45 protein-coding genes, 1 tRNA gene, 2 pseudogenes and 1 riboswitch (1 of these 49 cut by a window edge) are annotated in these 57,671 nt (G+C 72.2%); of the genes and pseudogenes, 30 read left to right on the forward strand and 18 right to left on the reverse strand.

Annotated features, from left to right (window positions below; all coding sequences use genetic code 11):
• Positions 1-329 precede the first annotated feature (329 nt).
• From ABZ172_RS05455 to ABZ172_RS05465, 3 genes are all read left to right on the forward strand, one after another.
• Positions 330-2,186 (forward strand): PQQ-binding-like beta-propeller repeat protein, encoded by a 1,857-nt coding sequence (locus ABZ172_RS05455; RefSeq protein WP_356880471.1) that lies wholly within the window; start codon positions 330-332, stop codon positions 2,184-2,186.
• A gap of 58 nt (positions 2,187-2,244) precedes the next feature.
• The gene (locus ABZ172_RS05460; RefSeq protein ID WP_356880473.1) at positions 2,245-4,140 is read left to right on the forward strand and encodes a PQQ-binding-like beta-propeller repeat protein; all 1,896 of its coding nucleotides are present in this window, start codon (positions 2,245-2,247) and stop codon (positions 4,138-4,140) included.
• Positions 4,141-4,381: 241 nt separating this feature from the next.
• Entirely contained in the window at positions 4,382-5,074 is a 693-nt protein-coding gene (locus ABZ172_RS05465; RefSeq protein ID WP_356880630.1) for a LuxR C-terminal-related transcriptional regulator, read from the forward strand.
• Between the two features lie 35 nt (positions 5,075-5,109).
• On the opposite strand, the gene ABZ172_RS05470 is transcribed toward ABZ172_RS05465, so the two are convergent.
• Entirely contained in the window at positions 5,110-5,397 is a 288-nt protein-coding gene (locus tag ABZ172_RS05470) for a hypothetical protein (RefSeq protein WP_356880475.1), read from the reverse strand.
• Between the two features lie 15 nt (positions 5,398-5,412).
• Complete coding sequence (locus ABZ172_RS05475) at positions 5,413-7,083, reverse strand: sodium:solute symporter family protein (RefSeq protein ID WP_356880477.1); 1,671 nt, start codon at positions 7,081-7,083, stop codon at positions 5,413-5,415.
• A 237-nt stretch (positions 7,084-7,320) separates the two neighbouring features.
• Here ABZ172_RS05475 and galT point away from each other — a divergent pair, with 237 nt between their 5' ends.
• Genes galT through galK form a run of 3 tightly spaced genes read left to right on the forward strand, consistent with a single transcriptional unit; the run spans position 7,321 to position 10,513 of the window.
• A complete protein-coding gene (galT, locus tag ABZ172_RS05480) occupies positions 7,321-8,364 on the forward strand; it encodes a galactose-1-phosphate uridylyltransferase (protein WP_356880632.1) in 1,044 nt (347 codons plus the stop codon).
• Positions 8,361-9,341 carry a UDP-glucose 4-epimerase GalE gene (gene galE, locus ABZ172_RS05485; RefSeq protein WP_356880479.1) on the forward strand — a complete coding sequence of 327 codons (981 nt, stop codon included), beginning with the start codon at positions 8,361-8,363 and terminating at the stop codon, positions 9,339-9,341. The genes galT and galE overlap by 4 nt, the downstream gene beginning before the upstream one ends.
• Complete coding sequence (gene galK / locus ABZ172_RS05490) at positions 9,338-10,513, forward strand: galactokinase (protein ID WP_356880481.1); 1,176 nt, start codon at positions 9,338-9,340, stop codon at positions 10,511-10,513. Before galE ends, galK begins: the two co-directional genes overlap by 4 nt.
• On the opposite strand, the pseudogene ABZ172_RS05495 reads toward galK, so the two are convergent.
• Positions 10,503-10,940, reverse strand: a pseudogene (locus ABZ172_RS05495) (GNAT family N-acetyltransferase); the annotation flags it as partial. The gene galK and the pseudogene ABZ172_RS05495 sit on opposite strands and share 11 nt — an antisense overlap.
• A 433-nt stretch (positions 10,941-11,373) precedes the next feature.
• Here ABZ172_RS05495 and ABZ172_RS05500 point away from each other — a divergent pair.
• Complete coding sequence (locus ABZ172_RS05500) at positions 11,374-12,132, forward strand: response regulator transcription factor (RefSeq protein WP_356880483.1); 759 nt, start codon at positions 11,374-11,376, stop codon at positions 12,130-12,132.
• 195 nt (positions 12,133-12,327) lie between these two features.
• On the opposite strand, the gene ABZ172_RS05505 is transcribed toward ABZ172_RS05500, so the two are convergent.
• Entirely contained in the window at positions 12,328-12,825 is a 498-nt protein-coding gene (locus tag ABZ172_RS05505; protein ID WP_356880485.1) for a MarR family transcriptional regulator, read from the reverse strand.
• A gap of 88 nt (positions 12,826-12,913) precedes the next feature.
• Here ABZ172_RS05505 and ABZ172_RS05510 point away from each other — a divergent pair, with 88 nt between their 5' ends.
• Entirely contained in the window at positions 12,914-13,711 is a 798-nt protein-coding gene (locus ABZ172_RS05510; RefSeq protein WP_356880487.1) for a trans-aconitate 2-methyltransferase, read from the forward strand.
• A 168-nt stretch (positions 13,712-13,879) separates the two neighbouring features.
• Here the strand turns inward: ABZ172_RS05510 and ABZ172_RS05515 are convergent, their stop codons facing one another.
• Together ABZ172_RS05515 and ABZ172_RS05520 are read right to left on the reverse strand one after the other, a co-directional pair.
• Positions 13,880-14,566 carry a TetR/AcrR family transcriptional regulator gene (locus tag ABZ172_RS05515; RefSeq protein WP_356880489.1) on the reverse strand — a complete coding sequence of 229 codons (687 nt, stop codon included), beginning with the start codon at positions 14,564-14,566 and terminating at the stop codon, positions 13,880-13,882.
• A complete protein-coding gene (locus ABZ172_RS05520; RefSeq protein ID WP_356880491.1) occupies positions 14,563-15,549 on the reverse strand; it encodes a fatty acid desaturase in 987 nt (328 codons plus the stop codon). Before ABZ172_RS05520 ends, ABZ172_RS05515 begins: the two co-directional genes overlap by 4 nt.
• Positions 15,550-15,879: 330 nt before the next feature.
• Here ABZ172_RS05520 and ppc point away from each other — a divergent pair, with 330 nt between their 5' ends.
• Positions 15,880-18,609, forward strand: coding sequence for a phosphoenolpyruvate carboxylase (ppc, locus tag ABZ172_RS05525; RefSeq protein WP_356880493.1), 2,730 nt, complete (start codon positions 15,880-15,882; stop codon positions 18,607-18,609).
• A 32-nt stretch (positions 18,610-18,641) separates the two neighbouring features.
• Here the strand turns inward: ppc and ABZ172_RS05530 are convergent, their stop codons facing one another.
• The 7 genes from ABZ172_RS05530 to ABZ172_RS05560 form a co-directional block, all read right to left on the reverse strand.
• The gene (locus ABZ172_RS05530) at positions 18,642-19,115 is read right to left on the reverse strand and encodes a hypothetical protein (RefSeq protein WP_356880495.1); all 474 of its coding nucleotides are present in this window, start codon (positions 19,113-19,115) and stop codon (positions 18,642-18,644) included.
• A gap of 75 nt (positions 19,116-19,190) precedes the next feature.
• Complete coding sequence (gene pth / locus ABZ172_RS05535) at positions 19,191-19,784, reverse strand: aminoacyl-tRNA hydrolase (RefSeq protein WP_356880497.1); 594 nt, start codon at positions 19,782-19,784, stop codon at positions 19,191-19,193.
• A gap of 111 nt (positions 19,785-19,895) precedes the next feature.
• The gene (locus ABZ172_RS05540; RefSeq protein WP_356880499.1) at positions 19,896-20,483 is read right to left on the reverse strand and encodes a 50S ribosomal protein L25/general stress protein Ctc; all 588 of its coding nucleotides are present in this window, start codon (positions 20,481-20,483) and stop codon (positions 19,896-19,898) included.
• Between the two features lie 232 nt (positions 20,484-20,715).
• Positions 20,716-21,693, reverse strand: a complete 978-nt coding sequence (locus ABZ172_RS05545) for a ribose-phosphate diphosphokinase (RefSeq protein ID WP_356880501.1) — start codon at positions 21,691-21,693, stop codon at positions 20,716-20,718.
• 119 nt (positions 21,694-21,812) lie between these two features.
• Positions 21,813-23,246: a bifunctional UDP-N-acetylglucosamine diphosphorylase/glucosamine-1-phosphate N-acetyltransferase GlmU gene (gene glmU / locus ABZ172_RS05550; RefSeq protein WP_356880634.1), complete on the reverse strand. Its 1,434-nt coding sequence runs from the start codon at positions 23,244-23,246 to the stop codon at positions 21,813-21,815.
• A 162-nt stretch (positions 23,247-23,408) separates the two neighbouring features.
• A tRNA-Gln gene (locus ABZ172_RS05555) sits at positions 23,409-23,479 on the reverse strand.
• A gap of 12 nt (positions 23,480-23,491) precedes the next feature.
• Positions 23,492-24,364 carry a hypothetical protein gene (locus ABZ172_RS05560; RefSeq protein ID WP_356880503.1) on the reverse strand — a complete coding sequence of 291 codons (873 nt, stop codon included), beginning with the start codon at positions 24,362-24,364 and terminating at the stop codon, positions 23,492-23,494.
• A gap of 155 nt (positions 24,365-24,519) precedes the next feature.
• Between ABZ172_RS05560 and ABZ172_RS05565 the strand changes: the two genes are divergently transcribed.
• On the forward strand, positions 24,520-25,836 hold the full coding sequence (locus ABZ172_RS05565) for a histidine kinase (RefSeq protein ID WP_356880505.1): 1,317 nt from the start codon (positions 24,520-24,522) through the stop codon (positions 25,834-25,836).
• Between the two features lie 51 nt (positions 25,837-25,887).
• On the opposite strand, the gene ABZ172_RS05570 is transcribed toward ABZ172_RS05565, so the two are convergent.
• Positions 25,888-26,406, reverse strand: coding sequence for an SUKH-3 domain-containing protein (locus tag ABZ172_RS05570; RefSeq protein WP_356880507.1), 519 nt, complete (start codon positions 26,404-26,406; stop codon positions 25,888-25,890).
• A gap of 10 nt (positions 26,407-26,416) precedes the next feature.
• Positions 26,417-26,938: a YwqJ-related putative deaminase gene (locus ABZ172_RS05575; protein ID WP_356880509.1), complete on the reverse strand. Its 522-nt coding sequence runs from the start codon at positions 26,936-26,938 to the stop codon at positions 26,417-26,419.
• A gap of 236 nt (positions 26,939-27,174) precedes the next feature.
• Here ABZ172_RS05575 and ABZ172_RS05580 point away from each other — a divergent pair, with 236 nt between their 5' ends.
• From ABZ172_RS05580 to ABZ172_RS05590, 3 genes are all read left to right on the forward strand, one after another.
• Positions 27,175-28,152 carry an SMI1/KNR4 family protein gene (locus ABZ172_RS05580; RefSeq protein WP_356880511.1) on the forward strand — a complete coding sequence of 326 codons (978 nt, stop codon included), beginning with the start codon at positions 27,175-27,177 and terminating at the stop codon, positions 28,150-28,152.
• Positions 28,149-30,641: an SUKH-4 family immunity protein gene (locus ABZ172_RS05585; protein ID WP_356880513.1), complete on the forward strand. Its 2,493-nt coding sequence runs from the start codon at positions 28,149-28,151 to the stop codon at positions 30,639-30,641. The genes ABZ172_RS05580 and ABZ172_RS05585 overlap by 4 nt, the downstream gene beginning before the upstream one ends.
• 204 nt (positions 30,642-30,845) lie before the next feature.
• Entirely contained in the window at positions 30,846-31,742 is an 897-nt protein-coding gene (locus ABZ172_RS05590) for a cellulose-binding protein (protein ID WP_356880515.1), read from the forward strand.
• A gap of 121 nt (positions 31,743-31,863) precedes the next feature.
• On the opposite strand, the gene ABZ172_RS05595 is transcribed toward ABZ172_RS05590, so the two are convergent.
• Positions 31,864-33,468, reverse strand: coding sequence for an MFS transporter (locus ABZ172_RS05595; protein WP_356880517.1), 1,605 nt, complete (start codon positions 33,466-33,468; stop codon positions 31,864-31,866).
• Positions 33,469-33,661: 193 nt separating this feature from the next.
• Between ABZ172_RS05595 and ABZ172_RS05600 the strand changes: the two are divergent.
• The 3 genes and pseudogenes from ABZ172_RS05600 to ABZ172_RS05610 all read left to right on the forward strand — a co-directional run.
• Positions 33,662-33,865 (forward strand): annotated as a pseudogene (locus ABZ172_RS05600) (hypothetical protein); the annotation flags it as partial.
• 392 nt (positions 33,866-34,257) lie between these two features.
• Entirely contained in the window at positions 34,258-37,788 is a 3,531-nt protein-coding gene (gene mfd, locus ABZ172_RS05605) for a transcription-repair coupling factor (protein ID WP_356880519.1), read from the forward strand.
• A gap of 152 nt (positions 37,789-37,940) precedes the next feature.
• Positions 37,941-38,663, forward strand: a complete 723-nt coding sequence (locus tag ABZ172_RS05610) for an HNH endonuclease family protein (protein ID WP_356880521.1) — start codon at positions 37,941-37,943, stop codon at positions 38,661-38,663.
• Positions 38,664-39,347: 684 nt separating this feature from the next.
• On the opposite strand, the gene ABZ172_RS05615 is transcribed toward ABZ172_RS05610, so the two are convergent.
• A complete protein-coding gene (locus ABZ172_RS05615) occupies positions 39,348-40,172 on the reverse strand; it encodes a DUF4352 domain-containing protein (RefSeq protein WP_356880523.1) in 825 nt (274 codons plus the stop codon).
• A 193-nt stretch (positions 40,173-40,365) separates the two neighbouring features.
• Between ABZ172_RS05615 and ABZ172_RS05620 the strand changes: the two genes are divergently transcribed.
• From ABZ172_RS05620 to ABZ172_RS05685, 14 genes are all read left to right on the forward strand, one after another.
• Positions 40,366-42,462, forward strand: coding sequence for an N-6 DNA methylase (locus tag ABZ172_RS05620; protein WP_356880525.1), 2,097 nt, complete (start codon positions 40,366-40,368; stop codon positions 42,460-42,462).
• A 98-nt stretch (positions 42,463-42,560) separates the two neighbouring features.
• On the forward strand, positions 42,561-43,196 hold the full coding sequence (locus tag ABZ172_RS05625) for a hypothetical protein (RefSeq protein ID WP_356880527.1): 636 nt from the start codon (positions 42,561-42,563) through the stop codon (positions 43,194-43,196).
• Positions 43,193-44,728, forward strand: a complete 1,536-nt coding sequence (locus tag ABZ172_RS05630) for a serine/threonine-protein kinase (protein WP_356880529.1) — start codon at positions 43,193-43,195, stop codon at positions 44,726-44,728. The genes ABZ172_RS05625 and ABZ172_RS05630 overlap by 4 nt, the downstream gene beginning before the upstream one ends.
• 170 nt (positions 44,729-44,898) lie before the next feature.
• Positions 44,899-45,555 (forward strand): SurA N-terminal domain-containing protein, encoded by a 657-nt coding sequence (locus ABZ172_RS05635; protein ID WP_356880531.1) that lies wholly within the window; start codon positions 44,899-44,901, stop codon positions 45,553-45,555.
• 29 nt (positions 45,556-45,584) lie between these two features.
• Positions 45,585-46,568: a nucleoside triphosphate pyrophosphohydrolase gene (locus ABZ172_RS05640; protein ID WP_356880533.1), complete on the forward strand. Its 984-nt coding sequence runs from the start codon at positions 45,585-45,587 to the stop codon at positions 46,566-46,568.
• A complete protein-coding gene (locus ABZ172_RS05645) occupies positions 46,565-47,860 on the forward strand; it encodes a cytochrome P450 (protein ID WP_356880535.1) in 1,296 nt (431 codons plus the stop codon). Before ABZ172_RS05640 ends, ABZ172_RS05645 begins: the two co-directional genes overlap by 4 nt.
• A gap of 105 nt (positions 47,861-47,965) precedes the next feature.
• Complete coding sequence (locus tag ABZ172_RS05650) at positions 47,966-48,946, forward strand: transglycosylase family protein (protein WP_356880537.1); 981 nt, start codon at positions 47,966-47,968, stop codon at positions 48,944-48,946.
• A 290-nt stretch (positions 48,947-49,236) separates the two neighbouring features.
• A riboswitch (cyclic di-AMP (ydaO/yuaA leader) is annotated at positions 49,237-49,406 on the forward strand.
• On the forward strand, positions 49,407-50,099 hold the full coding sequence (locus tag ABZ172_RS05655) for a transglycosylase family protein (RefSeq protein ID WP_356880539.1): 693 nt from the start codon (positions 49,407-49,409) through the stop codon (positions 50,097-50,099).
• 317 nt (positions 50,100-50,416) lie between these two features.
• Complete coding sequence (eno, locus tag ABZ172_RS05660; RefSeq protein WP_356880541.1) at positions 50,417-51,703, forward strand: phosphopyruvate hydratase; 1,287 nt, start codon at positions 50,417-50,419, stop codon at positions 51,701-51,703.
• Between the two features lie 93 nt (positions 51,704-51,796).
• Positions 51,797-52,267, forward strand: coding sequence for a septum formation initiator family protein (locus ABZ172_RS05665; RefSeq protein WP_356880543.1), 471 nt, complete (start codon positions 51,797-51,799; stop codon positions 52,265-52,267).
• A gap of 88 nt (positions 52,268-52,355) precedes the next feature.
• Positions 52,356-52,898 carry a DUF501 domain-containing protein gene (locus ABZ172_RS05670; RefSeq protein WP_356880636.1) on the forward strand — a complete coding sequence of 181 codons (543 nt, stop codon included), beginning with the start codon at positions 52,356-52,358 and terminating at the stop codon, positions 52,896-52,898.
• A gap of 34 nt (positions 52,899-52,932) precedes the next feature.
• Positions 52,933-53,886, forward strand: a complete 954-nt coding sequence (locus ABZ172_RS05675; protein WP_356880545.1) for a Ppx/GppA phosphatase family protein — start codon at positions 52,933-52,935, stop codon at positions 53,884-53,886.
• Positions 53,887-54,524: 638 nt separating this feature from the next.
• Complete coding sequence (locus tag ABZ172_RS05680; protein WP_356880547.1) at positions 54,525-55,928, forward strand: NAD(P)/FAD-dependent oxidoreductase; 1,404 nt, start codon at positions 54,525-54,527, stop codon at positions 55,926-55,928.
• Positions 55,929-56,208: 280 nt separating this feature from the next.
• Complete coding sequence (locus ABZ172_RS05685) at positions 56,209-57,513, forward strand: cyclopropane-fatty-acyl-phospholipid synthase family protein (RefSeq protein WP_356880549.1); 1,305 nt, start codon at positions 56,209-56,211, stop codon at positions 57,511-57,513.
• 69 nt (positions 57,514-57,582) lie between these two features.
• On the opposite strand, the gene ABZ172_RS05690 is transcribed toward ABZ172_RS05685, so the two are convergent.
• On the reverse strand, positions 57,583-57,671 hold the 3' end of the coding sequence (locus tag ABZ172_RS05690; RefSeq protein ID WP_356880551.1) for an FtsX-like permease family protein. It continues 2,446 nt past the right edge of the window; 89 of the gene's 2,535 nt are visible here — the last part of the coding sequence; its start codon lies beyond the right edge, outside the window — the gene reads right to left on this strand; the stop codon is at positions 57,583-57,585.

The following is a 57,671-nucleotide window of genomic DNA, read 5'->3' on the forward strand; positions in this document are numbered from 1 at the left end:
CACACTGCGGGTCCGGTGAAATCGACGTCGTACGGGCGCAGTTGACGGAGCGTCGGTCACACGTGTCAGGCATGGCCACGACAGGCGCGTAACGAGGGCATCACGGCCCGGTTCTCCCTTGGGAACAGGGCGTGGACCGAACCGCTGCCGGGCGTGCTTCGGGTGGTACAAAGAAGCCCCGCTCGACTGACGTGACACTGCGGAAGCCATGCCCGATTCGCTCCTTTCCGGGGGGAATTCAGAGATTTCTCGTATTCGATCCTCTGAACCCAGCGGAATCGCGGGGGAGACCGGACCGGGCACCGGACCGCACGAAGGGGGACGTGCTGATGACCCAGCCGCCCAGCCAGCAACCGCCGCAGGGGGGATCCGGGGCTCCGCAGGAGCCGGAGGGCACGCCCCGGCAGCCCCCGTCGCCGCCGACTCCGCCGCAGATGCCGCCCGCCCCTCCGCAGGCACCGCCCGCGGGGCCGCCGCAGCAGCCTCCGGCGCAGCCGGGCTACGGCTACCCGCAGGCGCCCGGGGCGCAGCCCGGTTACGGCTACCCGCAGGCTCCCGGTCAGCAGGCCCCCGGCCCGTACGCCCAGCAGCCCGGGCCGTACGGCGCCCCGTCCGGTCCCTACGCGCAGCAGCCCGGGCCCTACGGCCAGCAGCCGGGCCCGTACGGCCAGCAGCCCGGGTACGGCTACCCGCAGCAGCAGTACCCCGGAGCTCCCGCGCCCGGCGGCTCCGGCGGCGGCCCCTTCAAGGGCAAGCCCGCCGTCATCGTCGGTGCGGCGCTCGCCGCGCTCCTCGTGATCGGCGGAGGCGTCTTCCTCGCCACGAGCGGCGGTGACGGCGACGAGAAGAAGCCCGTCTCCAAGTCCAGCGACGACACCACCGGGCCGAGCTCCTCGCCCACCGTCGACCAGGGCGACGGCAAGGGCGGCGGCCGGGAGACCGACGACGACCTCAACGCCGGACGCAAGGACGGCGAGGCCAAGGTCCTCTGGCTGGCGAAGAACGACGTCGACCTGCCCCGCAACGGCAGGAACGTCTACGGCCCGTGGATCGTCGGCGACACCCTCGTCAAGGGCATGTACCGCTCGGTCAACGGCTACTCGGTGGCCGACGGCAAGCAGAAGTGGAGCCTCCCGCTGCCCGCCGACATGTGCGCGGCACCGGGCAGCCCCACGGCCGACGGCAAGATCGTCATCGGCGTGAAGAACGGCACCACGGACCGGGCCGACTGCGCCGACCTGCAGATGATCGACCTCAACACCGGCAAGGCCGGCTGGAAGAAGTCGATCAAGAAGAACGGCACCTGGGACATGATGTCCGACATCGGTCTGGCGATCAGCGGTGACACCGTGACCGTCGGCCGCACGGGCAACTCCAACGCCTACCGGGTCAGCGACGGGAAGGAACTGTTCGGCAAGCCGTCCGGCGACTGCCAGCCGTTCGCCTTCGCCGGCGGTCCCAAGCTCGTCGCCGCGGCCGCCTGCCGCACCGACGACGCGGACAACCCCCAGCACCAGATCCAGGAGATCGACCCGGCCACCGGGAAGGCCAAGTGGACCTACCGGCCCAAGCGCGGCTGGGAGATCGACAAGGTCTACTCGGTGAGCCCCCTCGTCGTCTCGCTCCACCAGCGGGAGGAGAAGAAGTGGGGCATCCTCGCGCTCAAGGAGAACGGGCAGCTCAGGTCCCAGCTGATCAGTGACAAGGGCGACAAGCCGTCCGTCGACTGCGGCAGCGACTTCTCCGTCTTCGGGCAGAAGCTCGAAGGGTGCAGCGGGGTCGCGGCGGACGCCAACACCTTCTACATGATGACCGAGGACGACACCAGCGGCAGCGGCCGCACCAACAAGGTCCTCGCGTTCGACCTCAACACCGGCAAGACCAAGTGGAAGTCCGCCGCCCCCGCCGAGCGCACCATGAAGCCGCTGCGCATGGAGGGCGGCAACGTCCTCGTCTACCTGGAGCCCTCGTACGACAAGGGCGGGGCGATCGCGACGATCGCACCCACCGGAGGAGCGCCCCGGGTCCTGCTGCAGCACCCGGACTCGACGACCCGGATCGAGAACTTCTTCTCGTCGAAGGTCCTCTACGCGGGCGGCCGTTCCTTCATCGTCAGCGATCGCGTCAGCGCGAGCAACGACGAGGAGGAGAAGGAGCAGACGACCATGATGGCCTTCGGCAAGTGACGGCCGACCACGGCAACCGCAGCCCTTCCTTCTCCGACTCCGCAGAGGTACGTACGCCATGACCCAGCCGCCCCAGCCGCCCAACGAACCGCCGCAGGGCGGGTTCGGAGCCCCGCAGGACCCGCCGCCCGGCGGATTCGGCGCGCCCACCCCGCCGCCCGCCGACCCGCTGGCCAAGCAGCCCCCGGCCGATCCGCCCACCCCGCCCGCCGGCGGCTACGGCTCTCCGCCCACCCCGCCGGCCGGCGGCTACGGGGCGCCGCAGCCGCCCGCCCAGCCCGGCTACGGCTATCCGCAGGCCCCGCCGCCCGGTCAGCCGCCGACCCAGCCGGGTTACGGCTTCCCGCAGGCCCCGCCCCCCGGTCAGCCGCCCACCCAGCCGGGTTACGGCTTCCCGCAGGGGCCGCCGCCCGGTCAGCCGGGCATGCACCCGCAGCAGGGGTACGGCTACCCGACCGCACCGATGCACCCGCAGTACGCCGCGCCCCAGTCCGGCGGCGGCAAGAAGTTCACCACCCAGATGCAGATCATCGTCGCCGCGGTCGTCGCCGTGGTGCTGATCGTCGGCGGCGGCTTCCTCTACGCCTCCAGCGGCGGTGACGAGGGCGGCACGCAGGACGAGGCGGCCTCGGCCGGGACGAACGGCGGCGAGGGCAAGGGCGGCGAGGGAGACGGCCTGGCCGGCGGCACCGAGAAGGCGCCCTCCGACACCAAGGCCGAGGTCGGCTTCCAGCTGCCCCACCCCAAGGTCGACGACACCACGGTCGTCGACGGCTCCTGGGTCACCGACAAGGTGTACGTGAAGACCGGCGTCTACGAGATCGTGGGCTACGACCTCACCAAGGGCACCAAGATCTGGTCGATCCCGCTGAAGGGCCAGGTCTGCGCCGCGTCCCGGCACATGAGCAAGGACTACAAGACGGCGGTCGCCTTCCAGGAGGGCAAGCCGAGCGCCGCGGACAAGTACCCGTCCTGCACCCAGGTCGGCGCGCTCGACCTGGCCACCGGGAAGCTCATGTGGAGCAAGTCCGTCACCTCCGACTCCGGCGGTGACAGGCCGGTCCGGTTCAACGAGGTCACGCTCAGCGGTTCGACCGTCGCGGCCGGCGGGACCAGCGGCGGTGCCGCGTTCGCCCTGGCCGACGGCGCCGAGCTCTGGAAGCCCAAGGCCGACACCAACAACTGCTACGACATGGGCTACGGCGGTGGCGAGGCCCTCGCCGTGGTCCGCAAGTGCGGCAGCTACGACTCCCCGCAGCTGAGCATCCAGGCGCTGGACCCGGCCACCGGCGCACCGCTCTCCTCGTACGACATGCCGGCCGGTGTCGACTACGCGAGCATCGTCTCCACCAAGCCGCTCGTCGTCGCGGCCGATGTCGGCGAGACCGCCGGGGACGGCAGCAGCATCTCCGACTTCTTCTCCATCGACGCGGCCACCGGCAAGCTCATCGTCCGGATCTCCGCCGACGCGGACAAGTACGCCGCCAACTGCGGCTCGACCGAGGTCGAGCAGTGCAGCTCGCTGGCCGTCGGCAACAACCGGCTCTACGTGCCGACCGAGGAGCACGAGGGCGGCGGCGAGTACGGCGACACCAACGAGATCGTCGCCTTCGACCTCACCACCGGCAAGCTCGTCGGCGGCAAGGCCGACGCGGGCGACCGCTACACGCTGATGCCGCTGCGCATGGACGGCTCCAACGTCATCGCGTACAAGCGGCCCCCGTACGACAAGGGCGGCCAGATCGTCTCCATCGACGGCTCCACCTTCAAGCAGACCGTGCTGATGGTGAACCCGGACGACAAGGCGGTGCGCGACGCGGAGACCAGCTTCTCCGCCAACTACGCCGAGTTCCTCTACGAGAAGGGACGGCTGTTCATCTCCGAGAAGATGGTCAGCAAGCCCAGCTCGATGAGCAGCAAGGAGTTCCTCGTCGTCTCCTTCCGCACCGGCTGATCCGCCCGGCCCGCCCGGGCCACCCCGACGGCCCTGCCGGTCGATCACCGACCGGCAGGGCCGGTCGTTTTCCGACGGCCGTCCGGCCGGGACCGAGTCAGAATTCGGCATTCCGGGGGGCTTCTGCCCGGTACCGGGCGCACGGCGTCGAACAAGCGTGTAGCTTGCCGGGTCAGAGGGGCCGGGGGGCCTGTTCGGGGTTACGCAGCGGTACAGCGCTGCACACATGGGGGCTTTACCGATGGGCGTGCGGCTCATGGTGGTCGACGACCACCGTCTGCTCGCCGAGGCACTCGCCTCGGCACTGAAACTGCGCGGACACCGCGTGCTCGCGGCGGCCGCGCCGACGTCCGGGGCCGCGGAACTCGTCGTCAGCAGGGCGCCGGAGGTCTGCCTGTTCGGCACGTCCGGCCCCGCCGAACCCGGGGCGTTCGACCCGATCCTGCGGATCGGGCGGGAGCGTCCCCAGGTCGCCGTGGTGGTGCTCGGGCCGGTGCCCAGCCCGCGCGGCATCGCCGCCGCCTTCGCCGCGGGAGCGGCCGGCTACGTGCGCCACGACGAGCGCATAGAGGGTGTGGAACGCGCCATGGTCAAGGCCCGCGCGGGAGAGGTCGCGGTGGCCCCGCAGCTGTTGCGCGGCGCGTTCGCCGAGCTGCTGCACCCGGCGGTCCAGCCGGACGACGAGGGGCAGCGGCTGCTGCGGATGCTGACCCCGCGTGAGATCGAGGTGCTGGTCAGGGTCGCCGAGGGGGAGGACACCCGGCTGATCGCGGCCGGTATGGGCATCGCTCCGAGCACCGCGCGCACCCATGTGCAGCGGGTGCTGATGAAGCTGGGGGTCGGCTCGCGCCTGGAGGCCGCCGCACTCGCCGCCCGTACGGGCCTGCTCGACCGGGCCGCGGGAACGCCGCGGGGGCCGGACGGTCCCGCGTGAAAGCGTGATCGTCCGGCCCCCGCGGGTGCCGCCGGTCAGTTCTCCGGTGTGCCGGGGTCCTCGGCCGGCACCTGGACCGGGCGCAGCTTCATCCAGATCAGGAAGAAGAGGCCGAGCGCCAGCATGGCCAGGCCGGTCCACAGGTTGATGTGGACGCCCTCGGCCTTCTTCAGGTCGGCTTCGGACGGGTTGATCCCGGCGATGGTGACGATCACTCCGTAGACCACGAAGAGGCCGCCGATGATCCGCCGGATGTCGAAGAGCCGGGCCGCGGTCGCGGACGAGCGCTCCAGTGCGGAGACTTCCTTGTGCAGGTCGGACATGGTGAGTGCCTCCGATCAGAGCGAGTAGGGCAGGTAGCAGAGCGCGGCGAGGACCATGGCGCCCCAGCCGAGCAGGGCGGGCTTGCGGTACCAGGCGCTGTCGCCCTCGTCCGGTGCCTCGTCGGCGTCCGGGGACTCCGTCCCGTAGACCAGACCGGCCAGTTCGGCCTCCGGCTTGGGGGCGGTGAAGAGGGTGACGACGACCATGACGACCGCGCCGGCCACGAATCCGACGATGGCGGAGACGAAGTTGGCGCCCTGGTCGGACGGTATGTCGATGATGCCCTGCTCGTAGAAGACGAAGTAGTTCACCATCGCGGCGGTGGTGCCGGCGACGAGGCCCCAGACACCGGACTTCATCGAGGCGCGCTTCCAGAACATGCCGATGATGAAGACGACGAACATCGGGACGTTGAAGAACGAGAACAGCGTCTGCAGGTACGTCATGATGTTGGAGAAGCTGGCGGCGATGAACGCGGTGCCGATGGAGGCCAGCACGCCGACCGCGGTGATCACCCGGCCGAAGCGCAGGTAGTACTCGTCCGACTGGTCCTTCTTCACGTACCGCTGCCAGATGTCCGTGGTGAACACCGTGTTGAACGACGACACGTTGGCCGCCATACCGGCCATGAACGCGGCCAGCAGACCGGTCACCGCGATACCGAGCACCCCGTTGGGGAGCAGCTCCCGCATCAGCACCGGGATGGCGTCGTTGTAGGTGAGGTCCGAGGAGGCCGCCCCGATGTTCGGGACGACGACGGCGGCGACCAGGCCCGGGATCATGACCACGAAGACGATGAAGATCTTCGGGAAGGCGGCGATCAGCGGGGTGCGCTGGGCGGCCGAGAGGTTCTTCGCGGACAGGGCGCGCTGCACCTCGGCGAAGTTGGTGGTCCAGTAGCCGAAGGAGAGGACGAAGCCGAGGCCGAGGATGATCGTCAGCCAGTTGGCGCCGAGCGGGTTGGCGTCACCGATGCCGGTGCCTCCCCAGGCGGACATGAAGTCCGCCCCGTGCTGCTTCTCCAGCGATCCGCTGAGGCCGTCCCAGCCGCCGACGCGCTTCAGGCCCAGGATGGTGAGGGGGATGAGCGCGGCGAGGATGACGAAGAACTGCAGCACCTCGTTGTAGATCGCGGAGGAGAGGCCGCCGATGGTGATGTAGAGCAGGACGAACACGCCGGCGACGACGATCGCGACCCAGCGTTCCCAGCCCAGCAGCGCCTCCACGACGATCGAGAGGGCGTAGAGGTTCACCCCCGCGATCAGGATCGCCGCGAAGGCGAAGAGCACGGAGCTCAGCAGGTGCGCGGACCTGTCGAAGCGCTGGAGCAGGAACTCCGGCACGGAGCGGACCTTCGACCGGTAGTAGAAGGGCATCATCACCAGGCCGAGGAAGACCATGGCGGGGATGGCGCCGATCCAGTACCAGTGCACGACCGCGACGCCGTACTGCGCGCCGGTGGCCGCCATGCCGAGGATCTCGGTGGCCCCGAGATTCGCCGCGACGAAGGCCAGACCGGTCACCCAGGCGGGCAGCGACCGGCCGGACAGGAAGAAGTCGAGACTCGTCCTCACACTGGCCCGGGCGGCGAAGCCGATGCCGAGCACCACGACGAAGTAGATCGCCAGGATTGTGTAATCGAGCCCGTTCGTGGGGAGCCGGAGCCCTTCGGCCAGATATTGCATGGGGGGTACTCGCTTCGTTGCGCGAACTGAACCCGAGGGAACCTACGCCTTTGTGTTCAGAAACTGAACAGTTCGGATGACGTTCTTTGTTTGATCGTGATCGTGAGGGGTGGAATGTCCCGGTCTGAGCTGCTGTAAGTCCGGGTTGATCACAGGACTCGGCGGCATTGACGCACCTGTTGATTTGTGATTTGTTATGTGCGGTTATGTTTAGAGGGCTTGACATGGAGGAGCCTGGTGAAGAAGACGGTCACGACCCTCGCCGACGGCCGCGAGCTGATCTACTACGACTCCGCGGACGACACCGTCCGCGACGCCGTCGACCCGCGGCCCCTCGACGCCGTCTCGACGTCCTCGGAGATCCGCCGCGACCCGCTGCTGGGCGACTCGGTGGCCATCGCCTCGCACCGGCAGGGCCGCACCTACCACCCGCCGGCCGACGAGTGCCCGCTCTGCCCCTCGGCGGAGGGCCGGCACAGCGAGATCCCCGACACCGACTACGACGTCGCCGTCTTCGAGAACCGCTTCCCCTCCCTGGCCGGTGACTCCGGGAGGTGCGAGGTCGTCTGCTTCACCTCCGACCACGACGTCTCCTTCGCCGGCCTCACCGAGGACCAGGCGGCCCTGGTCCTGGAGGCCTGGACCGACCGCACCGCCGACCTCGCGGAGCTCCCGCAGGTCGCCCAGGTGTTCTGCTTCGAGAACCGGGGGGCCGAGATCGGCGTCACCCTCGGCCACCCGCACGGGCAGATCTACGGCTACCCCTTCGTCACCCCCCGCACCGAGCAGATGCTCCGCTCGATGGACGCCCACCGCGCCGCGACCGGCCGCAACCTCTTCGACGACGTCGTCGCCCGCGAACGGGCCGACGCCGAACGCGTGGTCCTGGAGACGGAGCACTGGATCGCCTTCGTGCCGTACGCCGCGCACTGGCCCTACGAGGTCCACCTCCACCCGCGCAACCGCGTTCCCGACCTCCGGGAGCTCGACGCGGCCGCACGCACGGAGTTTCCACAGGTCTATCTGGAACTCTTGAGGCGGTTCGACCGGATCTTCGGTCCCGGCGAGCCGCCGACGCCGTACATCTCCGCCTGGCACCAGGCTCCCTTCAGGGCCCCCGGCCGTGAGGAGTTCGGGCTCCACCTGGAGCTCTTCACCATCAGGCGGACCACCGGCAAGCTGAAGTTCCTCGCGGGCTCCGAGTCCGGCATGGGCGTCTTCATCAACGACGTGCCGCCGGAGGCCGCGGCCCAGCGACTGCGAGAGGTAGCGAGCGAGTGAGCAAGACCGCCAAGAAGTACCTGGTGACGGGGGGTGCGGGATACGTCGGCAGCGTCGTCGCCACGCACCTGCTGGAGGCCGGTCACACCGTGACCGTCCTCGACGACCTGTCGACCGGCTTCCGCGAGGGCGTCCCCGCGGGGGCCGAGTTCATCGAGGGCCGGATCCAGGACGCCGCCGAGTGGCTGGACCCCTCCTACGACGGTGTGCTGCACTTCGCCGCGTTCTCCCAGGTCGGCGAGTCCGTCGCCGACCCCGAGAAGTACTGGGTGAACAACGTCGGCGGCACCACCGCACTGCTCGCCGCGATGCGCGACGCCGGCGTGCGGACCCTGGTGTTCTCCTCCACCGCCGCGACCTACGGCGAGCCGGTCTCCAGCCCCCTCACCGAGACCGCCCCCACCGCCCCCACCAGCCCCTACGGCGCCTCCAAGCTCGCCGTCGACCACATGATCAGCGGCGAGGCCACCGCCCACGGACTGGCCGCCGTCTCGCTGCGCTACTTCAACGTGGCCGGCGCCTACGGCAGCTGCGGCGAACGCCACAGCCCCGAGTCGCACCTCATCCCGCTGGTCCTCCAGGTCGCCCTCGGACAGCGCGCGTCGATCTCCGTCTACGGCGACGACTACCCGACCCCGGACGGCACCTGCGTACGCGACTACATCCACGTCGCCGACCTCGCCGAGGCCCACCTGCTGGCCCTCGACGCGGCCACCGCCGGTGAGCACCTCATCTGCAACCTCGGCAACGGCAACGGCTTCTCCGTGCGCGAGGTCGTCGAGACCGTCCGCCGGGTCACCGGCCACCCGGTCCCCGAGGCCGCCGCACCCCGGCGCGGCGGCGACCCGGCCGTCCTCGTCGCCTCCGCGGCCACCGCCAGGGAGCGGCTCGGCTGGAAGCCGTCGCGCCCCGACCTCGCCGCCATCGTCGCCGACGCGTGGGCCTTCGCCCGCCGAGAGGAGCCCACCGCACCATGACCGACAACGCCGAGCTGACCGCCTCCTTCGCCGAGCTGTACGGGACCGCCCCCGAGGGGATCTGGGCAGCCCCCGGACGCGTGAACCTCATCGGTGAGTACACCGACTTCAACGGCGGCTTCGTCATGCCGCTGGCCCTCCCGCACCACGCCCGCGCGGCCGTCGCCCGCCGCACGGACGGACAGCTGCGCCTGCACTCCACCGACGTGCCGGGCGGGGTCGTCTCGCTGCGCGTGGACGAGCTGGTCCCGCACTCCGGCCACGGCTGGGCCGCCTACCCGGCGGGTGTCGTCTGGGCGCTCCGCGAGGCCGGCCACCCGGTGACCGGCGCGGACATCCAGCTCACCTCCACCGTGCCCGTCGGCGCCGGCCTCTCCTCGTCGGCGGCCCTGGAGGTCGTCACCGCACTCGCCCTGAACGACCTCTTCGAACTGGGCCTGAGCGCACCGGAGATCGCCGTGCTCGCCCAGCGCGCCGAGAACGCGTTCGTCGGCGTGCCCTGCGGCGTCATGGACCAGATGGCCTCGGCGTGCTGCACCGAGGGCCACGCCCTGTACCTCGACACCCGCGACCTCGTCCAGCGCCAGGTCCCCTTCGACCTGGCCGCGCACGGGCTGCGGCTGCTGGTCGTCGACACCCGCGTCAAGCACTCCCTCGGCGACGGCGCGTACGCCGAGCGCCGCGCCGGCTGCGAGGCGGGGGCCCGCGCCCTGGGCGTCGAGATGCTGCGCGACGTTCCGTACGAGGGCCTGGACACCGCGCTGGAGACCCTCGCCGCGGCGGGGGAGGACGAGTCGGTCGTGCGGTACGTCCGCCATGTGGTGAGCGACAACCACCGGGTGGAGCAGGTCATCGCGCTGCTCGACGCGGGCGACGTGCGCGCGGCGGGCCCGGTGCTCAACGCGGGCCACGTCTCGCTGCGCGACGATCTGCGGGTCTCCTGCCGGGAGCTGGACCTGGTGGTCTCGGCGGCGAACGCGGCCGGGGCGCTCGGGGCCAGGATGACCGGGGGCGGCTTCGGCGGCTCGGCGGTCCTGCTGGTGGAGGAGGCCATGGCCGGCACCGTCGCCAAGGCCGTCACGGAGGCCTTCGCCGCGGCCGGTCACGCCGCCCCAGGAGTCTTCCCCGCGGTTCCCTCCGCCGGGGGCCGGCGGATCGCTCCAGCTGCTTGACCAGGATGAACTCCGCGACGCCGGGCGGGTAGTCCTCGATCTCGCCCACCACCTCGTACCCCTGCTTCCGGTAGAAGTCCGGGGCCTGGAACCCCCAGGTCTCCAGCCGGGAGCGGGTACAGGCCCGGTCGTCCCGGGCGAGGCGCTCGGCCTCGGCGAGCAGCCGGGAGCCGAGGCCGAGCCCGCGGTGGCGGCCGTCGACCCAGAGCAGGTCCACGTGGAGCCAGTAGGCCCAGGTCCGTCCGCTCAGCCCGCCGGCCAGTGCGCCCGCGTCGTCCAGGAGCCAGACGTCCAGCGGGACCTCGTGCTCGGCGGAGGTGGAGCGCAGGGCGCGCAGCTCCGGTGAACCGTCCCAGTTGGCGTCGTGCAGCTGACGGCTCAGCAGGATCCGACGTTCCCTGTCCACTTCGGTCTCAAGTCGGAACATGTACAACACCCTAAGGGCTGTCCCGTAACCCCTGGCGGGCGCGCGACGACAGCTACGGCACCTCGCCGCGTTGTCGGAACGCCCGAATACATCCAGTATGCGGACGTCCCTCCGCCTTGCGATGCACCGCATCTGACGCCGCGCGCTGATCCACCGGGGATTACGGGACAGCCCTTGGACACGTCGGGTGGTCAGTTCCGCGAATCTCCTTCCGGCACCGGCCGCCCGCCGTACGCTGATCCTCAGCACCGGTGGGGGCCGGTGTCGTTTCAGGGGACGAGACAGTCGGATGCGACACCCGGGGCGGGTGACGGCCGGCACACGGCGGCGGTCGTGCGCCCGGCGGTTAACCGGAGTGCCCCGGGTGCCGCGTCCGCCGCGCTCCGCCCCGCCGGGGCCGGCCACGGACGGGACGCCCCGGAGTTCACACAGCATGGGGGTGTCTGTGGCGCGTATCCGTGTCCTGGTGGTCGACGACCACCGGATCTTCGCCGAGTCGCTGGCCGCGGCCCTCGCGGCCGAACCGGACGTCGACGTGTCCGCGGCGGGCAGCGGCCCCGCCGCACTGCGGTGTCTGGAGCGCGCGGCCGCGGAGGGGCGCCGCTACGACGTGATGCTGGTCGACGCCGATCTGGGCGTCCTGTCCGGCAGCCGTGCCGTCCCGGCGCCGCGCGCTGCACCGGAGGACGGCCCCGGGCCGGTCGACGGGATCTCGCTGGTGGCCGGGGTGCGGTCGGGGCAGTCCCCGCTCCGCACGGTGGTGCTCGCCGAGCGGGACGACCCGCGGCGGGCCGCGGCGGCCCTGCAGGCGGGGGCGTCCGGCTGGGTGGCCAAGGACTGTTCGCTGCAACGCCTGCTGACCGTCATACGGGGCGTGCTGCGGGACGAGACGCACCTGCCGCCGGCTCTGCTGACCGGAGTCCTGCGGGAGCTGACGGCGGCCCGCAGGCACCGCACCGAGAGCGAGCAGCTCGTCGAGTCGCTGACGCCCCGCGAGCGGGAGGTGCTGCGCTGCATGGTGGCGGGCCTGGGGCGCAAGGCGGTCGCCGAGCGGCTCTTCCTGTCCCCGCACACCGTGCGCACCCACATGCAGAACGTGCTGGGGAAGCTGGGGGTGCACTCGACCCTGGCGGCCGTGGCGCTGGCCCGGCGGGCCGGGGTGGGCCCGGCCCCTCTGAGCCCGGTCCCGTAGCCCCGGCGGGTGGTCCCCGGCGGGCGCACGCGGCGGGTGGGGCGCCCTGCCGGGTGGTCCCGGCACGCCCGGACACCTCCCGCACGCCGCTCGGAGGTCCTGCGCGCCGGCTGCACCCGCACCTCGATCCGCCGCGCGCACGTCCTGTGCGCGCGGGGCGCCGTGCGCCGGCCCGCCGCGGGAGGGGCCTGTCCCTCAGCCGGGGACGTTGTCGAACGGGGCGGTCAGCCCGCGCAGCAGCCCGGCGAGCTCGGCCCGCTGGGCGCGGGAGAGCTCGGCCAGGATGGCCCGCTCCTGGTCGAGGAGGCCGGCCAGCGACTGGTCGGCCTTGTCGCGGCCCCGGTCGGTCAGCCGCACCAGGACACCGCGGCGGTCGTTCGGGTCGGGCAGCCGCTCCACCAGGTGCTTCTTCGTCAGCCGGTCGATGCGGTTGGTCATCGTGCCCGAGGTGACCAGGGTCTGGGTGAGCAGCTGGCCGGGGGAGAGCTGGTAGGGGGCGCCGGCCCGGCGCAGGGACGTCAGCACGTCGAACTCCCAGGGCTCCAGCTGGTGCTCGGCGAAGGCGATCCTGCGGGCCCGGTCCAGGTGCCGGGCCAGGCGGGAGACGCGGCTCAGGACCTCGAGTGGTTCCACGTCGAGGTCGGGGCGCTCGCGGCGCCATGCAGCGACCAGTCGGTCGACCTCGTCCTCCATGTCGATCAGTGTAGAGGGTGCCTCGACATGAAGTCTCTTGAATTCAAGTGTCTTGACATCGAGATATCTTCCTGGTGATCCTGGCCCCATGACCGCACCGACCTGGGACCCCCGGCAGTACCTCCGCCACGCCGACCACCGCACCCGCCCCTTCCACGACCTGCTGGCCCGCATCGGCCCCCTGCCGCACGAACCGGCACCCAGGATCGCCGACCTCGGCTGCGGCGCCGGCAACGCCACCGCCCTCCTCGCCGAACGCTGGCCCGGCGCCCGCGTCACCGGCTACGACAGCTCGCCCCGGATGCTCGAACGCGCCCGCGCCCACGCCGGACCCCTCCTCGACTTCACCGAGGCCGACGCCGCCACCTGGGCGCCCACCGAGACGTACGACCTGATCGTCTCCAACGCCCTCCTCCAGTGGGTCCCCGGCCACACCGCCCGCTTCCCCCGCTGGCTGGACGCCCTCGCCCCCGGCGGCACCCTCGCCTTCCAGATCCCCGGCAACTTCGACGCCCCCAGCCACACCCTCATGCGGGAGCTCGCCGCATCACCCCGCTGGCACGGCCGCCTCGCCGGACTCCTGCGCCACGGCGACGCCGTGCACACCCCGGCGCACTACCTGGAGCACCTCACCGCCCCCGGCCGCACCGCCGACGTCTGGGAGACCACCTACCTGCACCTGCTGCCGGGCGAGGACCCCGTCCTCGACTGGGTCAAGGGCACCGGCCTGCTCCCCGTCCTCGACGCCCTCGCCGACGACCCCGAGGCCCGGGACGCCTTCCTCACCGAGTACCGCGACCTGCTGCGCACCGCCTACCCGGCGGGCCCGCACGGCACGGTCTTCCCGTTCCGCCGGATCTTCGCCGTCACCCGCACCGCCGGGTGAGCACCACGGCGCGCCCCGGACCCCGGCGCGACGTCCAGGGGGACCGTCCCGTGAACGGGGCGCGCCCAGGGGCCCGGCGCGATGTCCACGGGGGAGCCACCCCCGTGAACGGGACGCCGGTGCACCCCTGCGCCAGCACGACGGGGGAGCACCGCGCCGCGCCCCGGCTCAGTTCTTCCGGTGGCCTATCAGCCGCGGCTTCGACTCCAGGTTCTCCAGCCCGTGCCACGCCAGATTCACCAGATGGGCGGCGACCTCGGCCTTCTTCGGCTTCCGCACGTCCAGCCACCACTGACCGGTCAGCGCCACCATCCCGACCAGGGCCTGGGCGTACAGCGGGGCCAGCTTCGGGTCGAAGCCCCGGGCCTTGAACTCCAGACCCAGGATGTCCTCGACCTGCGTGGCGATGTCGCTGATCAGCGACGCGAAGGTGCCCGTCGACTGCGCGACCGGCGAGTCGCGGACCAGGATCCGGAACCCGTCGGTGTACGTGTCGATGTAGTCGAGCAGCGCGAACGCCGCCTGCTCCAGCAGCTCACGCGGGTGCCCCGCCGTCAGCGCCCCCGTCACCCCGTCCAGCAGCTGGCGCATCTCACGGTCGACCACGACGGCGTACAGGCCTTCCTTGCCCCCGAAGTGCTCGTACACCACCGGCTTGGAGACCCCGGCACGGGCCGCGATCTCCTCCACCGAGGTGCCCTCGAAGCCCTTGTCGGCGAACAGGGCGCGTCCGATGTCCAGGAGCTGCTCGCGGCGCTCCTTGCCCGTCATCCGGACCCGCCGGGCCCGCCGGGTCGGGGCGGGCATGCTCTTCTCGCCACTGGTGCTTGAGTCGGTCGCCACGTCGTCAATCATGCCGGGTCGGCGGCCACGGGCTTGCGCCGGGAGGCGATACGTGAAGCGTCCGGCCAGCGCACGTCGCGGGCCCAGCCCAGCATCTCGAACCAGCGGATCAGCCGGGCACTGGAGTCGATCTGCCCCCGCATCACCCCGTGCCGCGCGCTCGTCGGGTCCGCGTGGTGCAGGTTGTGCCAGGACTCACCGCACGACAGCACCGCCAGCCACCACACGTTCCCCGACCGGTCGCGCGACTTGAAGGGCCGCTTGCCGACCGCGTGGCAGATCGAGTTGATCGACCACGTCACGTGGTGCAGCAGCGCGACACGGACCAGCGAACCCCAGAAGAAGGCGGTGAACGCACCCCACCACGACATCGTGACCAGCCCGCCGACCAGCGGAGGGATCGCCAGCGAGAGGATCGTGAAGCCCAGGAAGTGGCGCGAGATCGCCCGCATCGCCGGATCGGCCACCAGATCGGGGGCGTACTTCTGCTGGGGCGTCTGCTCCTCGTTGAACATCCAGCCGATGTGGGCCCACCACAGGCCCTTCGCCAGCGCCGGCAGGTTCTCGCCGAACCGCCACGGCGAATGCGGATCGCCCTCGGCGTCGGAGAACCGGTGGTGCTTGCGGTGGTCCGCCACCCAGCGCACCAGCGGACCCTCCACCGCCATCGAACCCGCGACGGCCAGGGTGATGCGCAGCGCACGGTTCGCCTTGAAGGAGCCGTGCGTGAAGTAGCGGTGGAAACCGATCGTCACGCCGTGGCAGCCCCAGTAGTACATGACCACCAGCAGCCCCAGGTCGAGCCAGCTGACACCGCGGCCCCAGGCCAGCGGCACCGCCGCGACCAGGGCCGCGAACGGCACCACGATGAACAGCAGCAGCGCGATCTGCTCGACCGACCGCTTCTTGTCGCCGCCCAGGGTGGCCGGGGAGGCCGCTGGGTCGCCTGCCGCCGTCGGCAGGCCGTCGTCGAGCACTTCGGAGCTGGTGGGCATTGGGGAGTCCCCTGCGAGGTGAGGAAATATGACGGTATGAGTGGGCTACGCTTCCGTAACCTACGGAAACGTAAGTATGGCAGCGAAGGGGCGCACAACACGGGACAACCGCCCGGACCACCCTCCTGCCGACGCCCCCTCCCGCCTTTCGGGTACCGCGGACCCGCGCCGCCCCGCAGGGCACCGAGCACGCCGGACGGCCGGACACCTATCCTGGGGACGTCGGACAGCGCGGTCCGCACTCTGCACATCCGGGGTGACCCGTCAGCACCGCGAGAGCCCCGGCCTCCCCTGACAGACGTGCTCAACCACTGCAAGGAGCCGCACACTGTGAGCAGTGCCGACCAGACCCCTGCCGCCAACACCGAACTCCGCGCGGACATCCGCCGCCTCGGAGACCTGCTCGGCGAGACCCTCGTACGACAGGAGGGCCCCGACCTCCTCGACCTCGTCGAACGCGTCCGCGCCCTCACCCGCACCGACGGCGAGGCAGCGGCCGAGCTCCTCGGCGACACGGACCTGGAGACCGCCGCACAGCTCGTGCGCGCCTTCTCCACCTACTTCCACCTCGCCAACGTCACCGAGCAGGTCCACCGCGCCCACGAGATGCGCGACCGCCGCTCCGCCGAGGGCGGACTCCTCGCCCGCACCGCCGACCGCCTCAAGGACGCCGACCCCGAGCACCTCCGCCAGACGGTCAAGAACCTCAACGTCCGGCCCGTCTTCACCGCCCACCCCACCGAGGCCGCACGGCGCTCCGTGCTCAACAAGCTCCGCCGCATCGCCGAGCTCCTCGAAACCCCCGTCATCGAGGCCGACCGCCGGCGCCACGACCTCCGCCTCGCCGAGCACATCGACCTCATCTGGCAGACGGACGAGCTCCGCGTCGTACGCCCCGAGCCCGCCGACGAGGCCCGCAACGCCATCTACTACCTCGACGAACTCCACGCCGACGCCGTCGGCGACGTCCTGGAGGACCTCGCCGCCGAACTCGAACGCGTCGGCGTCGAACTCCCCGCCGGCACCCGCCCCCTCACCTTCGGCACCTGGATCGGCGGCGACCGCGACGGCAACCCCAACGTGACGCCCTCCGTCACCTGGGACATCCTCATCCTCCAGCACGAACACGGCATCACCGACGCCCTCGAACTGGTCGACTACCTCCGCGGACTCCTCTCCAACTCCATCCGCTACACCGGAGCCACCGACGAGCTCCTCACCTCACTCCAGACCGACCTGGAGCGACTCCCCGAGATCAGCCCCCGCTACAAGCGGCTCAACGCCGAAGAGCCCTACCGGCTCAAGGCCACCTGCATCCGCCAGAAGCTCGTCAACACCCGCGAACGGCTCGCCAAGGGCACCCCCCACCGCCCCGGCTGCGACTACCTCGGCACCGCCGAACTCCTCGCCGACCTCGTGCTCATCCAGACCTCCCTGCGCGCACACCGCGGCGCACTCTTCGCCGACGGCCGCATGGACCGCACCATCCGCACGCTGTCCGCCTTCGGCCTCCAGCTCGCCACCATGGACGTCCGCGAACACGCCGACGCCCACCACCACACCCTCGGCCAGCTCTTCGACCGGCTCGGCGAGGAATCCTGGCGCTACGCCGACATGCCCCGCGACTACCGGCAGAAGCTCCTCGCCAAGGAACTCCGCTCCCGCCGCCCCCTCGCCCCCACCCCGGCCCCGCTCGACGCCGCCGGCGAGAAGACCCTCGGCGTCTTCCACACCATCAAGCAGGCCTTCGAACGCTTCGGCCCCGAAGTCATCGAGTCCTACATCATCTCGATGTGCCAGGGCGCCGACGACGTCTTCGCCGCAGCCGTCCTCGCCCGCGAAGCCGGCCTCATCGACCTCCACGGCGGCTGGGCCAAGATCGGCATCGTCCCCCTCCTGGAGACCACCGACGAGCTCCGCGCCGCCGACGTCATCCTCGACGAGATGCTCGCCGACCCCTCCTACCGCCGCCTCGTCTCCCTCCGCGGCGACGTCCAGGAGGTCATGCTCGGCTACTCCGACTCCTCCAAGTTCGGCGGCATCACCACCTCCCAGTGGGAGATCCACCGCGCCCAGCGCCGCCTCCGCGACGTCGCCCACCGCTACGGAGTCCGCCTGCGCCTCTTCCACGGCCGCGGCGGCACCGTCGGCCGCGGCGGCGGCCCCTCCCACGACGCGATCCTCGCCCAGCCCTGGGGCACCCTGGAGGGCGAGATCAAGGTCACCGAACAGGGCGAGGTCATCTCCGACAAGTACCTCATCCCCGCCCTCGCCCGCGAGAACCTGGAACTCACCGTCGCGGCCACCCTCCAGGCCTCCGCCCTCCACACCGCACCCCGCCAGTCCGACGAAGCCCTCGCCCGCTGGGACGCGGCCATGGACACCGTCTCCGACGCCGCCCACGACGCCTACCGCAAGCTCGTCGAAGACCCCGACCTGCCCGCCTACTTCCTCGCCTCCACCCCGGTGGACCAGCTCGCCGACCTGCACCTCGGCTCCCGGCCCTCCCGCCGCCCCGGCTCCGGCGTCTCCCTCGACGGACTCCGCGCCATCCCCTGGGTCTTCGGCTGGACCCAGTCACGCCAGATCGTCCCCGGCTGGTTCGGCGTCGGCTCCGGACTCAAGGCACTGCGCGAAGCCGGACTCGACACCGTCCTGGACGAGATGCACGCACAGTGGCACTTCTTCCAGAACTTCCTCTCCAACGTCGAGATGACCCTCGCCAAGACCGACCTGCGCATCGCCCGCCACTACGTCGACACCCTCGTCCCCGACGAGCTCAAGCACGTCTTCGACGTCATCCAGGCCGAACACGCACTCACCGTGCAGGAAGTCCTCAAGATCACCGGCGGCCGGGAACTCCTCGACACCAGCCCGGCGCTCCAGCAGACCTTCGCCATCCGCGACGCCTACCTGGACCCCATCTCCTACCTCCAGGTGTCCCTGCTCGCCCGCCAGCGCCAGGCCGCCGAACGCGGCGAAGAAGCCGACCCGCTGCTCGCCCGCGCCCTGCTCCTCACCGTCAACGGCGTGGCCGCGGGCCTCCGCAACACCGGCTGAACCACCCCGCACCACCCCCGGGTGCGGCCCCGTCAGAGAGCGACGAACGTCGCCGTCAACAGGGCCGCACCCGCGATCCCCGTCCCCCACGCCGTCCGCGTCAGCCGCATACCCCCGCCGATCACCAGCGCCGCCAGCACCAGCGCACCACCCAGCGGCACCCAGGCATGCAGCAGACCCGGCGTCCCGGTACGCACCACGTCCCCCGTCCCCGGCTTCACCACGACGGGAAAACGGTCACCCTTCCGCGCCGCGGCCGACCGCTCCACCCGCACCGAGGACCGCTCGGCCGCATCCGCGTCCGGCGCGAACGACCCCGAACACACATCCTCCCCGCACGCCGTCACCACCATCGTCCCGTGCTCACGGCCCTTCGCCAGCACGATGTGGTGCGCGGTGTCCCACGACGTCCACACCCCGGCGGCCAGCAGCAACAACACGACACAGCCCGCCGCGAACACACGGCCGCCGGCCAGCATCCGGCGCGAGGAGGAACTCCGCTTCATGGGGGCAGATCCTTGGGCAGAGCCCTGCCACCGGTCAACCCACGGCAGCGGAACACCCCGGAAGCAGCACGAATGTCAGGAGTTGTACGCGGACTGAGCCCGCTCCAACCCCTCCGCCAGCAACGACTCCACCGCATCCGCCGACCGGTCCACCAGGTACGCCAGCTCCTTGCGCTCCGCCGACGAGAAATCCTTCAGCACGAAATCCGCCACCTGCATCCGCCCCGGCGGCCGGCCGATCCCGAACCGCACCCGGTGATAATCCGGCCCCATCGCCTTCGTCATCGACTTCAGCCCGTTGTGCCCGTTGTCGCCCCCGCCCCGCTTCAACCGCAGCATCCCGAAATCGACGTCCAGCTCGTCGTGCACCGCCACCACATGATCCGTCGGCACCTTGTAGAAATCCCGCAGCGCCGTCACCGGCCCACCCGACAGATTCATGTACGACATCGGCTTCGCCAGCACCACACGACGGGACAGCGGCCCGGGCGGACCGATCCGCCCCTCCAGCACCTGCGCCTGCGCCTTCTGCGCCCGCTTGAACTTCCCCCCGATCCGCTCCGCCAGCAGATCGGCCACCATGAAGCCCACATTGTGACGGTTCGCCGCGTACTCGGGACCGGGATTGCCGAGGCCCACGATCAGCCAGGGGTCGGTGGCGTCGGACATCAGAGCTCGGTCTCCTCGCAGTGCGTACATACCGGTCGATACAGAGAAACGGGGCGGCGGAACCCCTGGAAGGGAACCGCCACCCCGTCAGTCAAGCAGGTGGGACGAGGCTCAGGCCTCGGCGCCCTCGGCCTCGGCGTCCTCCGTGGACTCCTCCTCGGCCTGCGCCGCGACGACCTGCAGCACGATGGCGTCCTCGTCACCGGCCAGTACGGCACCCTTGGGCAGCGTGATGTCCTTCGCGACGATCGAGTCACCCGCGTCCAGACCGGCGACGGACACCGTGACCGACTCGGGGATGTGCGTGGCCTCGGCCTCGACGAGCAGGGTGTTCTGCACGTACTCCAGCAGGTTGGCACCCGGCGCCAGGTCGCCCTCGGCGTGCACCGCGATCTCGACGTTGACCTTCTCGCCGCGCTTCACGGTCAGCAGGTCGACGTGCTCGATGTGGCCCTTGAGCGCGTTGCGCTGCACGGCCTTCGGGATCACCAGGGTGTCCTTGCCCTCGATCTCGAGACCGATCAGGACGTTCGCCGTACGCAGCGCGAGAAGCAGCTCGTGACCCGGCAGGTTGATGTGGACCGGCTCGGCACCGTGGCCGTAGACGACCCCGGGAACCAGGTTGGCGCGACGGGTACGACGGGCAGCGCCCTTGCCGAACTCCGTACGGACCGTTGCGTCGAGCTTGATCTCAGCCATGCTGCACTCCTCGTGAGGTGACGAAAAACCGAAGGTCACCCGGCCCACGACAGGCCTGCTACGAAGAGCGCGTCGATAACGGACCACCGGTTCCCACGACCACGCATGAGAACGGCCTCCCTCGCCGAGCAACTCACTGAGTCTACCCGGCGGGGAGGCCGCACCCAAAGTCGATCACCCGCAGGCGGCCCTCCGGAGGTCACCCTCCGCAGAAACGGTCACCCGAAGACGCTCACTCGCTCTCCTCGAAGAGGCTCGTCACCGAACCGTCCTCGAACACCTCACGCACCGCACGCGCGATCGTCGGAGCGATCGAGAGCACCGTGATCTTGTCGATCTCCAGCTCACCCGGGGTCGGCAGCGTGTCCGTGAACACGAACTCACTCACCTTCGAGTTCTTCAGCCGGTCCGCGGCCGGACCCGAGAGCACCCCGTGCGTCGCCGTCACTATGACGTCCTCGGCACCGTGCGCGAACAACGCGTCCGCCGCCGCACAGATCGTGCCACCCGTGTCGATCATGTCGTCGACCAGCACACACACCCGGCCCTCGACGTTACCGACGACCTCGTGGACGCTCACCTGGTTCGGCACGTCCTTGTCACGACGCTTGTGGACGATCGCCAGCGGCGCGTCCAGCCGGTCGCACCAGCGGTCCGCGACCCGCACACGGCCGGCGTCCGGAGACACGATCGTCAGCTTCGACCGGTCCACCTTCGCACCCACGTAGTCCGCCAGGATCGGCAGCGCGAACAGGTGGTCCACCGGACCGTCGAAGAAGCCCTGGATCTGGTCCGTGTGCAGATCGACCGTGAGGACACGGTCCGCACCCGCCGTCTTCATCAGGTCCGCCACCAGACGGGCCGAGATCGGCTCACGGCCACGGTGCTTCTTGTCCTGACGGGCATAGCCGTAGAACGGCACGATCACCGTCACCGACCGCGCCGACGCACGCTTCAGCGCGTCCAGCATGATCAGCTGCTCCATGATCCACTTGTTGATCGGAGCCGTGTGGCTCTGGATCAGGAAGCAGTCGGCGCCACGGGCGGACTCCTGGAAGCGGACGTAGATCTCACCGTTGGCGAAATCGAAGGCCTTCGTCGGCACGAGACCGACACCCAGTTGGTGCGCGACCTCCTCGGCCAGCTCGGGGTGGGCGCGGCCGGAGAAGAGCATCAGCTTCTTCTCGCCGGTCGTCTTGATCCCGGTCACAGCACAGTCTCCTCAGACGTGTATCTGGCACCGCACGCAAGTGTCCCGATGTGCGACGAGCCAGCCGAAATGGGTGAGCATCTATCACGGTACGCCGCCTGCGGCGCACCTGTTTCCGGTCAGCTTTCGCCGTCGGACTCCGACGCGGCCGCCTGAGCCGCCTGAGCCGCCGCGCTCCCGGGACGCTTCCGGGCCACCCAGCCCTCGATATTCCGTTGCTGGCCCCGGGCGACGGCCAGTGAACCGGAGGGCACGTCCTTGGTGATGACCGAACCCGCGGCCGTGTACACGCCGTCCCCGACCGTGACAGGCGCCACAAACATATTGTCCGACCCGGTCCGGCAGTGCGACCCGATCGTGGTGTGGTGCTTCGCCACCCCGTCGTAGTTCACGAACACGCTCGCCGCACCGATGTTGGTGTGGTCCCCGATGGTCGCGTCACCGACGTAGCTCAGGTGCGGCACCTTCGTGCCCTCGCCGATCGTCGCGTTCTTCATCTCGACGTACGTCCCCGCCTTGGACCCCGCGCCCATGCGCGTGCCGGGCCGCAGGTAGGCGAACGGACCGACCGTCGCCCCCGGGCCCACCTCGGCGCCGTCCGAGACCGTGTTGTCCACCCGCGCGCCCGCGTGCACGACGGTGTCCTTCAGCCGGGAGTTCGGACCCACCTCGGCGTCCTCCGCCAGGTGCGTGGCCCCCAGCAGCTGCGTACCCGGGTGCACGATCGCGTCCCGCTCGTACGTCACCGTCGCGTCGATCAGCGTGGACGCCGGGTCCACGACCGTCACACCCGCCAGCATCGCGCGCTCCAGGAGCCGCTCGTTGAGCAGCCGCCTGGCCTCCGCCAGCTGGAGCCGGTTGTTGATGCCCAGGATCTCGCGGTGGTCGCCCGCCACCGAGGCCCCCACCCGGTGCCCGTCCTCCCGCAGGATCGACAGCACGTCGGTGAGGTACTCCTCGCCCTGGCTGTTGTCGGTGCGCACCTTGCCCAGGGCGTCGGCCAGCAGCCGGCCGTCGAAGGCGAACACCCCGGAGTTGATCTCCCGGATCGCGCGCTGGGCGTCGGTGGCGTCCTTGTGCTCGACGATCCCGGTGACCGCCCCGGTGGCCGCGTCGCGGACGATCCGGCCGTAGCCGGTCGAGTCCGGGACCTCCGCGGTCAGCACGGTGACGGCGTTCGCGTCGGCGGCGTGGGTGGCGGCGAGCGCGGCGAGGGTCCCGCCGGAGAGCAGCGGGGTGTCGCCGCACACGACGACGACGGTGCCCTCGACGGTCCCGCCGAGCTCCTCCAGCCCCATCCGGACGGCGTGCCCGGTGCCGTTCTGCTCCGCCTGGAAGGCGGTGCGCACGGGGACCTCACCGGCGGACAGGTGCGCGGTGACCTGCTCGCCGGCGTGGCCGACGACCACCACGAGGTGCTGCGGGTCGAGCTCGCGGGAGGCGGCGACGACATGTCCGACGAGCGAGCGCCCGGAGATCTCGTGCAGGACCTTGGGCGTCTTCGACTTCATGCGGGTGCCCTCACCCGCTGCGAGGACGACGACGGCGGCCAGGGGGGTGTCCCCTGTGCGAGCGGAGCCGAGAACGTGGGGAGGGTGGACACTCACGGAATTGCCCTTCGGCTTCGGGTGATGGACACCCGCAGGATACCGGGGGCGTATCCGCCCGAAACGAGCGCGGGCCCCGACCGGTGAGGTCGGGGCCCGCGCTCAGGGCTCCCGGGGAAGGAATCGAACCCTCATTCAATGGACCAAAACCATTTGTCCTGCCATTAGACGACCCGGGATGGTCTGTGGCTTTATGTCCGATTTTCTTGATCGGAACATTTCGCAGCCCCTACTATGCCGCACCACCAGCCCTCGATGCGACGGTACAGGTCGGCGCTTTTCAGGACGCGCACCACGAGGCAACCCCGGTAGTCCTCGCCGGTGTTCTTCCGGTTCGTCTTCGGGGAGTGCCTCTTGAGCGAGGTCTTGCCGAACGCCGAGGGCGTGGCACCGGTGAGGTCGGCCCAGTAGTGCTCCGCGGCTGCGACGTCGGCGGTCTCGTGGATGAGCACGTGGAACCGGAGGTGTTCCGGCGGTACGTCCAGGAGGCGCAGCCAGGCGAGGTAGACCGAGATCATGTCCGGGTCGCTGTTGACGAAGGTGGCCCTCTCCTGCGGGCGGTGCGGCTTCGACTTGGATCCCTCCGCCCAGTACAGGCCCACCCCCACCAGGAAGAGCTCGCGCGGACTCAGTGAGCCGATCTCGGCCGCTGCCGCCTTCTTCGTCCCGGCCCGTTCGGCCTCGCGGCGCTGAAGGGTCGCCTCCCAGCCCCGGCGTGCGAGGGCGGACGCCTGCTCGGTGGTGCGCCTTCGCTCCGGCTTCGGCAGATCCCGCACCCACCGGGAGATGGACCCCTTCGAACACCCCAGCTCCAGCTGGATGCGGTCGTAGGTCAGGCCCTGGAGCCGCAGCTCCCGGGCCCTGGCGCGCAGGTCGTCCTTCGCGCGCGGCCGTCGCGTCCACTCCGGGGCCGGCTCGCCCTCCAGGAGGCGGTTGAGGATGTCGTTGTTGTCGACGTGCAGCCGGTCGCGGATCCGGCGGCGGCTCAGCCCCTCCCGCCGCAGCGCGACCGCCTTCTCCCGCAGTCCCTCGAAGTCGGCGTACTTGTCCCCGGCATGTGTCATACGGACAGCCTCGTCCGGAATGCGAACGTCCGGGTCGAAAGGATGCGCGGTTCACCGGATCGTGCGATCTGGCGGTGTTTGTGGCACGACCGGTCACTTTCCGTGCTGATGGAGTCTCCGGAAAATGGGATGCGCCCGCCCGTAGGCTGGATGCCATGACCGCAACGGGGGCAGACCGGGAGGCGGCGGGATCGACCACCCGCGGCTACTGGTGGTGGGAGCGGCGGCGCGGTGCCGCCCTGGACGTGGGACTGGCGCTGGTGTCGGCGCTGGAGTGTGTGCTGGAGGGGGTGGAGTTCGCCGGGGACACCGGGCTGCCGGTGCCGCTGGCGGTGCTCTTCGGGCTGTGCGCGGGGTCGGTGCTGGTGCTGCGCAGGCGCTGGCCGATCGCGGTGGTGCTGGTGTCGATAGCGACGATGCCCGCCGAGATGGGCTTCCTGATGGGGATCGTCGGGCTGTACACCCTGGCGGCGTCCGAGGTGCCGCGCAGGATCACGGTGGTCCTGACGGGGATGACGCTGGTGGGCACGTTCGTCGTGTCGTACGTGCGGCTGCGGCAGAGCGTGGACGCGGACGCGGACTTCGGGCCGGGGGTCTGGTACGTCCCGGTGGTGTCGCTCTTCATGTCGTTGGGGCTGACGGCGCCCTCGGTGCTGTTCGGTCTGTACATCGGCGCCCGGCGGCGGCTGATGGAGAGCCTGCGGGAGCGGGCGGACTCGCTGGAGCGGGAGCTGTCGCTGCTGGCGGACCGGGCGGAGGAGCGGGCCGAGTGGGCGCGTACGGAGGAGCGGACCCGGATCGCCCGGGAGATGCACGACGTGGTGGCGCACCGGGTGAGTCTGATGGTGGTGCACGCGGCGGCGTTGCAGGCGGTGGCTCCGAAGGATCCGGCGAAGGCGGTGCGCAACGCGGCGCTGGTCGGGGACATGGGGCGGCAGGCGTTGACGGAGCTGCGGGAGATGCTGGGGGTGCTGCGGAGCGGGGACGCTCTGGTGGCTCCGGGTCCGGGGCGGGTGCCGTTGGCTTCGGTGGGGCGGGTCGCCGCGCCCGCTGTCGTGCCGGTGGTGGAGGACGGTCCGCGGTTGTGCGAGGTGGAGGCGCTGGTGGCGCAGTCGCGTGAGGCGGGGATGACGGTGGAGCTGTCGGTGCAGGGGGAGCCGCGTGCGTATGCGCCGGAGGTGGAGCAGACGGCGTACCGGGTGGTGCAGGAGGCGTTGACGAACGTGCACAAGCATGCGGCGGGTGCGCGGACGTGGGTGCGGCTGGCGCATCGGGGTGCCGAGGTGGCGATGCAGGTGGAGAACGGTCCGGTGGACGGTGTGACGGCGGATGCGGGGCTGCCGAGCGGGGGCAACGGTCTGGTGGGGATGCGGGAGCGGGTGTCGGGGCTCGGGGGTGTGTTCGTGTCGGGGCCGACGGATGCGGGGGGTTTCCGGGTGTCGGCGGTACTGCCGGGGGCCGGTGGGGTGTGAGGGGCCGGTCCGGGGGCCGGGGGTGGGGCGCCCGGCCGGTGGTGCGGGGGTTCAGCCGGAGGTGAGGCGGGCGGGCTGGACGCCGGTCATGAGGGTTTCCAGGGCGCGGTCGATGTCGGAGCCGAGGTACCAGTCGCCGGTGTGGTCGATGGAGTAGACGCGGCCTTCGGTGTCGATGGCGAGGACGGCCCGGCCGTCCCCTTCTTCGCCGAGGGGGGCGACCTCGGTCTCCAGTGCGCGGCCGAGGTCCTTGAGGGTGCGGGCCAGGTGGAGTCCGCTGAGCGGGTCGATGTGCACGGTGGCGGTGGCGATCTGCCGGCCGGGTGCGGTGGGGGTGATGCGGAGTCCGCCGAATTCGGCCCAGGCTTCGACGGCGGCGGGGAAGACGGCGTGCTGGTGTCCGCCGGGGGAGGTGTGGGAGCGCAGGGCGTCGGCCCATTCCTCGGCGCGGCGGATGTCCCAGCGGCCGGGTTCCCAGCCGGCGTCGCGGAGTGCGGTGGCCACGGTGTCGGGGAAGCGGCTGGTGCCGGGGCGGTTGTGCTGGCCGGGTACGTCGGTCCGGTCGTGCATGGTGGTGTGCTCAGCCCTTCTCGGCGGTGGTCGCCGCACGCGTGGTGAGGTCGACGGGGCGTACGCCGAAGTGGGCGAGCATCACCGTGCAGGAGCGGCAGGGGGGTGCGTAGCTGCCGTGGAGGGGGTCGCCGTCCTCGCGGATGCGGCGGGCGGTGAGGCGGGCGTGTTTGAGTGCGCGGCGGGCTTCGCCGTTGGTGAGGGGTTTGCGCTGGGCGCGTTTGGAGCGGCTGTCGTCGGCGGCGGTGAGCTGGCGTGACAGGAGGATGGCTTCGGGGCAGCGTCCGGTGAAGCGTTCCCGCTGATGGGTGGCGAGGGTGTCGAGGAAGTCCTGGACGAGTGGGTGGAGGACGGGGGGCCGGTCGCCTTTTCCGGCGGTGCAGGTGAGTGTCTCTCCGCGTACGGACAGGGCTGCGGCCACCGCGGGCAGGATGCCGTCGCGGCGGTGCTGGAGGTGGGGTGTGTGGTGGGTCTCGGTGGTGATCCAACTGAGACGCGGGTCTCCGGATGTGACTGTTTGTGCTGAGTGCATGGTGCTGGTGTCCCTCCCTGCAATCCCCCGAGTTGCGGGGACAGCCTGCCAAATGTGCAGCATGGTGGGGAAGCTGGGTGGGCAAAACGGGTCTTCGTGTCGTGGTGCGGGGGTTGCGTGGTGGTGTGTCCGTCACGCGCCGGTGACGTTCGGTGAGCGGGGGTGCGGGCCGGGGGGCCTTGTTGCGCCACCGCATAGGCTGTGCGGAACACCGGACGCAGCAGGGGGCAACCGCCATGACGACAGGTCGGCTCGGGCAGCAAGCCGCGCCACCGAATGCGGCCTATGCGGGGCAGGTCGTGCATTTCCCGGATCCGGTCCGGGCGTCCCGTCATCCCAGGGGTGTGCGGGTGGACGGGGACGGTTATCCGGTCCTGTCGCCGTACGCGCGTGCGGCGGCGGAGATCGCGGATCCTCCTCCGGGTTTCGGTGTGGACGAGTTGCGGTTGACGGACTACGTGTCGGCGAACGCGGCGTTGGCGGCGAGCGGTCATGAGCTGTGGGACACGATTCCCGCGGTGGCGACTCCGCACGGCTGGACGTGGCATCACGTGGCGGGTGGCCGGCGGATGGAGCTGGTGCCGGTCGAGGTGAAGGCGTTGTTGCGTCATCACGGGGGGCTGGCGACGGCCGGGGTGGATCAGAACCGTCGGGGTACGCGGCCGTTGCAGGAGACCCGGCCGGCTCATTTCCGGTTGCCGAAGGCGTCGGTCGCGGTGGGTGAGCAGCAGGTGCTGGGGGTCGAGGAGGATCTGGGGTACCGGCTTCCGGGTGCGTACCGGTCGTTCCTGAAGGCTGCGGGTGGTTCGGCGCCGGTGGGTGCGGCGTTGGACGCGGAGCTGGGGCTGCTGGTGGATCAGCCGTTCTTCACGGTGCGTGAGGAGGCGGCGATGAATGATCTGGTGTACGTGAACAAGTGTCTGCGGGATCACTTCACGAAGGACTTCCTGGGTGTGGGTTTCGTCCAGGGCGGCATCGTCGCGGTGAAGGTGCGCGGTGCGGGTGTGGGGTCGGTGTGGTTCTGTGCGTACGACGACGCGCGGGATCAGGACGGCTGGGGTGTGCAGGAGCGGGTGGACCGGCTGCTGTTGCCGTGTGGTGAGGATTTCGACGCGTTCCTGCAGCGTCTGGCGGGTAATCCGCCGGAGTTGGAGACGGTGGCGAACCTGATGGTGGACGGTGGCTTCGCGCGGGCCGTCCCGGTGGAGGGGTGAGCGCGGTGGTGACCTTCGCGCAGGCGCAGGAGCGGGCGGACGAGTGGGTCAACGGTGAGGTGCCCGCGTATCAGCATCGTGAGGTGCGGGTCCGTGAGTTCGAGCTGGGTTTCGTGGTGTGGGCCGAGGACCGTGCGGAGGGTCCGGTCTCGGACGGGGGCCGTCAGCGGTTGGTGATCGCCCGGGACAGTGGTGAGGCCACGTTGTGGCCGGGGCTGCCGGTGGGTGAGGTGATCCGGCGGTACGAGGAGTGTTACGGGGCGTCGGGTGAGGCGGAGCCGGTCGCGGAGGTTCCGGAGCGTATCGATCTGAATCAGACGTCGTTCCTGTTGACTCCGCCGGAGTGGCTTCAGGAGGCGGCGGACAAGCTGGGGATCCCGGACCGGCGTGCGGATGCGGGGGGTTCGGGGGCGGCCGGGTCGTCGTCCTCCGTCCCGGAGTCCGCTGCGGCTTCCGCTGCGGGTCCGTCCTCCGGTGGTTCTGCCGGGGACGCCGTGTCTTCGGCGGCGTCCGTTCCGGGGGAGGGGTCGGGTGCGTCGTGGCCGGCTGCGGGCGGTCGGGCGGATCACGAGCCGACGGCGAACGACGGGGTGCCGGCCGGGGGGACTCCCTGGGCGGGTACGGACACGAACGGGGGGTCGGACGAGGGGGCGGTGCCGCTGCCGGCGACGGTGTTCGCGCCGCCGTTGTCCGGTTCGGACGATGACGGGGTGCCGCCGCCGGTCGTGCCGGCGGAGGCGCCCACGGCGCTGATGTCGGGTGGCAGCCGGTTGCCGGCGACGGCGGTCGTGCCGGGGCTTGATCCGCAGGCGCCGCCGCCGGGGCTTCCCGGTGCGGGCCCTGCGGCTCCGGGTGCCTCGGGTGCTCCGGTTCCGGGTGCGGAGGACACCGGTGCGCGGGACATCGCGGACGCCGCGACGAGCAGGGCCACGGTGCCGCCGCGTGGGGGGCGCGGGACGGGGCCGTCGACCCCGCCGCCGCCCGGGGCGCCGGGTGTTCCGGGGGCGACTCCGCCGCCGGGGCCGGGCGCGTCCTCGGGTGGGTACGTGCCGACGCAGCTCGTGTCGCAGCTCGGTCCGCCGGGGGCGCAGCCTCCGGGTGCGCCGCAGCCGCCGGCTCCGCCCGGTCCTCCCGGTGCGCCGGGTGCGACGCCTCCTCCGGGGGGCGGGGTGCATCATGCGGCGACGATGTTCGCCGACGCGAGCATCGGCGGGCCGAACGCGCCGCGTCCTCCGGGGCCGCCCGGTCCGCCTGCTCCTCCCGGGCCTCCGGGTGCGCCGGGGGCCGCGGGTGTCCCGCAGCCGCCGGCTCCGCCCGGTCCTCCGGGGCCGCCCGGTCCTCCGCCCGGTGCGACGCCTCCTCCGGGGGGCGGGGTGCACCATGCCGCGACGATGCTGGCGGGTCCGGGCCAGGCCGGTCCGGGGGCGCCGCAGCCGCCCGGTCCTCCCGGGATGCCGGGGCAGGGTCCGCACACGCCGCCTCCGGGTGCGTACGGCTATCCGCAGCAGCCCGCGGGGCAGCCGACGGTGGGGCCCGGGTACCAGGCCGTGCTGCGGTTCCGTGCGGCCGACGGCAGTGAGCAGCAGCTGATCCGGCGTTCGGCGCCGGGTACGCCGCATCCGGAGTGGCAGATGCTGCACGAGCTGCGGGCGATGGGTGTGCCGCCGCAGCAGGTCATCGAGCTGCACACGGAGCTGGAGTCGTGTGAGCTGCCGGGGGGTTACTGCGCGCGGATGATCAGGGAGACCTGGCCGCAGGTCCGGATCACGAGTGTGGCGCCGTACGGCACGGATCATGCGAGCCGGCAGCAGGGGATGCAGCATCTGCTCACGCACCAGGGCGAGTTGCACCAGGTGGCGGACGGCCCGGCGCGGCCTGCTCCGGTGCGGGCTCCGCTGCCGCAGGTGGCGCCCGCTCCGGCGGTGCCTCCGGAGGCGCTGGCGGAGGAGCTGCACGGGGCGTTCGGTCCGGGTGTGCTGCGTTTCGATCAGCGTGCGGTGTCGCGTCAGGGTGTGCCCGAGGTGGTGGCGCGGACGCTGGTGTGGGCGGGGCTGCCCGCTGATTTCGGGCCGTTCTTCTGGGCGCAGCCGGGGCATCCGGTGGTGCCGACGCTGGCGGAGCTGGCGGCGCAGCGTCAGGTGCAGGCGGCGTCGGACGCGGGGTCGTACCTGGTGATGGGGTCGGACTTCGGCCGGGCGATCTGTGTGCAGTACGGGACGGCGAACATCGTGGCCGTGCCGGTGGAGGCGGGGCCGGGCGGTCAGCCGGTGCCTCCGCAGTTCGTGAACACGGGGCTGCCGGAGTTCGTGCGGTCGATGGCGTTGCTGGGCCGGATGTGGCGGTTGCGGTTCGGGCTGAATCCGGAGCAGGCGGGCCGGTGGACGGTCGATTTCCAGGCGCAGTTGGCGGCGGTCGATCCGGCGGCGCTGGCGTCGCCGGAGGGCTGGTGGTCGGTTCTGCTGGAGCAGATGTGGGACGGGCTGCTGTGACGGGGTCCGGCCGGGTCTGATCCTGGTCCGTGAGAGGCGCTCGTCCCCGGTGGGGGCGGGCGCCTCTCGGGTGCGTGGTGCTGTGATGCGGGTCGCTTCCGTCCTGAATGCGGCTGATCGATTCCGACTTCCGGGCCAATTACCGCATCCTTGGCGTATTGCTTCATGGTCGGGCGTCGGAGTGCGGGAGAGAGGGCTTCAGGGATGAGTGGTGGACCGGTGTCCGCGTACGGGTTCGTGGGTGTGCGGGGGCGTGGTTACCGCCCTGAGCAGGTGGACCGGACGGTGGCCTCGCTGACGGCGGAGCGGGACGGGGCTCTGGAGCGGATCGCACGGCTGACCGCGCTGGCGGAGGAGCTGTCCGCGGAGTCGGTGCGGCTGGGTGAGGTGGTGGCGTCGCTCGCGCCGCAGACGTACCAGTCGTTGGGGGACCGGGCGCGGCAGATCCTGGAGTTGGCGGAGGCCGAGGCGGAGGCGGCGCGGGGTTCGGCGCTGGAGGACGCCCAGGAGTGGGGGGACGCGGCGGACGGGGCGGGCCGGGAGGTCCGTGAGGCGGCGCGTGAGCGGGCGGGGGCCGTGCGGGGTGCGGCGGAGGCCGCTGCGGAGGAGGCGGTGGCCGCGGCGCGGGAGGCGGCTGCGGCGCTGGTGGAGGAGGCGCGCGGGGAGGCGGGTGAGGTGCGTGGCGCTGCGGAGGCGGAGATGGTGCAGACGCGTCGCCGTACGGAGGGTGTGCTGGCGCATCAGGACCAGGAGCATGCCGAGCGGGGCAAGGCGGCGGATGCGGAGATCGCGGCTGCGGAGGCCGCGGCGGTGCGGCGTGAGGCGGAGATGACGGGGCGTGGGGAGGAGCTGCTCGCGCGGGCGCGGCGGGAGCTGGCGGAGACCGAGGAGGCGGCCCGGCACGGTCAGGAGGACGCGGAGGCGCGGGCGGCGGAGCTGGTGTCGGGGGCCAGGACGGCGGAGGAGCGTGTGGTGCGGGAGACGGAGCGGGTGCTGCGGGAGCACGAGGAGGGCCGTGAGGAGTTGCATGCGCACATGGCGCACGTGCGCAGTTCGCTGGCGGCGCTGACGGGACGGGTGGCGGTGGGACCGGAGGAGTGAGCGCGGCGGGCCGAGGGGGTGTCCGTGCGGAGCCGGGTGCCGGTGGCGGGTCCGGACGACGGGGCCCGTCGGCCTGTTCCCGTGCGGTGAGCGGCCGGGGCCGCAGCCGCTGCGGTGGTGCTCAGTCCTGGGGTGCCGGGGCGGCGGTCTCGTGCTCCTTCAGGAGGGGGAAGCGGCGCGGGGCCAGGAACACGAGCACCAGCAGGGCGAGGACGGCGGCGACGGCGGCGCCGGTGAACACGTGGTCGACGGCGGTGTCGACGGCTCTGCGCAGGTGGTCCGCGGCGGCGGAGAGCGTCGCCGGGTTCTCCAGGGCGTGTGAGACGGCGTCCAGTCCGTCGGGCAGTCCGGTGACCGGGGCGTCGGCCAGCCGGGAGGCGAGCACCCCGTTGGCGACGGCGCCGAAGAGCGCGGCGCCCAGGCTCTGGCCGACCTGGCGGCAGAAGAGCACGGAGGCGGTCGTGGTGCCCCGCTCGGTCCAGCCGACCGTCGACTGGACGCCGACGATCAGCGGGAGCTGGAAGAGTCCGAGGCTCGCGCCGAGCAGCAGCATGAGCAGGGCGGGCTGCCAGGCGGCGCCCGGGTAGGGCAGCAGCGGGAAGCAGAGCAGGACCAGCAGGGCCCCGGTCATGCCGGTGATGGCGGTGCGGCGGAAGCCGATGCGGTGGTAGACCCGGTCGGAGAGGGCGGCGGACACGGGCCAGCTCAGGGTCATCACGGACAGGACGAATCCGGCGGCTGTCGGGCCGAGTCCGAGGACGGACTGGGCGTAGGTCGGCAGGAACACGGTGGGCGCGACCATGAGCAGTCCCATCGCGCCCAGGGCGAGGTTGACCGAGGCGATGGTGCGGCGCCGCCAGACCCAGCCGGGTATCACGGGTTCGGCGGCGCGGCGCTCGACGGCGACGGTCAGGGCGGCCAGCGCGGCGCTCGCCCCGAGCAGTCCGAGGGAGGGGGCGGAGAGCCAGGGCCAGGCGACGCCGCCCTGGACGAGCGCGGTCAGCAGGAGCGCGCCGGTCGCGAACACTCCGAGGGCGCCCGCCCAGTCGATCCGGGGCCGGGTGGCGGGGCGCGGCCGGGCGGGTTCGTGGAGGTGGCGGGCGACCAGCCAGAGGGCCACGGCGCCGACCGGCAGGTTGATGAGGAAGATCCACCGCCAGTCGGCGTACGCGGCGAGGAGGCCGCCCACCGCGGGGCCGGCCACGGACGACGTGGCCCAGACGGTGGACAGCTTCGCCTGGATCTTGGGCCGCTCCTTGAGCGGGTAGAGGTCGGCGGCGATGGTCTGCACGGTGCCCTGGAGGGCGCCGCCGCCGAGTCCCTGGACGACGCGGAACGCGATGAGGGCGGCCATGTTCCACGCGGCGGCGCAGAGCAGGGAGCCGGCCAGGAAGAGGACGATGCCGGTGATCAGGACCGGTTTGCGGCCGAAGGTGTCGGAGAGCCTTCCGTACACCGGCAGGGTGACGGTCACGGCGAGCAGGTAGCCGGAGAACAGCCAGGAGAAGACGGAGAAACCGCCGAGGTCGCCGACGATCTGCGGGACGGCCGTCGCGACGATGGTGCCGTCGAGGGCGGCGAGGCCCATGCCGAGCATGAGTGCCGCCGCGACCGGGCGGCGGCTGCGGGCCGTGTCCCGGGTGCCGTCCGGGGCGGTCCCGCCGTGCACCGCTTCCGGGCTGTCCGTGCCGCCGGTGCCGCCCACTGGTGTCCCTTCCCTATGCATCTATCTGCCGGGTGGTCACTGTCTCACCGCCCGCGGCCTCGCGGGAGGGGCGGGCCGAGGGGTGAGACCCCGGCCCGGGCCGTGGTTCCGGTGCCCGGACCGGGCGCGGCGTTCGGCGGCACCGCGACGGCCGGGCGGGACGCCGCCGACCGGATGCCACCGGGATCCCTGCCGCCGGTCGAGCGGACCCGGGGTCGGCACGACGCGGGCGGACGGTCCCTCCCGTCGCCGGCTGCGCCGCACGATCCGGCCGGGGGCCGTGGTGATCGCCCTGCGCGGTGCGCCGCCGGGACCCGGCCGGGGCGCCTCCGCCCCGGCCGGACTGTGCGCCGTACCGGTGCCGGCTCCCCGGGCCGGCCGGACGAACGATCCGAACACGATCGCCACGGACGGGTGACATCGCCGGACGTAGGATGACGGGTCCGGCCCGGGGCGTTCCTCCAAACGCTCCGGGCCGGATCGTGTCCGGCCGCCGGCCGGGCCGCCGGGACCGGCCCGTCGCCCTGCGGCCCCGCCCGCCGCCCGACGACGACTTCCCCGCAGGTCTCCGCCTTCCGCCGGGCCCGGGAGGAGCGGCGTCCGGCCCCGTGCGCGGTGCACCGCCGGGCCGCCGCCCGCCCGCCCCCGCCCGGTGCGGAGGCGGACCGCCCTCCGTCCCGGCCGCCGCCGGACGGACAACGGCGTTCCCCCGCGCGAGTGACAGACCGGCGTCGTACGCTGGACACCCCGGCCCGTCCCACGTGTCGGGTCCTTCGCGTTGCCCACTCGCCCCACCGGACGGAACCCTTCATGAGCCTGCACGGTCTGCTGGACGTCGTCGTCACCGACCCGGCGCTCTCCGAAGCGGTGAAGGCCGCTTCCGACGGCCACCGGGCCCACGTCGACCTGGTCGGCCCGCCCGCCGCGCGCCCCTTCGCGGTGGCCGCGCTGGCCCGTGAGTCCGGGCGGACCGTGCTGGCCGTCACCGCGACCGGCCGCGAGGCCGAGGACCTGGCCGCGGCGCTGCGCACCCTGCTGCCCCCCGACACGGTGGCGGAGTTCCCCTCCTGGGAGACCCTGCCCCACGAGCGGCTCTCACCCCGCTCGGACACCGTGGGCCGCCGTCTCGCCGTGCTGCGCAGGCTGGCGCACCCCCGCCCGGACGACCCGGAGACCGGTCCGGTCAAGGTGGTCGTCGCCCCGGTGCGCTCCGTGCTCCAGCCGCAGGTCAAGGGCCTCGGCGACCTGGAGCCCGTCGCGTTGAGCGGGGGGCAGGCCGCGGATCTGGGCGAGGTCGTGGACGCGCTCGCGGCGGCGGCGTACGCCCGTGTGGAGCTGGTCGAGAAGCGCGGGGAGTTCGCCGTGCGCGGCGGGATCCTGGACGTCTTCCCGCCGACCGAGGAGCACCCCCTCCGGGTGGAGTTCTGGGGCGACGACGTCGAGGAGATCCGGTACTTCAAGATCGCCGACCAGCGGTCCCTGGAGGTCGCCGAGCACGGGCTGTGGGCCCCGCCCTGCCGTGAGCTGCTGCTCACCGAGGACGTGCGCACCCGGGCGGCGGCCCTCGCCGAGGCGCACCCGGAGCTGGGCGAGCTGCTGGGGAAGATCGCCGAGGGGATCGCCGTCGAGGGCATGGAGTCGCTGGCGCCGGTCCTGGTGGACGAGATGGAGCTGCTGCTCGACGTCCTGCCGCAGGGTGCGATGGCGCTGGTCTGCGACCCGGAGCGGGTGCGGACGAGGGCGGCGGACCTCGTGGCGACCAGCCAGGAGTTCCTCCAGGCGTCCTGGGCGGCCACGGCGGGCGGCGGGGAGGCGCCGATCGACGTCGGCGCGGCCTCCCTGTGGGGGATCGCGGACGTCCGTGACCGGGCCCGTGAGCTGGGGATGATGTGGTGGTCCACGTCCCCGTTCGCCGCCGACGAGGAGCTGGACGGGGACACCCTGAAGCTCGGGATGCACGCCCCCGAGGCGTACCGCGGCGACACCGCCCGGGCGCTCGCCGACACCAAGGGGTGGCTGGCGGACGGCTGGCGCACGGTGTTCGTCACCGAGGGGCAGGGTCCGGCCTCCCGCACGGTCGAGGTGCTGGGCGGCGAGGGCATCGCGGCCCGGCTCGACCCGGACCTGGCCGACCTCGCGCCGTCCCTCGTGCACGTCTCGTGCGGGGCGATCGACCACGGCTTCGTCGATCCGGCGCTGAAGCTGGCCGTGCTGACCGAGACGGACCTGACCGGGCAGCGGACCGCCAGCAAGGACCTGGGGCGGATGCCGGCCCGGCGCCGCAAGTCCATCGACCCGCTGACCCTCCAGGCGGGCGACTTCATCGTGCACGAGCAGCACGGCGTCGGCCGCTACATCGAGATGGTCCAGCGCACCGTGCAGGGCGCCACCCGTGAGTACCTCCTCGTCGAGTACGCCCCCGCCAAGCGCGGCCAGCCCGGCGACCGGCTCTACATCCCGACCGACCAGCTGGAGCAGGTCACCAAGTACGTCGGCGGTGAGGCCCCGACCCTGCACCGGCTCGGCGGCGCCGACTGGACGAAGACGAAGCAGCGGGCGAAGAAGGCGGTCAAGGAGATCGCCGCCGACCTGATCAAGCTGTACTCCGCGCGGATGGCGGCGCCCGGTCACGCCTTCGGCGCGGACACCCCGTGGCAGCGGGAGCTGGAGGACGCCTTCCCGTACGCGGAGACGCCCGACCAGCTGTCGACGATCGCCGAGGTCAAGGAGGACATGGAGAAGTCCGTCCCGATGGACCGGCTGATCTGCGGCGACGTCGGGTACGGCAAGACGGAGATCGCGGTGCGCGCGGCCTTCAAGGCGGTCCAGGACGGCAAGCAGGTCGCGGTGCTGGTGCCGACGACGCTCCTGGTCCAGCAGCACTTCGGCACGTTCACCGAGCGGTACGCGCAGTTCCCCGTCAGCGTGCGGGCGCTGAGCCGCTTCCAGTCGGAGACCGAGTCGAAGGCGACGCTGGAGGGGCTGAAGGACGGGTCCGTGGACCTGGTCATCGGCACGCACCGGCTGTTCTCGTCGGAGACGAAGTTCAAGGACCTGGGCCTGGTCATCGTCGACGAGGAGCAGCGCTTCGGTGTCGAGCACAAGGAGCAGCTGAAGAAGCTCCGGGCCAACGTGGACGTACTGACGATGTCGGCGACGCCCATCCCCCGGACGCTCGAGATGGCCGTCACGGGCATCCGCGAGATGTCGACGATCACCACGCCCCCCGAGGAGCGGCACCCCGTCCTCACCTTCGTCGGGCCGTACGAGGAGAAGCAGATCGGTGCGGCCGTGCGCCGTGAACTCCTGCGTGAGGGCCAGGTGTTCTACATCCACAACCGGGTCGAGTCCATCGACCGGGCGGCGGCGCGGCTGCGTGAGATCGTGCCCGAGGCGCGGATCGCGACGGCGCACGGGCAGATGGGGGAGAGCCAGCTGGAGCAGGTCGTCGTCGACTTCTGGGAGAAGCGGTTCGACGTGCTGGTCTCCACGACGATCGTCGAGTCCGGCATCGACATCTCCAACGCGAACACCCTGATCGTGGAGCGCGGCGACAACTTCGGACTGTCGCAGCTGCACCAGCTGCGCGGCCGTGTCGGCCGTGGCCGGGACCGCGGCTACTCCTACTTCCTGTACCCGCCGGAGAAGCCGCTGACGGAGACCGCGCACGAGCGTCTGGCGACGATCGCCCAGCACACCGAGATGGGCGCGGGCATGTACGTGGCGATGAAGGACCTGGAGATCCGCGGCGCGGGCAATCTGCTCGGCGGTGAGCAGTCCGGGCACATCGCGGGGGTCGGCTTCGACCTGTACATCCGGATGGTCGGCGAGGCGGTGGCGGACTACCGGGCGGCGGTGGACGGCGGGGTCGAGGAGGAGCCGCCGCTGGAGGTCAAGATCGAGCTGCCGGTCGACGCGCACGTCCCGCACGACTACGCCCCGGGGGAGCGGCTGCGCCTCCAGGCGTACCGGGCCATCGCCTCGGCGAACTCGGAGGACGACATCCGGGCGGTCCGCGAGGAGCTCACCGACCGCTACGGCAAGCTGCCGGAGCCGGTCGAGAACCTCCTGCTGGTGGCGGGCCTGCGGATGCTGGCCCGGGCCTGCGGGGTGGGCGAGATCGTGCTCCAGGGCCCGAACATCCGCTTCGCGCCGGTGGAACTGCGCGAGTCGCAGGAGCTGCGGCTGAAGCGGCTGCACCCCAAGACGATCTTCAAGCCGGCCACCCGCCAGATCCTGGTCCCCCGGCCGACCGCCGGCCGGATCGGCGGGAAGCCGGTGGTCGGCCGCGAACTCCTCGCGTGGACCGGGGAGTTCCTCACGACGATCCTGGGGTCGTAGGCCCCGCCCGTCCTCGGCCCCGCCGGTCCTCCGGCGGGGCCGGCGCCTGCCCGCCGCTACGGACCGGCGGGCCGTAGCCCCGCGCCGCCCCGCCCGGTGCCGTGATCGCGGCCCGGCGCCTAATCTGGTCCGCTGTGAAGCCTTCTGACGCAGTGAGCCCCCGAAACCGTTTCCTCGCCCTGGCGGCCCTGGCCCTGACGGGGTCCCTGGCCCTGACCGGGTGTGAGGGCCTGGACGACCTGCCCGACCCCGCGCGTTCGGACGACGCCGCGCCGGCGCCCGGCGGCAGCGCGCTGGAGGCCGCCGAGGGCCTGACGGTCAAGGGCCGGGCCCCGAAGACCGGTTACGAGCGTGGGGAGTTCGGGTCGGCGTGGATCGACACCGACCGCAACGGGTGCGGAACCCGTGACGACATCCTCGCCGACCAGCTCGACGACGTCTCCCGGGACGACGACGGCTGCAAGGTGCTCAGCGGTGTGCTGGACCCGGACCCGTACACCGGGACCCGCATCACCTTCGAACGCGGGCGCAGCAAGGTGGACATAGACCACCTCGTCGCCCTCTCCGACGCCTGGCAGAAGGGCGCCCAGAAGTGGAGCGACGGCAAGCGGCGGGCGTTCGCCAACGACCCGCTGAACCTCGTGGCGGCCGACTCGTCCACCAACCGCAGCAAGGGGGAGGGGGACACCGCGACCTGGCTGCCCCCCAACAAGGCCTACCGCTGTGAATACGTCGCCGGGCAGGTCTCGGTGAAGAAGAAGTACGAGCTGTGGGTCACCCGGGCGGAACAGGACGCCATGCGGGAGGTGCTGGCCGGGTGCCCCGAGCAGAAGCTGCCCTCGGGCGGCAACCCGACCGAGGCGCCGACGCGTTGAGCCGCGGCGGTCCGGGCGGGGCCGCCGCCGGAGCGGGCGCCGCGGGCGTCCGGGGTGGCGGCTGACGCCGTCGGGACCGGCCTGGTGCCCGGTGTGCCCGGCGTCGTTCCGGTGCGGCTGATCCGGTACGTCCCGGCGAACGGTCCGCTCGCCGAGGCCGGGTGGACCGTTCGGGAGCCGACTCGCCGAGGCCGGCTGGACCGTTCGGGAGCCGACCGAGAACGACGGCACGGTGCTGTGGCCGGTGACCGTCGTCCCGGTGGCCCCCGTCTTCGGCCTCGTGCGGTGGTCCGCCACCGCCGCGGTGTGCCGCAGGACCGCATCGGCCCCGCTCCCGTCCCGGACGGCGGGCGCCCTGCCGACGGCGGCGCCGATCGCCGGCACCCCCCGGTGAGTCCCGGCCGGGTCCCGGGGGCCGTGCGGGTGCGCCACCGGACCGCCCGGGTCCGCGACTCCGGTCCGCGCGGTGGCGGGCCGGAGCCGTCCGGGGCGGGATCGGCGTGGTCCGCCCGCCGAACGGCGCGCGGGCAGGACGATCGTCGAGCTGCCTGCCTGCCTGCCTGCCTGCCTGCCCGCCGGCCGGCGCACGAACGGCGCGCGGGAAGGACGGCCGCCGAGCCGCCTGCCCGCCGGTGGACGGGCGGCGCGCGGGCCCCGGGCGGGGCGTCCCGCGCCGTCCGTCGCTCAGAGCTTCAGCTCCCACTGGCTCGCGTCCCAGTCGATGCCGGGGGCGACCTCGACGGTCAGGTTCGCGGCGTCGGCCGGGGCGTCGAAGGCGTACTTCGCCGTCATCTTCCTGCCCGGCCGGAGGGTGCCGGTGAAGCCCTCGCCCACCTCGTCGTCGAAGATCTGCTCGGCGTTCACGCCGTCCTCGCCCGCGCGGGCGTCGACGCCGACGAGCGTCGTGTCGAACTTCTCGCCGCTCTTGTTCTCGATGACGACCGAGACCACGTAGGCGCGGTTGCCCCGGGTGTGACCGACGGCGAACTCGCCCGCGGTGTACGGGACCGGGGCGCCCACCGTGATCTCCAGGCCGTCGTCGTACGCGGCGGAGTCGTCCGCCCGCAGGATGGCGTCCGCGCCCTCGGTACCGCCGGCCGCGCCGTCGTCCGCGCCGTCGGCCGTGGCCGGCTCGGCGGACGCGGAGGCCTCGGCCACCGCCTTGTCGACCTCCTTCATCACCCCGTCCACCGCTTTGAAGGTGAGGACGGCCCCGACGACCGACAGGACCAGTGCGACCAGGCCGAGGACCGCGCCGAACGTCGTGACGCCCTTGTTCGTGGCCTCTCCGCGCGTGGCGCGGCCCCGCCCGGCCAGGCCGAGGATCAGCGCGATGAGGCCGAGGATCCCGGCGAGCCAGAAGAGGAAGGGCACCAGGCCCGAGACGGTCCCGATGATGCCGAGGACCAGGGCGGCGGTCCCGAGGCCGTTCCGGGCGGGACGCGTGCCCGGGATCTGCTCGGGGGCGTACGGCTGCTGGGGCTGCGGCGGCTGTGTGTGCTGGGACATGGCTGTGCCCTCCGGTGAGGAACGAGGAGTGTGAGCAGGGCGGTTCGCCGCATCGCTGTGCGGCAGGTCAATAAGACCATCGACTGTGAACCGAGTCAACATGGCAATCCGTGTGAACCGATGCCGTGTGGCATCGGTATGCTCACCCCCACACAGCAGCGACACCCAGGTGCGCGGAACGGGAGACAGGCCAGTGCCGGATAGCTCGACAGAGGTGACCGCGGCCGGGATCGCCAGGCTCGCCGGGGTGGGCCGCGCGGCCGTCAGCAACTGGCGCCGCCGCCACGCGGACTTCCCGAAACCCGTCGGGGGCACCGAGGCCAGCCCCTCCTTCGCGCTCGGCGAGGTCGAGCGGTGGCTGCGTGAACAGGGGAAGCTCGCCGAGGTGCCGCTGCGCGAGCGCGTCTGGCAGCAGCTCACGGGCCACCCCGGCGGAGCCGTGACCGCGCTCGTCCACGCGGGGTGCGCGCTGCTGCTCGTCCGGGACCGGCCCGACGCCTGGCCGGAGATCACCGCCGGCCCGGACGCCCGGACGGCGGAGGCGCTCCCGGACGCCCTGGACCGCGTACTGGCGGACCGCTTCGGAGCGGAGCGGGCGCTCCCCACGCCCACGGCCGCGGCCCTCCTGCCGTCCGTGCCGCTGCTGCGGGCCGTGGCCGAACTGGCGGCGGAGACCGGAGCCCGGCAGGCCTTCGACTTCCTCCTCGGCCGCCAGCTGGACGCCAACCCGCGTCAGTACACGCTCACTCCGCCCGATCTCGCCGCGCTCATGGCCGGCCTCGCGGAGCCCGCCGGCGGTGCCGACGACGGGAGCGGTGCGGCGGGCTCCCGCGCGGTCCTCGACCCGGCCGCCGGAACCGGCGCCCTGCTGAGCGCCGTCGGGCGGCCCACCGCGCTGTACGCCCAGGAGGCCGACCCCGGCCTGGCGGCGCTCACCGCGCTCCGGCTCGCCCTGCACTCCGCGCCGGCGGGGGCCGGCGGGCCCGCGGTCGCGGTGCGGACCGGGGACACCCTGCGCGACGACGCGTTCCCACGGCTCCGGGTGGACGCGGTGCTCTGCCACCCGCCGTTCAACGAGCGCAACTGGGGCCACGACGAACTGGCCTACGACCCGCGCTGGGAGTACGGCTTCCCGGCCCGCACCGAGTCCGAACTCGCCTGGGTCCAGCACGCGCTGGCCCGTCTCCGGGAGGGCGGCACCGCCGTGCTGCTGATGCCCCCCGCCGCCGCCTCGCGCCGTTCGGGGCGCCGGATCCGCGCCGACCTGCTCCGCCGCGGCGCGCTGCGCGCCGTCATCGCGCTCCCGGCGGGCGCCGCGCCCCCCTACGGCATCCCGCTGCACATCTGGGTCCTCCGCAGGCCGGGTGCCGAGCAGGCCCCGGCACCCGAACTGCTCGTCGTCGACGCGGCGGAGCCCGAGGCGGCCGGCCGCGACCGGCTGGACTGGCCGGCGGTGCGCGCCGCGGTGCTGGACGCGTGGACCCCCTTCGACGAGCCGGGGCGCCGCGAGCCCGTCGAGGAGCGGCCCGGGACCAGCCGGGCGGTGCCCGTCATCGCACTCCTCGACGACGACGTGGACCTGGCCCCCGCCCGCCACCTGCCGCCCCCGGCCGGGGGTGGCGGCGCGGCCGAGCTGGTCCGGGTGCGGGAGAGGCTGGACAGCACCCTGAGGCTGACCGCCCGGCTCACGCCGCCGCCCGCCACCGCCGGCGAACCGGCCGGCCGGCCAACCACCACGGTCGGTGAACTGGCCCGCGCGGGTGCCCTGACGCTGCGGACCGGGTCCGGGGCCGGCGACGGCACGGTGCCGGTCCTCACCGAGCACGACGTCCTCGCCGGCACGGCGCCCAGCGGTACGGCCTCCCCGCAGACCGCGCCGCCGGAGGATGAGCCGCTCCTGCTGGAGGCGGGTGACGTCGTCGTGCCCGTGCTCGGCGGCGGCGCGGTCGCCCGGGTCGTCGACGAGGCCACCGCCGGCGCCGTGCTCGGCCGCAACCTCCAGCTGCTGCGCCCCGATCCGGCCGCCCTCGACCCCTGGTTCCTCGCCGGGTTCCTGCGCGGCACCGCCAACAACCGGCAGGCCAGCAGCTACGCCTCCACCGCCACCCGGCTCGACGCCCGCCGCCTCCAGGTGCCGCGCCTGCCGCCGGCCGAACAGCGGGCGTACGGCGCACGGTTCAGGGACCTCGCCGCGTTCGAGGACGCGCTGCGCACCGCGGGCCGTCTCGGCGGGCAGCTGGTGCAGGGGATGTACGACGGGCTCACGGACGGTTCGGTGGCCCCCGAGTGACGTGAAGCACAACGGTTGCGCACAACCCGGGACCGGTCGGCCGTGTCGGTGTATACGCTCGTCGCACACGTCCGATCCACGCCCTCCGGGAGCAGCACATGCACGGCTACGGCTATCCGCCGGAGCAGCGGCCGACGCGCCGTCCGTCCTCGGCCACGCTGGTGACGCTGCGCGTGGTCTTCGTGGCGCTCGCGCTGCTGAGCTGCGGGTTCCTCGCCTGGGTGCCCATGCTGCGGCTGGCGGTCGTCACCCGCAGGCCGCGCGACTGGTGGCTGTTCGGTCTCGTGCTGGCGCTGAACACCGGACTCGTCGTCTACCTCGGGACGTTGCCGCAGGAGGACGACGTGCTGACGGACGGGCAGGCGGTCGTCTTCCTGTCCTGGGCGATGGTCACCTTCGTCGGCGCGGTCACCTACTACCTGTACGCGGAGATCCGGCACTTCGGCCCGTACGGCGGTCCGCGGGGGAGCCACGCCGGCCCGTACGCCGGGCCGCCCCCGGGGGCGCCCACGTTCCCTTCCGGCGGGTACGCGCCGTGGACCACGGCGCCCGGTCCGCCCGTGCCGAACACCCCGTCCTACGGCTACCCGCCGGCGCCGCGGCAGAGCCCCGCCGCCGCTCCGGAGCCGCGGCCCGAGACCCCGGCGGCCGCCCCGCCCCAGCGCCTGGACCAGGTGCGCGCCGAGCTCGACGCGCTGAGCGACTACCTCCGCAAGGAGGGTGACGGCCGGTGAACGGCCGTGTCATCGGCGGGCGTTACGCGCTGGCGGCCCTTCTCGGCCAGGGCGGCATGGGGCAGGTCTGGACGGCGTACGACCAGCGGCTCGACCGCAGGGTCGCGGTGAAGCTGCTGCGCCCCGACCGGGTGGCGGGTCCCCCGGGCGGCGAGGCGGCCGACGAGCTGCGGCGCCGGTTCGTCCGCGAGTGCCGGGTCACGGCGCAGGTCGACCACCCCGGCCTCGTCACCGTCCACGACGCGGGCAGCGACGGCGAGGACCTGTACCTCGTGATGCAGTACGTCGAGGGCGCCGACCTCGCCGACCACCTCGCCGAGCACGACCCCTACCCCTGGCCCTGGGCCGTCGCGGTCGCCGCGCAGCTGTGCGCGGTGCTCTCCGCGGTGCACGCCGTGCCGATCGTCCACCGCGACCTCAAGCCGCGCAACGCGATGGTGAAGCCGGACGGCACCGTCACCGTGCTCGACCTCGGTATCGCCTCCGTGATGGACACCGACACCACCCGTCTCACGCACACCGGCTCACCGATCGGTTCCCCCGCCTACATGGCCCCCGAACAGGCGATGGGCGGCGCCGTCGGCCCCTACACCGACCTGTACGCCCTCGGTGTGCTCCTGCACGAACTCCTCAGCGGGGACGTGCCGTTCGCCGGTTCCACCGCCCTGGGGGTCCTGCACCGCCATCTCTACGAGCCGCCCGTGCCGGTGCGCCGGCTCCGGCCCGAGGTCCCCGCCGCGCTCGAAGCGCTCGTCCTGCGGCTGCTGTCCAAGGACCCGCAGCACCGCCCCGCCTCCGCCCAGGAGGTCTACGAGTCCCTGCGGCCCCTGCTGCCCGTCAGCGGGGCGCCGGCCGGGCCCCTCGACCCGACCAGGCCCTTCCTGCGCCCGCACGCCCCGTGGCCCGACCGGGCGGCCGCCCCGCCGCCGGCACCCGCCCCCGCCCAGGAGCCGCCCGCCCGCCCGAACGTGGCCCGGGCCGTCGACGAGGTGAAGCGGCTGCTCGGCGAGGGCCGCATCACCCAGGCCGTCGACGTCCTCGGCGGGATCCTGCCCGCCGCGGCCCAGGAGCACGGCGAGCACTCGCCGGTCGTACGGATCCTGCGCAAGCAGTACGCGGCCACGCTGATGGACGACGGCCAGTACCGCCGGGCCCTTCCGGAGCTGCGCCGCCTCGCCGAGGACCGCACGGCGGAGGCGGGCCCCTCGGACCCCCAGGCCCTGCAGTTCCGCTACGACGCCGCGCAGTGCCTGGAGCAGCTCGGCGAGGCGGCCGCCGCGCTCGCCGAGTACCGCGCCGTCCTCCCGCACTACGACCGCGGCTACGCGACCTCCACCGGCCCGGACCGCGCGTTCGACATCCGGCGGCGGATCGCCCACCTCCTGCTCGGGACGGGGGACCACCGGGCGGGCCGTGCGGAGTTGCAGGCCCTCCTGCACGACACGGAACGCGTCTACGGTCCGCACCACCCGCTCCCCGTGGACCTCCGCCGCCAACTCGCCCACCACCAGGACGTCCGGGGATCGGTGTGAGGCACGGGACGGTCGAAAACGGTCGGCCGGGACGGATTTCGTCCCCGACCCCACACTGACCGGTCCGGAAATCGTTGGTCGAAGCAGTGGCCCGAATCACGTCCACTGCCTAACATCGATCACCGCAAGGCTTTGTGCACCGATGCACAAACTCTCCCCGGGAGGCTCCTTTGCACCGCCGTCGTCGCACCGCGCTCGCCCTCACCGCCGCCACGCTCCTCGCGGCACCGCTCCTGACCGCCTGCGGCAGCGAGGCCCACCCCGGTGCCGCGGCCGTGGTCGGCGGTGAGCGGATCGACGTGGCCACGCTCCAGGCCGAGGCGGCCGACGTGCGCACCGCGCAGCAGGGGGCGGAGCGGTCCGACGAGCTGGTCTCCAAGTCGGGCCAGCTGAACCGGGTCAAGCTGTCCGGCCTGATCTTCGGGCGGGTCCTGGACCGGGCTTCGAAGGACGCCGGGGTGAGCGTCAGCCGCAAGGAGATCCAGCAGATCCGCAGCGTCGCCGCCGAGCAGTCCGGCGGCGAGGAGGGCGTGCGGACCCTGATGCTGGAGCAGCGCTGGGTCGCGCCCGGCCAGATCGAGGCGAGCCTGCGCCAGGAGGTCCAGCTCCAGAAGCTGGCCCGGGCGCTCGGCGCCGACCTGCAGAGCCCCACCGGGGTGCAGGCCGTCGGGCAGGCCCTCACCGGGGCGTCGAAGGCGCTCCACATCGACGTCAACCCGCGCTACGGCAGCTGGGACGACCAGAAGGTCCAGCTCAGCACGTACAAGGCGCCGTGGATCAGCCAGGTCACGCCCGTGCAGGGGCAGGACCCCGAGGCGGGCGCCTGACCCCGTCCGCCCGGGGGTAGGTTCGGGGGGTGAACGCTGAAGACCCCGGCCGCATCGTCCTGCTCACCGCCAGCCACCGGGTCGCCCCCGGTCTGCTGTCCTGGCCCGCCTGGCGGACGCTCCACGCCGCCGACCGCGTGCTGTGCGCCGAGCGGGACCATCCGCAGCTGCCGTACCTCGCGGAGGCGGGGGTCGCGGTCGAGCACACCGCGCCCTCGGCGGAGGAGCTGGTGGACGACTGCGCGGGCGGCCGGACCGTGGTGGTGCTGGTCGGCGGCGAGGGGAACCAGCCGCTCACCGACGGCCTGGCCCGGCTCGGCGGTTCGGGCCGCGTGCGGATGCCGGACCTGGAGCTGCTGCCCGGTTCGTACGACCTGCCCGGCGCCCGGTTCCTGGACCTCGTCCAGGTGATGGACCGGATCCGGCTGGAGTGCCCGTGGACCTCGCAGAAGACGCACGAGGGCCTCGCGAAGTACGCCATCGAGGAGGCGTACGAGCTGGTCGAGGCCATCGAGACCGGCGACCGCGAGGAACTGCGCGAGGAGCTCGGCGACGTGCTGCTCCAGGTCGTCTTCCACGCACGCATCGCGCAGGAGGACCAGGAGGAGCCGTTCGGCATCGACGACGTCGCGGCGACGCTCGTCGAGAAGCTGATCCACCGCCATCCGCACGTGTTCGGCGACGAGACGGCCGAGACCCCCGAGGACGTCCACGCCCACTGGCTCCGCACGAAGGCCGTGGAGAAGCAGCGCGCCTCGGTCACCGACGGGGTGCCGCTCGGGCAGCCGGGCCTGGCGCTGGCCGCCAAGCTCGGCGGCAGGGCCCGGACCGCGGGCCTCGACGTCCCGCTCCCCGAGGGCGACGGGATCGGCCACCGGCTGCTGGCCCTCGCGGTGCGGGCGGAGCGGGACGGCACGGACCCGGAGGCCGCCCTCCGGGCCGCCGCCCGCGCCTACCGGGACGTGATCCGGGCGGCGGAGGGGCTCGGCGGCCCGGATAACGTCGAGGAGTGAACGACAGCCCCGACACGCCCCCCGCGCCGGACACGGCACCCGAACTCTTCACCTGGGAGTTCGCCACCGACCCGTATCCCGCCTACGCCTGGCTCCGCGAGCACAGCCCCGTGCACCGCACGACGCTGCCCAGCGGGGTGGAGGCCTGGCTGGTGACCCGGTACGCCGACGCCCGGCAGGCGCTCGCCGACACCCGGCTCTCGAAGAACCCGGCGCACCACGCGGGATCCGCGAACGCCAAGGGCAAGACGGGCATTCCGGGGGAGCGCAAGGCGGAGCTGATGACGCATCTGCTGAACATCGACCCGCCGGACCACACCCGGCTGCGCCGGCTCGTGTCCAAGGCGTTCACACCGCGCCGGGTCGCGGAGTTCGCGCCGCGCGTGCAGGAGCTGACGGACCGCCTCATCGACGGCTTCGCGGAGAAAGGGGAGGCGGACCTCATCCACGACTTCGCGTTCCCCCTCCCCATCTACGCGATCTGCGACCTGCTGGGCGTGCCGCGCGAGGACCAGGACGACTTCCGGGACTGGGCGGGCATGATGATCCGGCACGGCGGGGGGCCGCGCGGCGGGGTGGCCAGGTCGGTCAAGAAGATGCGCGGCTATCTCGCCGAGCTCATCCACCGCAAGAGGGAGGATCCGGGCGACGACCTGATCTCGGGGCTGATCCGGGCGAGCGACCACGGCGAGCACCTCACCGAGAACGAGGCCGCCGCCATGGCCTTCATCCTCCTGTTCGCCGGTTTCGAGACGACGGTGAACCTGATCGGCAACGGCACCTACGCCCTGCTGCGCAACCCGTCCCAGCGCGAGCGCCTGGAACGCTCCCTGGCGGCGGGGGAGACGGACCTCCTCGCCACCGGCGTCGAGGAGCTGCTGCGCCACGACGGCCCGGTGGAGCTCGCCACCTGGCGCTACGCCACCGAACCCGTGGCCCTGGGAGGGCAGGACATCGCGGTAGGGGACCCCGTCCTCGTCGTCCTGGCCGCCGCCGACCGCGACCCGGCCAGGTTCCGTGAGCCGGACACCCTGGACCTCGCACGCGGTGACAATCAGCACCTGGGCTACGGCCACGGGATCCACTACTGCCTCGGGGCGCCGCTGGCCCGGCTGGAGGGGCAGGTGGCGCTGGCGACCCTGCTGCGGCGCCTCCCTGACCTGCGGCTGGCCGCGGATCCCGCCGATCTGCGCTGGCGCGGCGGGCTCATCATGCGGGGACTGCGCACCCTTCCGGTGGAGTTCGAGCCGGGGCGCAGTCCCGCAAACGGTGACACACCGTCAACTCTGTGACTTTCGCGTGATCTCCGCTGCATCGACTTGTGACACACGTTCGAGTACGGCTAGGTTCACCGTTCGACTCACCCTTCACATGTCAGTCACACGGAAGGCAAACCCATGGGCTCCGCGAACGGCAGACACCGCCGCCCTCGTCAGGCACCCGCCATCGTCGTCGCCGCAGGCGTCACCGGTTCGGCCATCGCCATCCCGCTGCTCGCCGCGGGCGGTGCGCAGGCCGCCGACGCCTCGACCTGGGACCGGGTCGCCGAATGCGAGAGCGGCGGCATGTGGAGTGCCGACCTGGGCAACGGCTACTACGGGGGCCTGCAGTTCTCGCAGGAGACCTGGAAGGACTACGGCGGCACGGTGTACGCGCCCCGCGCCGACCTGGCGAGCCGTTCGCAGCAGATCTCGGTCGCCGAGAAGCTGCTGGACGACAAGGGCCCGCAGGCGTGGCCCAGTTGCGCCGTGATCTCGGGGCTGGCGCTGGACGGCGCCCTGCCCGGCGTCGACCCGGGCGACGAGCCGACCGCCGAGCCCACCGACACCGCCACCCCCTCGGCCGAGGCGTCGGACCCGGCGGACACGGCGGACGACGCGGACACGGCGGCCGACGCGGACGCGGCGGCCGACACGGACGCGTCCGCCGGCGCGGAGAAGCCGGAGAAGACGGGCGAGCCGGAGAAGACCGAGGGCGCGGGCAAGGCCGACGCGTCGCCGTCCGCGACCCCGTCCCCCGAGGCGTCCGGTGCGACGGCGGGTGGCACCGCGAAGGGCGGCAAGCACCGCGGCACCCCGGCCGCCGAGGAGAGCGCCGGTGCGGCGGCGGGCGAGGGCCGCGAGTCCGGCCGGCACGCCTCGCGCGGCGACGCCGAGGCCCGCCAGGGCGCCGAGGGGACGTACACCGTCCGCGAGGGCGACAACCTCTGGGCGATCGCCGACGCGCAGGAGCTCCCGGGCGGCTGGACCGCTCTCTACGAGGCCAACAGGACCGAGCTGGGCTCCGACCCGGACCTGATCCTGCCCGGCCAGAGCCTGGACCTCGGGCTCGCGGCGGACGCGGCGGCCGACGGGGCGGAGACCGCGGCGGCCGGCTGATCGGCAGCGGGAAGACGCCCCCGGAACGGGGCTGGTGAAGAGGCCTGTGTCCACGTGTACGCGAGTGAGACATGGGTCTCTTTGCTTCCCCTCGTACGTCTTGTCCGGCCGGTCCGCCCATGGCGGTCATGACCTGCGAAAACGGACCGCACAACTGGATCGTTACGGGCTGATTGACCGTGATGTCCGCCTTTGAATGTCGGGGTTGTGTGTGTCTACGGTCGGAGCCGCTCGCACCGCGGGCACCTTCGACCGTCACGCCGAATCCTGCCGTCGGCCGAAGGGGACCGACGCGTAAAGCGCCGTAGGCAGGAGCGGGGGAACCAGGTAGGTGCCGGACCCGGCCGTCGTACGACGGGCAGGGCCGGCTGGGGGTGAAGCCGCCCGCGACTGCGGACGGCCGGGCAACTCACAGGCCCGAACCCGACAGCTCACCTCGTAGGCGTCGGTGAGGAGAACCATGCTGCTTTCCAGCAAGGGCAAGCACCGTCGCCCGTCCAGGGCCGTCCGCATCGCGACCCTGGCCGGTGTCACCGGTGCCGCCGTCGCCGTGCCGCTGATGGGCGCGACCGGCGCCTCCGCCGCCTCCGTCGACACCTGGGACGCCGTCGCCCAGTGCGAGTCCGGTGGCAACTGGTCCATCAACACCGGCAACGGCTACTACGGCGGCCTGCAGTTCTCGCAGTCCAGCTGGGCCGCCGCCGGCGGCACGCAGTACGCCGCCCGCGCCGACCTGGCCAGCAAGAGCCAGCAGATAGCCGTCGCCGAGAAGCTCCTCGACCTGCAGGGCCCGGGCGCCTGGGCCTGTGCCGGTGCCGGCGGCCTGACCGACGACGGTGTGGACCCGGGTGTCGACACCGGCTCCGCGAAGAACGGCGACACGGCCCCGCAGGCCGCGCCGGAGCGCAAGGCCGAGCAGCCCACCACGCGCAGCGAGAAGCGCACGGCCCCCCAGAAGACCGTCACCACCCCGACCGGCCAGAAGGTCGAGAAGGGTGACGGCGAGTACAAGGTGAAGGCCGGCGACACCCTGAGCAAGATCGCCGGCGCCGAGAAGGTCAAGGGCGGCTGGGAGAAGCTCTTCGAGCTGAACGACGACATCGTCGACGACGCGGACCTGATCTTCCCGGGTCAGCAGCTCCACCTGAAGTAGTCGCACACCGCTCGGGGTCCCCTCCTGCCCCGACGGCCCGGCCCGGCGCGCAGACCCCCCGCGTGCCGGGCCGGGGCCGTCTCCGGCACCCCCGCGGCGGGTGCGGTCGCGGGCCGGCCCCGAAGGCGCGTGTTCATGTCTTGTGGTTACCCGCCGGTAAAATTCTGAAGCTTTGCCCGTTCTGCATGCCCTTGGGTCCTTTTTCGTCCCAGGGGACGGGCGGACGGCCGACGCAGCGGGCCGGGCCGGTTAGGCTCGTGCAGCAAGGCCACAGTGACCCTGCCCAACCAGTGTCAGATCCCAGAAGGAGATGCCTCGTGCCGTCCATCGACGTCGTCGTAGCCAGGGAAATCCTCGACTCCCGGGGAAACCCCACGGTCGAGGTCGAGGTTGGCCTCGACGACGGCAGCACGGGACGTGCTGCTGTTCCGTCCGGCGCCTCCACCGGAGCGTTCGAGGCCATCGAGCTTCGTGACGGCGACCCCAACCGCTACCAGGGCAAGGGCGTCGAGAAGGCCGTCCTCGCCGTGATCGAGCAGATCGGCCCGGAGCTCGTCGGCTACGACGCCACCGAGCAGCGCCTCATCGACCAGGCCATGTTCGACCTGGACGCGACCGAGAACAAGGGCTCCCTCGGCGCCAACGCCATCCTCGGCGTGTCGCTGGCCGTGGCGCACGCCGCCTCCGAGGCCTCCGACCTCCCGCTGTTCCGCTACCTCGGCGGCCCGAACGCGCACCTGCTGCCCGTTCCGATGATGAACATCCTGAACGGCGGCTCGCACGCCGACTCCAACGTGGACATCCAGGAGTTCATGATCGCGCCGATCGGCGCCGAGTCCTTCTCCGAGGCCCTGCGCTGGGGTGCGGAGATCTACCACACGCTGAAGAAGGTCCTGAAGACCAAGGGCCTCTCCACCGGCCTCGGCGACGAGGGCGGCTTCGCGCCCAACCTGGAGTCCAACCGCGCCGCCCTCGACCTCATCATCGAGGCCGTCAAGGAGGCCGGTTACGTCCCGGGCCGCGACATCGCGCTCGCACTCGACGTCGCCGCGTCGGAGTTCTACAAGGACGGCGTCTACGAGTTCGAGGGCAAGTCCCGCTCGGCCGCCGAGATGACCGAGTACTACGAGGAGCTCGTCTCCGCGTACCCGCTGGTCTCCATCGAGGACCCGCTGTACGAGGACGACTGGGCGGGCTGGAAGGTCATCACCGACAAGCTCGGCTCCAAGGTGCAGATCGTCGGTGACGACCTGTTCGTCACCAACCCCGAGCGCCTCGCCCGCGGCATCGAGGAGGGCTCGGCCAACGCCCTGCTCGTCAAGGTCAACCAGATCGGTTCGCTGACCGAGACCCTCGACGCCGTCGAGCTGGCCCAGCGCAACGGCTTCAAGTGCATGATGTCCCACCGCTCCGGTGAGACCGAGGACGTCACCATCGCCGACCTCGCCGTCGCCGTGAACTGCGGTCAGATCAAGACCGGTGCCCCGGCCCGCTCGGACCGCGTCGCCAAGTACAACCAGCTGCTGCGCATCGAGGAGATCCTCGACGACGCCGCGGTCTACGCCGGACGTTCGGCGTTCCCGCGGTTCCGCTTCGAGGGCTGACGCCCCGGTCCGGAGCACCAGCCTCCGTCCGTCCCCGCATCCGGTCCCGTACCGTGTGCGGGGACGGACGTGCGTAACGGGGAGGCGTGAGACATGGCCGGGAAGGACCGCGACCGGTTCTCCACCGCGACCAGGCTGCGGCTGCTGGGAGAGCAGACGGCTGCCCGCGTCTACCGGTCCCAGAACCGCCGGCAGGCCCGGCGCTCCCGGCTCACCGGCCGGGCCGCGTTCCTCGCGCTGATCGTCTGCTCGCTGGTGGTCGCCCTGGCGTACCCCATGCGGCAGTACATCTCCCAGCGCGACCAGATCGCGGAGCAGGAGAGGCTGTCCCAGGAGGCCCACCTGCGGACCGAGGAGCTGCGCGACGAGAAGGCGCGGCTCAAGGACGACGCGTACGTCCGCCGTCTCGCCCGCCAGCACCTGCACTACGTGCTGCCCGGCGAGACCGGTTATACGGTGGTCGACCCGGACGCGGCCGACGTGAGCCGGGGCGAGCCGGGGGCGACGGGGCGGCCCTGGCACTCGAACCTCTGGGACGGCGTCGACAGCGCCGACCGGGAATGACCCCGCACCGGTGCGGGACCCCGGGCACGGACCGTGCCCCGTCCCCGCACCGATCCACACCGTCCGACCGATGACATTCAAGGCAGGCATGGACACGCCCCCTCCGCAGACCGAATCCACCACCCCCACCGCTGCGGACATCGCCGCGTTCGAGCTGCAGCTCGGCCGTCCGCCGCGCGGGCTGCGCGCCATCGCGCACCGCTGCCCCTGCGGCAATCCGGACGTGGTCGAGACGCAGCCCCGTCTGGAGGACGGCACGCCGTTCCCGACGACGTACTACCTCACCTGCCCGCGTGCGGCGTCGGCGATCGGCACGCTGGAGGCCAACGGGGTCATGAAGGAGATGACCGAGCGCCTGGCGACGGACCCCGAGCTGGCCGCCGCCTACCGCGCCGCGCACGAGGACTACCTCGCGCGCCGCGACGCCATCGAGGTGCTGGAGGGCTTCCCGAGCGCCGGCGGCATGCCGGACCGGGTGAAGTGCCTGCACGTCCTGGTCGGCCACTCGCTGGTGGCGGGCCCCGGGGTGAACCCGCTGGGCGACGAGGCGATCGCGATGCTGCCGCAGTGGTGGGCGAAGGGCCCGTGCGTCACGCCGTGCGGACCCGACGCCGCACCCGAAGCGTCCTGACCCCGCGCGGTACCCGTACAAGCACAGGAGCCCCATGACCCGCGTTGCCGCCATCGACTGCGGTACCAACTCCATCCGCCTGCTCGTCGCGGACGTGGACCACGCCACCGGTGACCTCACCGAGCTCGACCGCCGGATGCGGATCGTCCGGCTCGGCCAGGGGGTCGACCGCACCGGCCGGCTGGCCCCCGAGGCGCTGGAGCGCACCTTCGACGCCTGCCGTGACTACGCGGCCGTGATCAAGGAGCTCGGCGCCGAGCGCATCCGGTTCGTCGCCACCTCCGCGTCCCGGGACGCGGAGAACAGCGACACCTTCGTCCAGGGGGTCCTGGAGATCCTGGGGGTCGAGCCCGAGGTCGTCACCGGCGACCGGGAGGCGCAGCTGTCCTTCGACGGCGCCACGAAGGAGCTGGAGGGCGGCGACCACCTGGCGCAGCCCTACCTGGTGGTCGACATCGGCGGCGGTTCCACGGAGTTCGTGGTCGGCGACGACCGGGTCCGCGCCGCCCGCTCCGTGGACATCGGCTGCGTCCGTATGACCGAGCGTCACCTCGTCGAGGACGGCGCCGTGGTGGACCCGCCGACACCCGAGCGGATCGACGCGATCCGCGCGGACGTCGAGGCCGCCCTGGACCTGGCGGAGGAGACCGTCCCGATCGCCTCGGCGGCGACGCTCGTGGGCCTCGCGGGGACGGTCACCACCGTCGCCGCGATGGCGCTCGGGCTGGACGAGTACGACTCCGAGGCGATCCACCACTCCCGGGTCTCCGTCGAGCGGGTCCGCGAGCTCACGGAACGCCTGCTCGCCTCGACCCACGAGGAGCGTGCGGCGATCCCCGCGATGCACCCGGGGCGGGTCGACGTGATCGCCGCGGGCGCTCTCGTCCTGCTCGCCGTGATGGAGCGGAGCGGCGCACGGGAGGTCGTCGTCAGCGAACACGACATCCTCGACGGGATCGCTCACTTCGCGGCGAGCGAGGCGCGTTGAGGGGCGGTACCCGGCGGTGCTGGTGTCGGGCGGGGCGTCACAGGTCGCGGTAGGCGTCCCGCCGGTCGCCCACCTCCACGACGAGGACGACGAGTTCACCGTCGTTGATCGGGCAGGCGGTCCGGCAGCTTCCGGCCCGGAGCCGGTGGGGCCCCGACGGGCCGGTGGGTTCCTCGATGGACCGCCTGATCGCGGCGGTGGCGCGCGTCCGGCCGGAGGCTGCTCAAACGCATTCCGGCCTGCACCTCTGAGCTCGTGAAAGACCCTCCCGGAGCCGTCCGGGGGGGGCTTTCGCGAGGCGCCACGACAAAGTTCGTGAACTTCTTCACAAGGAATTCGGCCCCGCTGGGTGAAGTTCGGGCCCCGGCGGACCGTCCGGGCGGTCCGGGGGTGGGTGCGGGGGTGATGCGGGGAGGTTTCGGGGGTGTGGCGGGAGCGTGTCCCGGGCCGGTGGTTCCTCGCCGCAGGGGGCTCCAGGGCCAGCTCACAAGCGGTGAACAACGTTCGCCGGAGCGTCGTGGTTCCCCATCCGTGTCATGACCTGGGTCACGTGGGCGGCGAAGTGTAGCAGAGGGTGGCGGATACCTTGTGAAGGGGCTCACGAGCATGCCCCCCGAGGGGGGTGGATACTCGATGGCATGAGCACCACGGAGCGTCCCAGGATCCTCGTTGTAGGCGGTGGGTACGTAGGCCTGTACGCAGCTCGTCGCATTCTGAAGAAGATGCGGTATGGAGAGGCGACCGTCACGGTCGTCGACCCGCGCTCGTACATGACGTACCAGCCCTTCCTCCCCGAAGCTGCTGCCGGCAGCATCTCGCCTCGGCATGTCGTCGTCCCGCTGCGACGCGTCCTGCCGAAGGCCGAGGTTCTCACCGGCCGTGTCACGACCATCGATCAGGACCGCAAGGTCGCCACGGTCGCGCCGCTCGTCGGCGAGGCCTACGAGCTGCCCTTCGACTACCTGGTCATCGCGATGGGCGCGGTCTCCCGCACCTTCCCGATCCCCGGCCTCGCCGAACAGGGCATCGGCATGAAGGGCATCGAGGAGTCCATCGGGCTGCGCAACCACGTGCTCGAGCAGCTGGACAAGGCCGACTCGACGACCGACGAGGACGTCCGCCGCAAGGCGCTGACGTTCGTCTTCGTGGGCGGCGGCTTCGCCGGTGCGGAGACCATCGGCGAGGTCGAGGACATGGCGCGCGACGCGGCGAAGTACTACACGAGCGTGAAGCGCGAGGACATGCGCTTCGTCCTGGTCGACGCCGCCGACAAGATCCTTCCCGAGGTCGGCCCGAAGCTGGGCGCGTACGGCAAGGAGCACCTGGAGAGCCGTGGTGTCGAGGTCTACCTCTCGACCTCCATGGACTCCTGCGTCGACGGTCACGTCGTCCTGAAGAACGGCCTCGAGGTCGACTCCAGCACGATCGTGTGGACGGCCGGCGTGAAGCCGAACCCGGCGCTGGCGCGCTTCGGTCTGCCGCTCGGCCCCCGCGGTCACGTGGACACCTCCGAGAAGCTCCAGGTGCAGGGCACCGACTACATCTGGGCCGCGGGCGACAACGCCCAGGTGCCGGACATGGTCGGCCGCCGCGCGGGCAACCCGAACGCCTGGTGCCCGCCGAACGCCCAGCACGCGCTGCGTCAGGCCAAGGTCCTCGGCGACAACGTCATCTCCGGCATGCGGGGCTTCCCGCAGAAGGAGTACAGCCACGCCAACAAGGGTGCGGTCGCCGGGCTCGGCCTGCACAAGGGCGTCGCGATGATCGTCATGGGCAAGGTGAAGATCAAGGTCAAGGGTCGTCTCGCCTGGTACATGCACCGCGGCTACCACGGCATGGCCATGCCGACCTGGAACCGCAAGATCCGGATCTTCGCCGACTGGACGCTGGCGATGTTCCTCAAGCGCGAGGTCGTCTCGCTCGGCGCCATGGAGACTCCCCGCGAGGAGTTCTACGAGGCCGCCAAGCCGAGCCCCGCGCCCGTCGCGGCCCAGGCCGACGGCGACAAGAGCAAGTCCGGCGAGAAGGCCAACGCCTCCTAGCGCCTGCACGTCATCGAAGGGGTCGTCCGCCATCCGTGGTGCGGACGGCCCCTTCGGCATGTCCGGGGGCTTCTCCCGCGGACGGGGCGTCGCCCCGCCAGCAACTAGATGGTGTGTGCAGGTATTTTGCCGTTCCGTTGCCCGGAGGCGGGATGGCACGGGCGCCGGGCGGCGTTGACCCCGGTGTACCTCGCCGCGGCCCCGAGGTGTCGCGGCCCGGTTCGGGTTCGTATATGCGAATTTAGGCACGTTCGGAAACACCACCACGGAGGTGTGCACCATGGCCGACGCCGCATCGCGGCTGACCGCTCTTGCCGAAGAGTTGCTGGGAGAGCCCCTGCCGGTCCGGATCCGGGCCTGGGACGGCAGTGAATCCGGACCGCCGGGTGCCCCCGTCCTCGTCCTGCGCCACCGCCGTGCCCTGCGACGGCTGCTCTGGAAGCCGGGCGAACTGGGCCTGGCCCGCGCCTGGGTGGCCGGCGACATCGACGTCGACGGCGACCTGTACGCGGCCCTGGACGCCGTGGCCTCCCTGCTCTGGGAACGCGGCGCCGACGCGAAGGACGGCGTCCACCCCGTCCGCGACCCGAGGGTGCGGGCGTTCGGCCGCGGCCTCGTCCAGCTGGCCGGCCCCTGGCCGCCGCCGGCCCCGCCCGTCGAGGAGGTGCGCCGCCGGACCGGACCGCTGCACACCAGACGCCGCGACAAGGAGGCCATCAGCCACCACTACGACGTCGGCAACGACTTCTACGCGAGGGTCCTCGGCCCGTCCATGGTCTACTCCTGCGCCTACTGGCAGGACGGCTCCACGCTGGAGGAGGCCCAGCGCGACAAGCTCGACCTGGTCTGCCGCAAGCTCGCCCTGAAGGAGGGCGACCGCCTCCTCGACGTCGGCTGCGGCTGGGGCTCCATGGCCGTCCACGCGGCCCGCGAGTACGGCGCCCGGGTGACCGGAGTGACCCTCTCCACCGAACAGGCCGCCTTCGCCCGCAAGCGCGTCGCCGAGGAGGGCCTCACCGACCGGATCGAGATCCGTGTCCAGGACTACCGCGACGTCAGGGACGGCCCGTACGACGCGATCTCCTCGATCGGCATGGCCGAGCACGTGGGTTCGGCCCTCTTCCGCGAGTACGCCGACGACCTCTTCGCGCTGCTCCGGCCCGGCGGCCGGCTGCTGAACCACCAGATCGCCCGCCGCCCCGAGAAGGACGAGTCGGCCTACCGCATCGACGCGTTCATCGACGCCTACGTCTTCCCCGACGGCGAACTCGCCCCGGTGGGCAGCACCGTCGCCACCCTGGAGGAGGCCGGCTTCGAGACCCGGGACGTCGAGGCGATCCGTGAGCACTACGCCCTGACCCTGCGGCAGTGGGTCGCCAACCTGGAGCGGCACTGGCCGCAGGCCGTCCGGGCCACCTCGCCCGGCCGGGCCCGGGTCTGGCGGCTCTACATGGCCGCCTCCGCGCTCTCCTTCGAGCACAACAAGATCGGCGTCAACCAGATCCTCGCGGTGCGACCGCGGGAGGGCGGCGGGGCCGGCATGCCGCTGCGGGCCCGTGACTGGACGGCGTCGGCGAACGGCTGACCCGGAGCGTACGGAAGGGCCGGTGCCCGCACCGCGGACACCGGCCCTTCCCCACCCGCCCCGCGCCCGCTACTCCGTCTTGATCGCGGTCAGCATGTTCAGCTTCGCGGCGCTGCGCGCCGGCCACAGCGAGGCCAGCACACCCACGAGTCCTGCCA

The organism is Streptomyces sp. NPDC006296, assembly GCF_040613235.1.
In the GTDB taxonomy this organism is placed as follows: domain Bacteria; phylum Actinomycetota; class Actinomycetes; order Streptomycetales; family Streptomycetaceae; genus Streptomyces.

Excerpts from the sequence above, each read along its gene's own strand:
- ABZ172_RS05455 (WP_356880471.1), top strand. The coding sequence starts at position 330 with ATGACCCAGCCGCCCAGCCAGCAACCGCCGCAGGGGGGATCCGGGGCT.
- ABZ172_RS05460 (WP_356880473.1), top strand. The coding sequence starts at position 2,245 with ATGACCCAGCCGCCCCAGCCGCCCAACGAACCGCCGCAGGGCGGGTTC.
- ABZ172_RS05465 (WP_356880630.1), top strand. The coding sequence starts at position 4,382 with ATGGGCGTGCGGCTCATGGTGGTCGACGACCACCGTCTGCTCGCCGAG.
- ABZ172_RS05470 (WP_356880475.1), bottom strand. The coding sequence starts at position 5,397 with ATGTCCGACCTGCACAAGGAAGTCTCCGCACTGGAGCGCTCGTCCGCG.
- ABZ172_RS05475 (WP_356880477.1), bottom strand. The coding sequence starts at position 7,083 with ATGCAATATCTGGCCGAAGGGCTCCGGCTCCCCACGAACGGGCTCGAT.
- galK (WP_356880481.1), top strand. The coding sequence starts at position 9,338 with ATGACCGACAACGCCGAGCTGACCGCCTCCTTCGCCGAGCTGTACGGG.
- ABZ172_RS05500 (WP_356880483.1), top strand. The coding sequence starts at position 11,374 with ATGGGGGTGTCTGTGGCGCGTATCCGTGTCCTGGTGGTCGACGACCAC.
- ABZ172_RS05505 (WP_356880485.1), bottom strand. The coding sequence starts at position 12,825 with ATGGAGGACGAGGTCGACCGACTGGTCGCTGCATGGCGCCGCGAGCGC.
- ABZ172_RS05510 (WP_356880487.1), top strand. The coding sequence starts at position 12,914 with ATGACCGCACCGACCTGGGACCCCCGGCAGTACCTCCGCCACGCCGAC.
- ABZ172_RS05515 (WP_356880489.1), bottom strand. The coding sequence starts at position 14,566 with ATGATTGACGACGTGGCGACCGACTCAAGCACCAGTGGCGAGAAGAGC.
- ABZ172_RS05520 (WP_356880491.1), bottom strand. The coding sequence starts at position 15,549 with ATGCCCACCAGCTCCGAAGTGCTCGACGACGGCCTGCCGACGGCGGCA.
- ABZ172_RS05530 (WP_356880495.1), bottom strand. The coding sequence starts at position 19,115 with ATGAAGCGGAGTTCCTCCTCGCGCCGGATGCTGGCCGGCGGCCGTGTG.
- pth (WP_356880497.1), bottom strand. The coding sequence starts at position 19,784 with ATGTCCGACGCCACCGACCCCTGGCTGATCGTGGGCCTCGGCAATCCC.
- ABZ172_RS05540 (WP_356880499.1), bottom strand. The coding sequence starts at position 20,483 with ATGGCTGAGATCAAGCTCGACGCAACGGTCCGTACGGAGTTCGGCAAG.
- ABZ172_RS05560 (WP_356880503.1), bottom strand. The coding sequence starts at position 24,364 with ATGACACATGCCGGGGACAAGTACGCCGACTTCGAGGGACTGCGGGAG.
- ABZ172_RS05565 (WP_356880505.1), top strand. The coding sequence starts at position 24,520 with ATGACCGCAACGGGGGCAGACCGGGAGGCGGCGGGATCGACCACCCGC.
- ABZ172_RS05570 (WP_356880507.1), bottom strand. The coding sequence starts at position 26,406 with ATGCACGACCGGACCGACGTACCCGGCCAGCACAACCGCCCCGGCACC.
- ABZ172_RS05575 (WP_356880509.1), bottom strand. The coding sequence starts at position 26,938 with ATGCACTCAGCACAAACAGTCACATCCGGAGACCCGCGTCTCAGTTGG.
- ABZ172_RS05580 (WP_356880511.1), top strand. The coding sequence starts at position 27,175 with ATGACGACAGGTCGGCTCGGGCAGCAAGCCGCGCCACCGAATGCGGCC.
- ABZ172_RS05590 (WP_356880515.1), top strand. The coding sequence starts at position 30,846 with ATGAGTGGTGGACCGGTGTCCGCGTACGGGTTCGTGGGTGTGCGGGGG.
- ABZ172_RS05595 (WP_356880517.1), bottom strand. The coding sequence starts at position 33,468 with ATGCATAGGGAAGGGACACCAGTGGGCGGCACCGGCGGCACGGACAGC.
- mfd (WP_356880519.1), top strand. The coding sequence starts at position 34,258 with ATGAGCCTGCACGGTCTGCTGGACGTCGTCGTCACCGACCCGGCGCTC.
- ABZ172_RS05615 (WP_356880523.1), bottom strand. The coding sequence starts at position 40,172 with ATGTCCCAGCACACACAGCCGCCGCAGCCCCAGCAGCCGTACGCCCCC.
- ABZ172_RS05625 (WP_356880527.1), top strand. The coding sequence starts at position 42,561 with ATGCACGGCTACGGCTATCCGCCGGAGCAGCGGCCGACGCGCCGTCCG.
- ABZ172_RS05650 (WP_356880537.1), top strand. The coding sequence starts at position 47,966 with ATGGGCTCCGCGAACGGCAGACACCGCCGCCCTCGTCAGGCACCCGCC.
- ABZ172_RS05655 (WP_356880539.1), top strand. The coding sequence starts at position 49,407 with ATGCTGCTTTCCAGCAAGGGCAAGCACCGTCGCCCGTCCAGGGCCGTC.
- ABZ172_RS05665 (WP_356880543.1), top strand. The coding sequence starts at position 51,797 with ATGGCCGGGAAGGACCGCGACCGGTTCTCCACCGCGACCAGGCTGCGG.
- ABZ172_RS05670 (WP_356880636.1), top strand. The coding sequence starts at position 52,356 with ATGGACACGCCCCCTCCGCAGACCGAATCCACCACCCCCACCGCTGCG.
- ABZ172_RS05675 (WP_356880545.1), top strand. The coding sequence starts at position 52,933 with ATGACCCGCGTTGCCGCCATCGACTGCGGTACCAACTCCATCCGCCTG.
- ABZ172_RS05680 (WP_356880547.1), top strand. The coding sequence starts at position 54,525 with ATGAGCACCACGGAGCGTCCCAGGATCCTCGTTGTAGGCGGTGGGTAC.
- ABZ172_RS05685 (WP_356880549.1), top strand. The coding sequence starts at position 56,209 with ATGGCCGACGCCGCATCGCGGCTGACCGCTCTTGCCGAAGAGTTGCTG.